Raw genomic sequence first — 57,671 nt, 5'->3', positions numbered from 1 at the left:
CGAGCAATGAAACGTTTTACGAATTTAGCGAAGTCGTCAGCAAATTTTTTACGGAAGTGCGCCATAAACGACTTTCTTCCTCGGGTGGCCATGTAACGCTTGAGGATCATAGACGGATTACGCAGAGCATTAAAGAAAAGGATATCGGGCAAGCGAAGGACCATATGCTGAAGCACCTTGCGAAGTCCAGAGCTTTAAAGGAATCGGAGTAGGATACATCGGTATCCTTTTATTCAGGTATTACCATACTATATTTGTTTCATCATAATTTACGCTCTAATAGGTATTACCATGCTATATTTTATGGAAAAACAATGCTTGTACGATGCCGAACTGATTAAGGAGAGTTATGGAATGGACAAAAAAGGGAAGGTCGTATTGGAGCTGGGTCCATCGGCTGGAAATCCGCGAAATAGCGAAGGCGCGTTTATCGATCTGTCGGATGGTCGGCTGCTGTTTGTATACAGCCGTTTTATCGGCGAGTCGAATGCCGACGATGCGCCATCCTGCATCGCATCCCGATATTCCGGCGACGGAGGGGAAACCTGGTCCGAGGATACGATTATCGCGATGGCCGGGGAGCACGATGCATGCAATATTATGAGCGTGTCGCTGCTGCGGATGTCCGACGGGGATATCGGTTTGTTCTACTTCGTGCGCCGGGCCAGAAATAACGGAAGAATCCATCTCAGACGTTCGAGCGACGAAGGAGAAACATGGAGCGAAGCCCGGTGCTGCATTCCCGGACTCGGCTACTATGTAACGAATAACGACAGAGTCGTCAGACTGTCCGGAGGACGGTTGATCATTCCGACTTCCTTTCACAAAATGGCCGGAGAAGCGACCGAGTATAGTGATCCCCATCATAAAAACGATTCCAGGGGAATCGCTCATTACTTTTTGTCGGACGACGACGGGCGGACGTGGCGGGAGGCGAAGACGTTTTGCGCCCTTCATGCTCCCCATTCCAAATCCGGCTTGCAGGAACCGGGCGTGATCGAATTGCAGACGGGAGTGCTCTGGTCCTGGGCAAGAACGGATGTCGGCTGTCAGTACGAGATGTTCTCGATGGATAACGGGGAGACGTGGAGTCAAGCGGTCCCGTCCCAGTTTACTTCCCCGCGCTCGCCTTTGTCGATGAAGCGCATTCCTGGCAGCGGCAGCTTGTTGGCCGTCTGGAATCCGATACCGAATTACCAGACTCGTCTGCTTGCCAACAATGCCGGGGGCCGCACTCCTTTAATAGGCGGGATCAGCAAGGATGACGGTCAAACCTGGAAACATTTTTTTCACCTGGAGAAGGAAGAGGACAGAGGCGGCTATTGTTATACGGCCATTCATTTCATTGACGATGCCGTCCTGTTCGCCTATTGTGCGGGAGTACCGGAGGATGGAAGCCGCTTGGCCCGATTAAGAATTCGAAAGCTGTCTTTATCCGAACTTGAGGCGTTATAAATGAGAGGAGAATGGGAGATGGAGACGAATACAAGCAACAAGCTGAGAGGTGTCATATGCCCGATGGTGACGCCGCTCGACGAGCATGAAAATATCGATGAGACCGGAGTGCGCAAGCTTGTAGCCCGGTTGATCGACAAAGGAGTCGACGGGATTTTCCTGCTGGGGAGCATGGGCGAATTTCCGATGATCGTGGAGGAGGAGAAGGAAAGGCTCATTCGAATCGCCGTCGACGAGGCGAAAGGAAGAGTTCCCGTCATGGCGAACGTATCCGCGGAAGGACAGCGGAAGACCGAAAGAATGATGCAAAGGGCGCTTGACGCCGGCGCGGACATGATTGTACTCGTGCCCCCGTACTTCTACAATGTGCGGGATGAGCGGGAAATCAAAAATTACTACATATCCATGAGCAGAAATACCGATAAGCCGATCGTCATTTACAATATCCCGGTTTATACAAATAATCCTATTCCGCCCGGCATGGTGATCGAATTAAGCGAGGAGAAAAACATCGTCGGCATTAAAGCCGATATATTCGCCAATTTGCCGTTGCTCAGACAGCTCCGGGGGCGCGACGATTTCTCCATTCTTCACGGCAACGAAGGGACGCTCGATCTGGCGCTGGAAATCGGAGTAGACGGCATTATTCCGGGAATAGCCAGCCTGGCGATCGATCGCTGCATCGATCTGTATCGCAAAGCCCGGGAAGGCGATTCGCATGGCGCCAGCTTGCGCCAACTGGAGCTGCAGAGCATACAGGAAGCCTTCTTCGGCAAAAAAGCGATACACTGGGGAACCGGACACAAATACGCGCTTTCCCTCCTTGGCTTATGCAAGCCCTATGTATCCACTACGCTGCTTCCGTTGGATGAAGGGCAAATGAAACAAATCGCTTCCGCCTTGTCGGAGTATCGAATCTCATGAAAAAAGAATATTCGGCGCACGTCGTCATCGTCGGAGGAAGCACCGGGGGCTGCGCGGCGGCTCTGGCCGCCGCTCGTATGGGGCGAAACGTGATCATAACCGAGGAGACGGATTGGCTCGGAGGGCAATTGACGAGCCAAGCGGTCCCTCCCGACGAGCATTCGTATATCGAGCAATTCGGATGCACCCGCGGCTACAGGCGCTTTCGCGATGGAGTCAGAGCTTATTACAGCCATCATTTTCCGCTGACCGCCCGGGCGCGAGCCGATAGCCGCCTGCCGTTTCAAATTCCGCTCGGATGCCTCATTCCGGTCCGAATGAACAATGTGATTCCAGCTTGCAAAAATATCGGGGTTACGCATATTACGAACGGATGCTACAGACTTCACCCGGTGGAATGGAATATCGGCGAAGCGGCGGGATATTTATCGGCCTTTTGCCTGGATAAGGGATATTCCCCGCGCCAGGTCAGAAATGACCGGGAGAAGCTTGAACAATTCCAGCAGATGATTGCTCGCGAAGGAGTGGAAATGCAATGGCCGACATCGGTCAAGTAATCGACAGTCTCCGGCACGGCGTCATCGTCTCCTGCCAAGCATTGGAGCATGAGCCCATGTACGGCTCGCATCATATGGCGGCAATGGCAGTCGCAGCGAAACAAGGAGGGGCGGTCGGCATTCGCGCCAATACCCCGGCGGATATAGCCGCCATCAAGCAGAGCTGTTCGTTGCCTATCATGGGCATTTACAAGCAGGAGTATCCCGATTCCGACGTGTTTATTACACCGACGTTGCACGAAGCGAAACAAGTGGCCGACGCTGGTGCGAGCTTGATCGCCGTCGATGCGACTTTAAGGCGGCGACCCGGCGGACAAACTTTGCAACAGCTTATGCAAGCGATAAAGATGCTTGATCCCGGTATCGGCATCGTAGCGGACGTGTCCACCTTCGAGGAAGGGGTGAACGCGATGGAGCTGGGGGCGGATCTGGTCTCCACTACTTTATCGGGGTACACGCCGGACAGCGTGTACCGGGAGGAGCCGGATTTTCAGTTGATTCGCCAATTGGCGGCATTGGGCGGAACCCCCGTTGTAGCGGAAGGACGCATATGGACAATAGAGGATTGCAGACAATGTATGGAAGCCGGGGCATATGCCGTAGTCATCGGCACGGCGATTACGAGGCCGCGGGAAATAACGGGGCGATTTGTGAGGGCGATACAGCGTGAGAGATGAAGCGGCCATAGGAGTCGACATCGGAGGTACCAAAATACATTTTGCCGTTGTGGATAACAATGGGCAAATCCGCTGCCAGGATATCGTGCCGACCCGGGGCGAGCGCGGAGCGAAGGCCGTAATGGATACGGTCGCTTCGGGAATCGCGAGGATGCTCGAAGGGCATGGCCGGTTGGCGGAACCGCCTCCGATCGCCGGCATCGGCATCGGCAGCGCGGGACAAATTCATTACCGGAGCGGGGAGGTTGCGCACGCGCTGGACGGCATTCCCGGCTGGATCGGCACTCCCATCAAGCGGCTCGTGGAGGAGCGTTTTCCTTATCCCGTCTACTTGGATAATGACGTTAATGTGATCGGCATAGCCGAGAAGCAATTCGGCAAAGGGCGAACGCTGGAGCATTTTATATGCTTGGCGCTTGGCACCGGTGTCGGAGGCGCGATCGTCCAATCGGGCAGGCTCCTTCGCGGAGTATACGGCGGCGCGGGCGAGCTCGGGCATATTTCCGTCGATTTCAACGGTCCGAGATGCCCATGCGGAAATTTCGGCTGCCTGGAATTGTACGCCTCGGGAACGGGCATCGCAAGAATGGCCCGGGAACGAAGCTCGAGCCTTGAAGGCACGGTGCGGGACATCGATTCGCGGGGCGTGATGGCCGCTTGGCATCAAGGCGAGCAGTGGGCGGAGGAAATTATGGATATCGCGATCCGGGCTTTAAGCGCGGGCATAAGCGGCATGATTCATACGTTTAATCCGCAAGCCGTGTTTATCGGAGGAGGCGTTGCCTCGAGCGGTGATAGGCTAATGAACAGAGTGTCCGAACACGTTCGGAAGACGACCGCCTCCGCAATGTGGAAGGAAGTGGAGCTTCTTCCGGCATCCATGGGAGCCGGCTCGGGAGTCATCGGAGCGGCGGCGCAGGGATGGTTTTACTCGATGCCGCGGGAGTGATCGGAAGAAGCGCATTACCGTACAACTTCAAAGAGGAGGCAATAGATATGGCCGAAAGGAAAGGGTTGCTTGTTCTCTTATTCGTATGCCTTGTGTTTGTGTTATCGGCTTGCGGAGGTGGCGCAGCGAAAAACGCGGATAAAGGGGCCGTCGAGAAAGAGACGGTTTTATCGCCCGAGGAGGAAGCCGCACGCGTGGCGAACAGCAAGCTGGAGCTCGTCTTCCTATATCCCCCTTCGGGTACGGAGGAAATATTCATGTCGCGATTCGGAGACCGGCTGCAGAAAAAGTTTCCGCAGTATAAGCTGACATTCATACCGAGGCAGTCGGACAATTACGCGGCTCTGCTCGGCAGCAAGCAGCCCATCGATATTATGATCGTCTCCCTGAATACGACCGGTACGTATTTGACGGGGATGGGGCTGGAAAGCGATATCAGCGATCTGATCAAGAAGTACAATTACGATTTGACGAAAATCGAGCCCTCCCTTATCGAGATCCAGAGGAGGATGGCGAACGGAGGCATTTACGGATTGCCTTATACGCCAGGCGCCATGACGTTTTTGTACAACAAGGATTTGTTCGACAAATTCGGCGTTCCGTACCCCCGCGACGGCATGACATGGGACGAAGTGTACGAGCTCGCGCGAAGAATGACCCGCACCGATGGCGGCATCCAGTACAAGGGCATCGCCTTCGGATTCGCCTCCGTCATTCGCAGCAATCAGCTGTCCGCACCGTATTTCGATCCGAAAACGAATAAGGCGATGTTTACGGCAGACGCATTTGTGCAGTCGTTCACGAATATTGCCCGCTTCTATAAAATTCCCGGCATGGAGCTGCCGAACAACAAATACATCGAGCAAGCGGATCAATTTCTGAAAGATCAGACCGTGGCGATGATGATCCATACGGGAGGTTACGTGACCCGAGCCGCGGAAGCGCTTAAAAATTGGGATATCGCGACGATCCCTACGCTTAAAGAGAAGCCGGGCGTCAGCCTGCAGGCCGGTCCCGATTATATGTATATTACGAACAGAAGCGCGCAGCGGGACGCGGCTTTCCAGGTTCTATCCTATATTACGTCGGAGGAGTATCAGGAATGGATGGCCGGAAATTTGGCATTCGTCCCGGTTCTGAAAGATTCTAAGAAGGCTATGCAGAGCTTCGGAGCGAATTTGCCGGGCATCCAAGGCAAAAATGTTCAGGCGCTCATCCAATCGTATGCTCCGATGTCGTTGGCGTCTCCATTCACGGCCAATGCAAACAGCGAGATGAACAACGCGCTTAACGCCTTCAGCGCCGGGAAGGACATCAATACCGCTTTAAGGGAAGCTGCCGAGCGCGTGGACAAACTGATCGAGCAGGAGATGAAGAAATGAGCGCTCCCGAGATAGCCGTAGCATGGCTTTCCCCGGCTAACCCGCCCTTTCGTGTCAGCGGCTTCGCCTGGTACGGGGTGGAGGGCAAATATCGCAGATTGCCCCAAGCTCCGCGCTTACCCATTCCCCCGGTTGTAGATAAATTCGCGAATTGTACGTCGGGCGGGCAAATCCGGTTCCGTACCGATTCATCGCTCCTTGCCGTCAAAGTAAAGTTAAGCGGCTTGGCCGATTTGAACAATATGCCCGCCACGAGTCAGTGCGGCTTCGACTGCTATATCGATATCGAGGATCAACGCTTGTTTCATAGTACGACCCGATACGATCACACGAAGCGGGATTACGAAATGGTCATGTATGAAAAAATGGAACGACAGCCTCGCGCCGTAACCCTTTATTTTCCTTTGTATCAAGGGGTGGAGGAGGTGCAAATCGGGCTGGATCCGGATGCGGACGTCTCGGAGCCGGGGAAATATGCCAGCGATAAGCGCGTAATCGTCTATGGGACCTCCATTACGCAGGGTGCAAGCGCAGCGCGTCCGGGGATGTCCTATACGAATATTCTCAGCCGGAGAATTCCGCTGGAGTTTATTAACTTGGGCTTTTCCGGAAGCGGACGCGGGGAGCCGGAACTGGCAAAGCTCGTCAGCGATATTTCCGGGCCTGCCTGCCTCGTGCTGGATTATGAGGCCAATTGCCCCAGCCCGGAGCATATGGAGAAAACGCTGCCGGAGTTTATCCGGATTTACCGGGACGTTCATCCCGATGTTCCGATTTTGGTGCTTTCCAAAATCCGTTACGCGCGCGAGCTGTTTGACGACGCATTGCTGGAAAAACGGCTGCGTATGCAACGATTTCAAAGAGAGACGGTCGAGCGGTTGAACAGGCAGGGAGATCGCAATATTTATTTTTACGACGGCTCCGGACTGCTCGGCGCGAATTTTCACGAGTGTACGGTTGACGGCGTTCACCCGACCGATCTGGGCTTCATGCGGATGGCTGACGGTCTGACTCCCGTGCTGCAAAAGCTGCTTCAATGAGGGGAGGAAGGGCGCGGCTATGCTCCGAAATCAAGACAATCCCGATATCCAAGATGGGCCGAATCATCCGAGCGTATTGATCTACAACGGAAAAGTAATAGGAACGGAAGAAGGGGCGGATGCGCTTATTCTCCAAGGCGGGAGAATAAGCTTCGCTGGTCCGGCGGAGAAGCTTTCCCAAACGGTTGTCGACAGCGTAGAGGTCCGATTGGACGCTCTCGGGGGATGGCTGATCCCCGGATTTATCGACGTTCATGTTCATGGAGGGGGCGGGTACGATTTTATGGAAGCCGGCGAATCGGCCTACGACGCCATTACGCGGTTCCATAGCGCCCATGGGACGACGGCGATGCTGGCTACTACACTGTCGTCGTCCCGGGAGAGGAAAAGCGCCGTAATGGAAGCGGTATCCGTTTATCGGCAAGGTAGAATGCCATATGCGCAGCTTCTTGGCGTTCATATGGAGGGGCCGTTCCTGTCCCCGAAATGGCCGGGTGCGCAAAATCCCGACTTTATCGTGGAGCCGAAACCGGAATGGATTAGCGAATGGAACACCCGTTATCCCGGGCTGATCCGCATGCTTAGTTTGGCGCCGGAGCGGGACGGCGCGCTCGAGCTGATCCGTACGTTGACCGCCGAAGGAATTATTGCGGCATGCGCGCATACGGATGCCTCCTACGAAGAAATCCGGCTCGCTGTCGAGAACGGCTTGCGCCACGCGGCGCATGTCTTCAACGCGATGACCGGCTTGCACCATCGGAAGCCGGGAACAGTCGGGGCTGTCTTGACCGACCCCCATATTTCGGCGGAAATCATTTGCGACGGACACCATGTACATCCCGCATGCATATCGCTTCTCGCGGATGTAAAGCGGCACGATAATTTGCTTCTGGTCACAGACGCCATATCCGCGGCCGGTCTCGGCGACGGCGCGTACAAGGTTAGCGGACTGGACGTTGTGGTCAAGGACGGAATCGCGCGGTTGGAGAAAGGGGGAGCGTTGGCCGGATCTACGCTTACGATGATCGACGCGTTCCGCTATATGGTACGGACGATCGGTCTTACCGTGGGTCAGGCCAGCCGTCTCGCCAGCTTCAATCCGGCCAAGCTGCTCGGACTCGAGGAGATGACGGGTCGGCTGAAACCGGGTCTGCAGGGCGACGTGCTGCTGCTCTCCAACGAACTGGAGCTGCAGCGAGTGTGGATTCGGGGCTATGAGATTCGGCGGCCCAATGAGAGTGAAAGTCGGCAGGGACAGTAACCTATACCGGTCATGGAGGGATTGGCAATGGAAAACGAACGATACGAGAATGAGCCGCTTGCCGAAAACGAAACGAAAAGCGTGAAGCGGGAGCAAACCGGATCAAACGTACGGATTAGCCGGAGAGCGATGCTTGCCTCACTGGGGGTGACGGGAGCGGCGGTCGTCTCGGGAGGACAGATGCATACGATCCGTGCGGAAGCGGCGAGGGGAGACCCTTGTGCTTGCGTCGGAGACTTCAAATTTCAGATGTAATCATTGCAGGGGATATTCAGACGACGCCGTCGAGAAACCCGGACAACTTCATCAAGCTGAGAGGAAACCATACGAACGGCATATTTCGCGACATCGTCTTGAAAAACTGCAAGAAGCATGGCATCGATATCCGGGACGGAATCGTGACGAATGCGGTGTTTGAGAACATTTCATTTATCGACGCCTGCTCCGAAGCGGGCAATTACAGTCCGTTTGCGTTCGTAGGCCCCTCTCATAAAGCTTTGGTTCGCAATGTTACATTCAGCTCCTCCATCGTTCTGGGCGGTATCGTTCGTACGCCGGACGCAACGGCGGACATTCAAGTGGACGGCGTATTTACGTTCGGGAATACGACGCCGGTGTTGGTTGGAAGCGGTTCCAGAAGCGTAAGACATTTCCACGTGAACGGAGCGGGCGACCGGATCGATTCGATCGGGCAAGGCTCGCCCGAAGGGGTAGTGACCGCCGATGTCGGTTCTACGTATCGTCAGATCGATGGCGGCACGGGTGGCGTTTTCTATGTGAAAGAATCGGGAAACAATACGAATAACGGGATGGGTGGCCAAGTAAAAAACGGCAAGGATGAAGACGATCGTTACGGGACGGATTCGCTGCATGACAATATCGTAAGGTTTGTAAGCTGAAAAGATGGATATCGGACAGCCCGGGAGTTATAATGGAAGCTCAAAGTTTGGGCAATGGGGGTTCCGCCGTTATGATCGAAGCTTACTTGCTCCCGATCCGCTATGCGTTTTTGACGTTTCCGATTCTCGCTTTTTTGTTCACACTGCCTTTTCTGATCGTACAATATCGCAAATACGGATATATCAACAAAGTTCGCGTGCTTGTCATTTATTCGCTGCTGCTCTATTTGCTGACCGCTCTGTACTTGGTCATTTTGCCGCTTCCGGTGTCGCGGAATACGTGCACGGGACTGCGGGAATCGTTCGCGTCCTTTATGCCGTTCCAATTTGTGAAGGATTTCCTGAAGGAAACGCGGGTCGTGCCCGGCGAACCGGCCACTTACGTACTGCTGTTCAAGGAACGGGCTTTTTTGCAGGCGGCTTTCAATGTGCTGCTCCTGGTTCCGCTCGGCGCCTATTTCCGCTACTATTTCCGTTTCGGTATCCTTGCTGCGGTTATGGCCGCATTCGGCCTATCGATGTTTTTCGAAATCACCCAGGTCACCGGGTTGTACGGCATCTATGATTGTCCTTACCGGTTGTTCGATATAGACGACCTGCTGTTGAACACGCTCGGGGGGACGCTAGGTTACGTCGCCGCACCGCTGTTCATGAAGCTGCTACCGCACGCGGAACGGCTTGACGAGCAGGTTGATCTGAAGGCCAAGCAGGTCGGCTTTACTAGGCGGCTTGTAGCGCTTCAGCTGGATGCAATCGTGCTGTTTCCGGTTTTGGCCCTGTTTTTGCGTGATCGGAGCCTATGGGTGTATATGGCGATTTGCTTCCTTTATTTCATTGTTGTGCCGTCTATTACGAACGGTCGAACGCTTGGCAAGTATATCGTTCGCATTCGGGTGACTGGTCGCGGAGAGAGGGTACGCTTCACGGAGCTGCTGCTCCGGTACGGAGTGCTATACGGGATTGTCGGGGGCGCGAACGCGATGCTGATCGGCAAAGCCGTCCAGACGCTCCCTCCGATTGCGATAGCTGCCTGCTTCTTTGTCGCCGCGCTGATCAATCTATCATTCGGCGTACATGTGCTGCCGCGATTGTTCGGGAAGGACAAGACGCTTTTCTACGAGCGGTGGAGCGGTACGAAGCATGAAATCGTCTAGTTGCTCGGGAGTCGGGAGTGGAAATAGAACCACTGGAACCTTTGGACCGCTTGAATGCGGGTCAGGGGTTCTTTTTTTCTCTACGGCAGCTCGTATGTTCGGCGAAGGACCGGCTGCTTTTGCAGGCGCCTTGCGGGACAGAGAATCCAGCAAATAGCGGAACTGGAGTACGCTATTGATCCGAGCAGTAGTGTTGGGTGCAAAATAACGGAAAACCGCTCCGCTATTCCGCGGTTCGCGATCATATTCACCCCGAAAAATCAAAATAACGGAAGCTCATTCCGTTATTATCATGCGCATAACGGAATTCTGGACCATAACGGAATATAGTTCCTCTATTTCCGGCAATACGTGGCACCCGTTTCACCAAGAGGCCTCCAGGTTGCATGCGGATTATGCGGCTCGTATTTTTTCGTCCGATTCTTTCCATCGAACCGGCGGAAGAGCTGCACCGTCTTCTTAATAACCGTATGGTCGTCCGAATATTGGGAGCCCCCTTGGCATACGGTATATCCAGTATACCCCTTACTCTTTTTCTGTTATTCTATATGAGTTGAACGAATAAAATCGGGTTGAACCGACCGTTTACGGACATTTTTTATTTATGGTGCAACTTTTTTTCGGGATTGCCCGTTTAAAAGGTTGCAAGAGAGGGGGATCCTTGTGGTAGCGCAGCAATTGATCAAAGCTGCCCAATCGGGCGATCGCGACGCTCTAATTACCCTATTGCGTGAAATCGAAACCCACGTGTACAGGACGGCCTATTACATTCTAGGGAATGAGCAGGATGCTAAAGATGCCGCTCAAGAAGCGTTGATCCGCATATATACAAAAATAAATTCTTATGAAGAAAAGGCCCAATTCAAAACGTGGGTGCAGCGTATCGTCACGAACATCTGCATCGACAAGTTCCGGCGGACGAAGGCGACCGTATCGATCGAAGAGCATAACATGGTGTTTACGTCCGACAACAGCGTGGAAGACGAGCTGATGTCTTCATACGTAGCCAAAGATATACAGGAGGCGATCGATCTGCTTCCCGAGCACCACCGGACAGTAGTCGTGCTCCGATATTTGCAGGATTTCTCGTACAATGAAATCGCCGACTCCCTGGATCTGCCGCTCAATACGGTGAAGTCTTACTTGTTCAGGGCCAGGCAGCAATTGCAAGCTTTACTCCAAGATTATCAGAAAGGCGGTGTGCGGGGATGAATTGTCAAGAGGTGATGGAACTGATGCAAAGAGATCTGGATCAAGATTTGAACGACTCGGAGCATGAAGCCATGACGGCTCATTTGCAGCAGTGTCCGGATTGCGCGGAAATGTTCTCCAGGTTGCAGCAATTGTCCCGAGAGCTTGCCAACCTGCCTAAGGTGGCGCCACCTTTCAGTCTGGTCGATTCCATTTTGCCCCAGCTTGCGGAAATTGATCGCGCAGGCGAAGGCCCCATAGCTTCTTCCGTCAAGTTACTCGCCGATTCGGGCGGGAGTTCGGCGGCCGTTATTCCTCTTGCGACGGAACGTCCGAAACGTTTTCGGTCGGCATGGACGCTTGCGGCTTCCGGAGGCATCGTTGCAGCAGGTCTGCTGTTGGCCGTATTCATCAGCGATATGGACGGCACGAAGGTGGCGGACGAAGCGCCGTTAATGTACAGCACGGCGGCCGGCAGCCGGAGCGAGGCTGCGAAATCGGCCGAACAGAAAAGCACGGTCGAGGATACGGCAAAATCCACCGATAAAATGGCGGAAAAATCAGAGGCACCCCGCAGTGCTCAGCCAAATGGGGACACCGCTGGAGGGGGCTCGGGCGCAGGTTCCGGGAGCGGCTCGGCTGCAAAACCGCCTGAGGCGACAACACCCCCGAAGGAGTCGGTAATCGATCAGCGTGGCACGCCCCAGACTCCTAATGGGAACAGATCGTCAAGTACGGACGAGGCGCCCGTTGCCGGAAGCGAGTTGAACTATAAAAACGATACCCCCAATTCGAACCCCGCTGCCGGGGCCGAAGCTTCGGACTTGCCTAACAAGATTATGACGGAGGGCGGAACTCCGGCCTCGTCCGAATCGTACGGCAGTAGCCCTACGACTTCGCCGGAGCAGGGAGGAGCCGCAGCGGACAGGTCCATATCGGATGATAACAAAGCGAAAAGCCAACAGCAGACGCCGACGGCGGATGCAAGCAAGTCGACGGGGACCAATAAAGGCTCGGCCGAAACTCCGGGAATGGCCGGCTTGATGGCAATACCTTCCACCGCGACCCAGCAGCTCGTATCGGAGGATGGCTTGCTGCTCGCGGCAGTTGACACCGCCAACCGGCGAATTGCGGTTACGACCGCGGACGGGAAACAAACGGAAATGTTTCTCTCCGCTTCATGGAACGAATCGGATGTGCCCAAGCTGGTCAAATGGAAGGGCAGCGCCCAACTGACCTATTCGGTGACTTCTTCCGGCGGGAAGACGAAAACGATTGTGGTCGATATCGCCAAACAGACGGAGACCGTGCAGCAGCCGTAAGCGAAACGCTTGCGGCTCCTGCCTTTCGCAAAAAAAGGGGCTGTCCATCCCGCACACTTTTTCGCGAGCGGCGTATTGTATAGTAACAAGAGAGTTCGCCGACCTGCCTCGTATGACCGTCCGGTGAAGGTCGCCTGGGAACCGTTGCCGGATGTTTATATAGATGTGCTGGGACAAAGGGATGATGTCAAAGTCAAGTTCGACTTTGACGTGATCCCTTTGTTTTTGATATGATGAACATCATGAAGTTTGCGGGTTGGGGTGAAACGCATTGGATTACAAATCGGCGGCACGCGATATCGGGAAAGGGAATGTATCGCCCGTATATGTATGCTACGGATCGGAGTCGTACCTGCTACGCGAGTTTATCGGATATTTGACGCAAAAGCTGGTGGAGCCCGAATATCGGGAGTTTGCGGTGAGCAAATACGACTTGACGGAGACGAGCCTGGATGTCGTGCTCGACGATGCGCAGACGCTGCCGTTTATGGCGCCGAAGAAGCTGATCGTCGCGGAGAACGCAACCTTTTTTACCGGAGCGAAGGAAAGCGGCAAAGTCCAACACCAGCCGGAGAAGCTGCTCGAATATATGAAAGCGCCGCCCGAATTTTCCGTGGTCGCGTTCACGGTCGATGCGGAGAAGCTCGATGAGCGCAAAAAAATCGTAAAATCGCTCAAGGAAGTAACGATCCCGTTTTTGCCGATGAATGCGGAAAGCTTGCTCCAATGGGTCAACAAACAAGCGGAGCGCAGGTCGTTTTCGTTTGCGGAAGGCGCTGCGGATCAGCTGATTTTGTATACGGGCGGGGGCTTGCAGACGCTGGCGGCGGAGATCGAGAAGCTGTCGCTGTACGTCGGTCCGGGCGGAACCGTAACCGGCGAGAGCGTGGACAAGCTCGTGACGCGAAGCACGGAGCAGAACGTGTTCATTCTGATCGACGACATCGTAAGGCTGCGGTTGAATCGGGCTTTCGCCATCCTGTACGATTTGTTGAAGCAAAGAGAGGAGCCGGTCAAGCTCGTGCTGCTTATCGCCCGTCAATTCCGCATCGTCCTTCAAGTGAAGGAGTTGTCCAAGCAGGGACTGTCCCACCAGCAAATGGCTTCACAGCTCGGATTGCACCCGTATGCGGTGAAAGTCGCGGCCGAGCAAGGCCAGAAGTTCGCTCCGGAGCGGCTGGAGCATATAATGGCGCAATTGGCGGAGCTGGATTACAGGATGAAGAGCGGCAAGGTCGACAAAGTACTGGGGCTGGAAATGTTTCTGATGAGGCTGGCTTCCTGAAACGTGCAGGAAAAAAATAAAGTCCTTGCTGCGAGCGAGCAAGGACTTTTTCGCTTAACCTTGTGCGGAAAGCGAGTTGAGTTGTTTCGCCAAACGGGACTTTTTGCGGGCTGCCGCGTTTTTATGAATCAGGCCTTTCGTTACGGCTTTGTCCAGCTTTTTGGAAGCTGTGATCAAAGCTTCTTTAGCCGATTCAACGTTTTGGGAAGCAGCTGCGGTTTCGAACGTTTTGACTGCCGTACGCAGAGCCGATCTTTGCGAAGCGTTCTGAAGGCGACGCTTGTCGTTCGTTTTTACGCGCTTGATGGCGGATTTGATGTTAGGCACGATCGTTCACCTCCTTAAAAAAAAGAAAAGCGTGCTTGCGACTATGTCCAGGACAACCGATCAAAGTATGTCAGGTCTGTCGACAACTTTATACATTTTACCATGGGACAAGCGAAAATGCAATCTGGAATAAACGGTTCGTATTGCTCACAAACTATAGCAGCCGTAACGGAAAGGAGAGTCATGAAATGGAGTTGGATTTAAGTCCATATTCGGTGCGGACCGATCTGGCATTGGAAGCGAAGGAAATTGCGTCCAACCGGATGGGGGATACGATACCGGGTGTACATACCGAGACATCGGAAGATGACGGGGATATGATCGTGACGAGAATGGATATCGCGAGTGAGGAGGGAGCGAGGGCGATAGGCAAGCTGCCCGGACATTATGTCACGATCGAAGTCCCCCGACTCAGGGAGAAGGATTCCGACCTGCAGGATCGGGTGGCGACCAGACTTGCCCAAGAATTCGCTTCGTTTCTGCAAAGAATCGGCATCGGCAAGGACGCCAGAGTACTCATTATCGGACTGGGAAATTACAATGTGACTCCGGACGCGCTCGGTCCTCTCGTTGTCGAGAACGTCATGGTGACACGGCACTACTTCGAATTGATGCCGGAGCAAGTAAGCCCGGGTTACCGCCCGGTAAGCGCCGTGGCGCCGGGCGTGCTGGGCACGACAGGAATAGAGACGAGCGAAATCGTGCAGGGCATCGTCGAGAAATCCAGACCGGACCTGGTCATCGCCATCGACGCGCTCGCTTCCAGAGCGCTGGAACGGGTCAATACGACGATTCAAATCGCCGATACGGGCATTCACCCCGGTTCGGGCGTCGGCAACAAAAGAAAAGGGCTCACGAAGGAATTCCTTCACGTGCCCGTAATCGCCATCGGCGTTCCGACCGTCGTCTATGCGTCCACGATCGTCAACAGCACGATGGACATGATGCTGAACCATTTCAAAAACCAGACGAGCAATACGAATCAAATATTCGGCATGCTGGAAAGCATGGAGGAGAACGAGCGGCTTCAGCTGGTCAAGGAAGTGCTCGATCCGGTCGGCCACAATTTGCTCGTGACTCCGAAGGATATCGACCAGTTTATCGAGGACATGGCCAACATTATCGCCAGCGGCTTGAACGCCGCGCTGCATGAGGCGATCGATCAGGACAACGTGGGCGCTTACACGCATTGACCGTCGGGTGCCGAATCATTAACGATCAGCCCGCTTGGCCGACTTTCCTTAGTCAAGCGGGTTTGTTTTGGTCAATTGCTTGAATACGCGCGAGAAATGCCCGAGATTCTCGTAGATTGTTACGAATAGCTTATTGACGATGTCGGGTAAAACCTGTATGCTAAAGGTGAATAATCTATACTATGGTATGACCACATTAAGCGATTTTCTGTAGTGCCGAAGGCTGCCGGAGATCGCTCCTAAATAGGATGAACGGATGCAATTGTAGAGGAGCGTGGTTATTTCCGGCTCCTCTTTTGTATTGTTGGAGTAACGGGCTGGATCGTATATTCGTTTAAAAGGGGGAATCGGCGTTGAAACGAGATGCCCGCTCTTACTTGTACCGGGTGGCCATCGTGCTCGTCGTGGTGTCCGTTATACCCGCTCTTTTATCAAGCGCTTACAATACGAATCTGTTCATGAAGCAAACGGTCCAACTGGTCGATTCCAAAAATGAGACCGAGCTGATCCGCACCGGCACGCTTATGGAACGGACGTTGCAGCAAATTATAGACTTCTCGAGCGCAACGGCAGCCGATGCGCGTTTCGCCAACTTGCAGACGGCGACGGATCAGTGGAAAGCATGGTCTGAACTCAACAAGCTTCTGTACGCCAATCCATTTATTGCGGAATACATGCTGTATAACGGCGATGACCGGTCGCTGCTCATATCGAACTATGGGATAGAACGGAATCCTGAACGGAGCAGCATCCCCTGGATTGTCACGGAAGCCCCAAAGCTCCCCTTGTACCAGTTCGAGCTCAAGAACGGACATTTCGGACAAGACAGGCAATACGTTTCCATCATCCAGAAGCTTCCGGGGCAGCAGAGAGAACCGAATTATTTTATATTCAATGTCGATCTGGATAAAATATATAATTCCTTCTTGAGCGAGCTGAACGTGGGCGCCGAGCTGTACAACTACTACTTGACCGATGCTGGCGGAACGATCATGTACCATCGGGATAAGGAATACATAGGCAAACCGATGTCGGGTATTATGCGTGACGATTCGAGCATCCGGATCAATCGGCATAAGCTCGACGCCTTCAATTGGGAATTAGTCGGAGCAGTCAATACGGAACTGCTGTACAAGGACGTTACCGTCTTCAAAAACAAAGTGTTGGCCGTCGTCTTCGCTGTCATCGCCCTCATGGCCGTGTTCATCGTGATCGGCGCGCGCGAGTTGTATAAGCCGTTCCGCAGCATCGTCTCCCGGGTCGCGGAGAGCGAAGAGCTGTTGAGAAAATCGCTGCTGCGCCGCTTGATTATGGGGGAGACTCCCATAAGTCCGTACATGGATAGGCTGATACACGTCATGTCGTCCCGCCGCGTCGTTGCAATCATTACCCCTACGCCGCAAAATGACGGCGAGAAGTCCGAAGAAGCAACGGCGACGCTTATGCAAAGTCTGGAAAATCGCTTGACCGCATCGTTCCGGGCAGAGCTGTTCCGGGAACCGAACGGGGACTGCTTAGCGTTGTTCCAATTGGAGCACGGGGATGCAAGCCGGTTCTTAACCGAGCTGCTGCTCGCACTCGACGACAAGCAGTTGGAGTCGACCGTGATCAGCATCGGCGGCATCCACTCTCTTGAGAACATTCATAAATCGTATATCGAGGCTATGTATGCCTACAATATCGGCCGCATTTATACGACGGACAGCCGGTTGTACTGCTACAACAAGCTGCCGATGGACTACGCGGCCCCTCTAAAAGCTCCTGCCATCGAGGAACTGGAGCTGGCGATCCGGCAGCAGAACGAGCGGAGTTTCACGGAGACACTGAACGTCCTGTTCTCCGAGCAGTTGAGCGTCGTAGAGTACAATCTCAACTTCTATCAAGTCGTCTCGCTTCTGCTCCGGCTGTTCGGTCAGAACAGTCTTACGTTCCTGAACGAGCTGAACCGGCTTATTACGGACAAAGGTATTATGAACGTTACCGCCGTGAAGCAGTTCGTATTCGCCAAATTCCACAGCTACCGGGACTATGCCGAGGAGACGAAAGATTATGCCGGCAAAATCCGGGATTATGTCGCCGAGCACTATACGGTTAATTTCTCGCTGGACGAGATGGCCGAGCATCTCGGCATTACGAAGCAGCATCTGATTACCGTGTGCAAGAAGAGATATAACCGGACACCGGTCGAATATTTGAACGAATACCGCATCGAGGAAGCGAAGCGGCTGCTGTCCGACACCCGGACGAAAATCGCCGACATCGGCACCCGTTCCGGCTTCAACAGCAACAGCTATTTCGCTAAAGTGTTCAAGCAGTACACCGGCATTACGGCTTCCGAATACAGGGAGCTCCTCTTCAGCCGCAAGCGGGAGCAGGAGCCGCAAACCGCCGACAGCTGAACGATGCGCAAGTACGCCGCCGACCGACAGATGTCGGCTTTTTTTGTTGTTTTGGAAATGACGCGAAGCCAATATATGTGGATGACGGGGGCTCCCCGCAAAGGATTTGGAATGATGCTGCGAAGCGAAGGCTCCATTTTTTGGGGCTATTTTACGATTCAGAATGCTTAAGTTCTTTACAGTACTAAAGCATAATGGTTACCCTTTCGACGTGCATAAATGTACCGGGCCGTGATCCGGCTTATTCGAACGTTTCCGCTCCTGTAACTGGAAAACATGTCGTTATTTTTCGATTTATCCGCTTTTTTGGATAAATAACTGGAAAACCTGCAGTACATTTTATCGAAATTGCTTTTTTGGGCCCTAGTATGGCGATATAGCTGGAGGTTTTCCCGCTATGGCACGCTTTTAGCTCTATTCTTGTTACATTTGCTGCAGGTTTTCCATTTAGTGGGTCGAGGTCAGTCAAGTATATAGGTTTGACCTGCAAAGCTGAATAAAGTGGAAGGAAGCATGTAAGTGATCCAAGGGAATGGGTTTTGAAGCGGAAAGTTTCGGTGTGGATTGGCAAGAAGCTCACCAAAAATCACACCGGGTAGCTCACCCAAATCACACCCGATGTGGATTTGGCAAGAAGCTCACCCAAATCACACCCGATGTGAATTTGGCAAGAAGCTCGCCAAAATCACACTCGGGCCGCCTTTGAAGTCGTGTTGTTACCGCCAAGTCTAATCACGACTGTGGGCAGCGGCCGGAGCGTTTGGGTTAGCATATCAGAGGACCGTCCGGGCGGTTTTCCCGGATGGTTATTCTTAACGTTGTATTACAATATTCAACTCGTTGTACGGGGTCCCGGAAACGGCTCAATTCAACGATATTAATATATTGTGATTGAACGGCGGGCACCGGTTGGAGTAGGTTGAGGATGTTCCGGCGTCCGGGGCCGGAATCGAAGAGAATGATGAAAATAGGGAGGTTGTTTCATGAGGGGACGATTCAGAACGATACCGTTATCGCTGCTGGCCATTGCACTGCTTGCCGGCTGCGGCAGCGGCGCGGCAACCGGCGGCGACAAGACCGACAACGGAAGTGAGGACAAGGGCAAAGCGGTTGAAGGAAAAAACAAGGAGCCCGTCGAAGTTGTTTTTTATGCCCAAAATGGCATGACGCCGGCCGAATTCGACAATCGGTACGGCAACAGCCTGAGAAAGAAATTTCCCGATTATACGATCAAGTACATTCAAAACACGGGAAAAGGGATGGACGTCGCCGGCATGCTCGCCACAGGTACGCATTACGATGTTTATTTCGCCAATGTCGGCTACTTCGAGAACGAATTCATCTCCTACAATTTGCAATTCGACATGTCCGATCTGATCAAGCAGCACAAGGTCGATCTCAACCGGTTCGACCCGTCGGTCATTAGCGGTGTCAGAGCTTCAAGCTACGGCATTTACGCGCTTCCCGTCGTTACCGATTCGATCGGCATCATGTACAACAAAGATATTCTCGATAAATTCGGCGTCCCTTATCCGAAGAACGGGATAACCTGGGGGGAAATCTTCGATCTGTCGCGCAAGCTGACGAGAACCGAGGGTGACAAAAGCTATATCGGATACGCGCCGTTTACGAATTACATGCTATATATGAATCCGCTTTCCATTCCGCTTGTCGATGAGAAATCGGGCACGCCCACGATCAACCGGGACGAGCGATGGAAGAAATTTTACCAGACCTTGCTCATCGCCCCGGCCGAGGTGCCCGGAGTTCAGGATTACTTGAAGAAGCACGATGTGCTCGATGGCTTTTTCAAGGATCAACAGGTGGCGATGCTCGGCGGCATTACCGCTTTCGCGGCCAACAGCCGCGACGATCAATTGAGCAAATTTAACTGGGACTGGGTAGCCATGCCTCCGTTCCAGGATTTGCCGGGCGTCGGGGGGCAGCCATACACCCAATATTTCGGCATTACGCGGATGGCGAAAACCAAAAATACCGCGGATGCCGCGATGGAAATGCTGAAGCATCTCGTTTCGGACGAATACCAGACGGAAATCGCCGGGAAAGGCTTCATGCCGGTCTTGAAAAACTTGGACGTAAGGAAAGTATTCGGGCAAGATACCAAATATAAGGATAAAAATTGGGGCGCCTATTTTTATTATAAAATGGCGGAGGTCCCGTATAAGAGCGTATATGAAATACCGATCTCCAGTCTGTATGTGGCCAACATGAATCAGGTCATGAAAGGCGAGATGGATCTGAATACCGCATTGCGGCTATCGGAAGAAAACGCGGCGAAGAAGCTTCAGGAGCTTAAAGCAAAGTAGAAACAGACACTTGACGCTTGCTTGTCGAGGCATCTCGGGAGTAGAGGAGGCTTGGGACGATGAGTTTGCACCTATGGATCAGATCCGCGCTTGCCGCTTTGTTCCCGGTCCTCGCAATTGCAGCGTCCGCCTGCGAATCGCCCGAGCCGGAACAGGGCGGATCGAAGAACGGCCAACCGCACAATCCGGGGATCCAAATAGTCGGGCTGAACTGCAATCCGTCTTTCGACCGGAAAACGGCCGAGGAGAGGCGGGTGCACGACCGGATACGGGAACAAACGGGCGCCGATGTCCGCATCGTCTTCTCGGATGGAGGCTCCGGAGGACCGTGCAGGTCGAAACGGAATATGATGCTCTCCTCCGGCGAGCAGTTGGATTTCGCCGAATTGTCTATATCCGAAGCCGTGCAGGAGTTTAACGAAGGCCTTATTTTACCGCTGAACGGCCTGCTCGACAAATATGGTCTGAATTTGAGGAAAAACGTAGTTCCCGAAGCGTTCCAGAGAGCGACCTATGAAGGGAACATACTCGGCATCCCGATCGAGAACGGTCTCCTTACGCTCAATGCACTGCAAATCAGGGCGGACTGGCTCGCAAAGCTGCAGCTTTCGATCCCGAAGACGGTAGACGAATTCGAGCATGTGCTGAAAGCGTTCAAGGAACGCGATCCGGACGGGAACGGAATGCCCGATACGGTTCCGTTAGCCGTCGCTTCGGGGGGCGCGTTCAACATGCTGGAAAGCGTTGTCGGTCCGAGCTTCCTTCCGCAAGCGTTTAACTGGTGGCAAGACGCCGACGGCAGACTGAAGCCCCCCGAGCTTCACCCCGGCTACAAAGAGTTTCTGGCTCGGCTCGTTGACTGGAACAACAAAGGATACTTGTGGGAGGATATGCTCCTGTCGACGGCGACCAAGCAGCAGGAGCTGATTGCAGGTAACAGGGCAGGCTCGGTAGCCGCCACGTATTCTGGCACGATCCTGAACGCCGGCGAGGCACTCAGGAAGACGGTGCCTGATTATAGCTATGTCCCTTTCATGCTGGAAGGAGCACACGGCATCAATCGATTGCCTGCGGCCCCTATCGCTTATTCGGTATGGGTCATATTCAAGAAAAATGCCGACCCTGAAACGGTCATGAAATATTTCGACTATCAGGGCACTTACGAAGGGAATATGCTGGCCTGGTTCGGGATCGAGGGCGACAATTACACGATGGCCCCGGGCGGCATGGTCGAATTTATCGCGGAGGACAAAACCGACCTGTCCAAAGCGAAATATTACGCCAAATACAAGACGGCATTCATCAACTGGCCCGGCAAGCCGGTATGGCCGATCAACGCCTGGGTATCCGGGGAGTACAACCTGAAGAGGGAGCAGATGAACCGGTTGCCCCGGTTCGAGTCTATCGACTCCGGCGTGTTTTATGACATGACCAAATGGGAGTCGTTCCCGAAGCTGAACGACCTGAACGCTTATTTCAACGAGCAGAAGGTCAGAGTGTACAACGGCGAAATCCCCTTCGACAACTGGGACGGCATCGTGGGGCGCTGGCTCGACATGGGCGGCCGGCAGATGATCGACGATCGCAACAGGCAGTACGCGGCTGCAGCCGGCCGGAAGAGCTACCAGTGAGAGCCGGCTGCACGAATAGTTGAGGCTTTATCTATGTAACGAACCGATTTCCTACTCCCAGCCTTAACGCCACGATCGGTTATGCGGACTGTGATACAGGGCCGGAGCCGACTCCGGTCTGTAATTGGGGCTTTGGAGGTATGACCATCTTACAAATTCATAATAATGGTGAAATCGGTCCGGCGGAGCATTACCTGCCGCTGCGACTGATTGTCGGTCTTCATCATGAACTGCAGACCTCAGAATAACTCGCAATCGTTCGTTTCATAGCGATGAAAAGATTGAGAAGATGAAGGAGGAACTGCGATGAATGTACTTCGTAAACGGATTGCGGTACCAATGCTCTTGACTATGGCTCTTGGATTGCTGCTGTCCTTTGCCGTTACCGACAAGGTAGCTTACATGACGGGGACGTATATATACGCTTCTCCGGACGGCGGCGGCAGCTTATGCTCGGAAATGTCGCCTTGCTCACTGGAAGGGGCCCGGGATAAAGTACGGACGATGAACGCGAACATGACGGGAGATATTACCGTGCTGCTTCGTGGAGGGACGTACTCCCTTTCTTCCCCTTTCGAATTAACCGAAAGCAGCACCATTCATGATTCGGGAACGAACGGATACAACGTTATTTACCGCGCTTATCCCGAGGAAACTCCGATCTTGAGCGGCGGACAATCGATTCCAGGCACCGCCTGGACGTTGCATGACGGCATGAACAATATTTACAAGGCCGATGTCGGTTCCCTCCAGACCCGTCAGTTGTATGTGAACGGCATTCGGGCGGACCGGGCGCGCGGGGAGACGTTCCCATCGGGGTTCGCCAGAACGTCCGCGGGCTACACGTTGCCTTCGACCGGAAGCTTCGCGGGAATGGCCGGCTGGGACAATATCGGCGATATCGAGATGGTCATCTTCTATCAATGGAAAAGTCTCCGCTGCCCGGTCGCCTCGATTAGCGGAAGCGCCTTGACCATGCAGGAGCCGTGCTGGTCGTTGCTCGCTCCGGCAACGACGGCCGCGTATCCGACCTGGGTCGAGAACGCTTACGAGCTGCTGGACGAGGAGGGCGAATGGTATCTGGATTTGACCGGAGCGGTGGATGGCAATGCCGGTACGCTATATTACAAGCCGCGTTCGGGGGAATCGATGACAGCCTCGGAAGCTGTGGCAGGCTCTGCGGCCGAGACGTTGATCAAAGGTACCGGTACGCTCGACACGCTTCTGCACAACGTGCAAATTCACGGCCTTACATTCCTGTACACGACGTGGATGTACCCGAGCGGCAATGGCGGGTTTCCCGCCAACCAGGCGGCCAGCTACGTCCCTCCGGGCGGCGGCGTCGGTCAGCCTCCCGCAGCGGCAGACTTCCGGGCGGCGAAATCGATCCGGCTCGAGCGCAACGTATTCCGTCATCTCGGAGGCACGGCAATCAGTCTGGAGTACGGCAGCCAGGACAATACGATCATCGGCAATGTAATCGAAGACGTCTCGGCTACCGGTATTAAGGTAGGCTTCATAACGGGCGAAGATCGCAATCCGGCGGACTCCCGCAAAATCGTAAAAAACAATTCGGTCCAAAACAACTATATCGTCCGAGCGGGAGCGGAATACCACGGGGCAACCGGTATTTTCGTCGGGTATACCGATCATACGGTCATCGAGCATAATGAGCTGTACGATTTGCCGTATACCGGCATTACCGTCGGCTGGGGCTGGTCGACGGACGTCACGACGGCACAAAACAACGTCATCCGCTACAATCGCATTCATCGCTACATGCACACGCTCCGCGACGGCGGAGGGATTTACGCGCTCGGCAACCAGCCGAACTCGACCATCAGCGACAATTATATATCCGACCAGTACTACGATCTCGCCCTTGTTTATCTGGACAACGGCACCCAAGGCTTCGATGTGCATCATAACGTGCTGCACAACGACGGCACCCTGTACTGGACCTATGTAACGGCAATTGCGCCGGGCGCAACGCTGAATACGATTCGCGACAATTATACGGATATCCCGCAATCCAGCATCAACGCCGGCAACACGGTTTCCGGCAATACGTACAGTTCCGCCTCGAGTTGGCCGCTCGCGGCGCAAACCATAATTGCCGGCGCCGGGATCGAAGCGGGATACCTCGATATCAAGGACATTATCGCCGAACAGCCTACCGTGCCGGAGCCGAGCTACATCAATGCGGCTTTGAACAAAACCGTCACCGCCTCCTCTTACTGGGATGCCAGCATGCACCCCTCGAAAGCGGCGGATGGCAATGTGTCGACCGCATGGGCATCGAAGCCGCCGTATACGTCTCCGCCTTGGTGGCAAGTCGATCTGGGCAGCGCCCATCCGATCGCCAAGCTTGAGCTCGTCAACCGGCAAGACAACGTCGACCACGTGTACGAGAGAAGAAACTTCGACGTGCTCGCTTCCAATGACCCTACATTCTCGACTTACACTGTGATCGGCAGACAAGGCAATTTCTCAGTCGGCTACAAGCAGACCTGGAGCAGTCTTGTCGACGATCCGACGCCGTACCGGTATGTACGGGTAGTGAAGACAACAGAGATCGTGACATTGGTCATCGCTGAATTCCGGGTACTTATTGAGCCGTAATGCGTTCCAGATGAATGGAGGAAACTTGCAAATGGCATTAACGAACAAAATCGGCGTTATCGTGGACAGCTTCCGGGTCGGAGTGAGCGAAGGCTTGAAGAAGGCGAAGGCGGTAGGGGCGGACGGCGTGCAGCTGTATGCGGTCAGCGGCGAGACGGATCCGGCGAATCTAACCCCGTCTGCGAGAAATGAATTAAAGGCTTACATTCGCGAGCTTGGTCTGGATTTCTCTGCTTTATGCGGCGACACAGTAAAGCTGAACGGGAGACACTGACAATGGCAGCCATGAACAAATATCGAGCGGCCGTAATCGGACTGGGCTTTATCGGACTAAGGGCGGATATCCCGCGGAAACAGTTGCCGCAAAGCCATACGCTGGCTTACCGGATGAACCCTGACATGGAATTGGCGGCCGCTGTGGGCGTTCGGCAGGAGCAAGGCGACCAGCTTGCCCTTGTAGCTCCGGAAACGAAATATTACATGGATTTGGGCGCGATGCTGGATGAGCAGCGGCTCGATGTCATAAGCATTTGCACCCCGGAGCACGTTCGTTTCGAACTTCTTCGGACGGTGATGTCCCGATCGGCGGCCTCTGTCCTGTTTCTGGAAAAACCGGTCGCGACGAGCCTTCAAGAAGCGGAGGAGATCGCGGCGCTCGTGAAGCGCCACCGGCGAACCGTCGTAGTCAATCTATCGCGAAGATGGAGCGAAGGGGTCCGCCAAATTCGGCAAGCCGTTCGGTCCGAAGAGCTCGGAAAGCTGACCAACATCCATTTGCGGTATACGAGAGGTGTCCACAACATCGGCTCGCACTTATTTGATCTCGTTCGGTATGTAGCCGGAGAGATCGATCGCGTTCAGGTCCTTAGACAAGTCCCGACGAACATGGATAAGAAGGGCGACTGGACGTTCTCCTTTCAGTTTACGCTTACGAATGGCGTTCCCGGGTATGCGGAGGCATTTGACGACCGGAATTACCTCATGTTCGAGATGGATTTGTTTTTTGATAAGGGCAAGATTGAGTTGCTCCGGACAGGCGATGAAATCCGCTTCTATGCCGCAGCCGGGCATGCGTCGATTCAAGGATACCATCTGACGCTGAAACGGGAAGAAAAAAACTTGCTTGCCCGCACAAGCAATATTCAAAAAGCAGTTGAACACATCGTCGACATTTTGCGATCCGGCGCCGAACCTGTCAGTACGCTGGAGGATGGCATCTATCCGCTGTATGTAGCGGATGCCTTGATTCGATCTCATCGGAACGATGGATCAATACAGTCGGTACGAGGAAAGTGAAGCCGGATCGACCGCCGCTTATTTCAAATGAATGGGAGAGATATTAGAATGTCGGACATTATAAAGATCGGCAGCCGCCGCGAGCTGTTCTGGGACGAATATTTGATCGATACAGGAAAGACGACCGCGTCCCGGCAGCTGAACAAGCTTCAGCCGAAGGAAGTCGTAATCCATCACGATTCTCCATGGGAAGGGGACGGCTGCAACTATCATTGCATCGTGGAGGACGACGGCTTGTTCCGGATGTATTATCTCGGTTGGGAAATGCTGGACCCGGATGTGACGCTGCACGTTCCGCGTCCGATCGTCGTGTGTTATGCGGAGAGCAAGAACGGCAAGGATTGGATCAAGCCGGATTTGGGCATTTGCGAATTTGAGGGGTCCCGGCGCAACAATATTATTCTCGATTCGAATACGGCCAGGTTTGACAACTTTTTCGTATTCAAGGATACGAACCCCGATTGTCCCGATGAGGAGCGTTATAAAGGGACCGCGATAGATTGGAATGACAAGTATTTATGGTGCTTCACGAGCGCGAACGGCATTCAATTCCAAAAAGCGTGGCGGATGACGAATCAAGGCAAGTTCGATACGCTGAACGTTGCTTTCTGGGACTCCGTAGCGAAAACGTACAGATGCTATATCCGCGATTTTCACGATATACCGGGCAATGATTGGAACGCCGGCATTCGGGATATCCGGTGGCTGGAATCGGCCGATTTTAAAGAGTGGACGACTCCCGAACGGCTGGATTTCGGCGATGGCGAGGACTACCCGCTCTATACGAATGCCGTGCAGCCGTATTACCGGGCGCCGCATCTGTTAGCCGGCTTTCCGTCCCGCTATGTGGAAAAGAAAGAGTGGACTCCGAACTTTGACGATTTTGCCGGTGCGCACAGCCGTAAAAAAAGGATGGGCGTCCATCCGCGGTACGGGCTCGCCATTACGGACTGCTTGTTCATGAGCTCGCGCAACGGGCGCAAGTGGAACCGCTGGGATGAGGCGTTCATGACGCCGGGGCCGGAGCATCCATACAACTGGGTGTACGGCGATTGCTTTCCGGCCGTCGGCATGATCGAGACCGGAAACGATTTGCCCTACGCCCCGAACGAGCTTTCGATGTACGCAAAGGAAGGGCATTGGTCGCAGCAACCGGCTCGGCTGAGGCGTTATACGATAAGAATCGACGGCTTTGTGAGCTATAGAGCCGCATATACGCCAAGCACTATCGTGACCCGGCCGTTTATATACGAAGGCAGCCGATTGTCGATCAACTTCGCTACCTCTGCAAGAGGGTATGTGAAAATCAAGCTGATCTCGCAAGACCGGACGCTGAATTCGGTCGAGCTGTTCGGCGACAAGCTGGACAAAACGGTACCTTTCGAAGGCGGCGGCCCGTCTGCATTATCCGGCAAGCCGGTTATTATGGAGATTACGATGAGAGACGCCGAGCTGTTCTCGTTCCGGTTTCAATAACGATCCTTATTTGTCGTCAGCCCGCTTGGCCGACTTCCGGTAGTCAAGCGGGTTTGTTTTGGTCATTTGCTTGAATACGCGCCCGAAATGTCCGAGATTCTCGTAACCGACCGCTTCCGAGATGCGGGTTACCTTCCACTCGGTCTCCTTCAACAGCCGCTGCGCTTCCCTCACCCTGACGGTATTGACATACTCCACGAACGAAAATCCCGTCACCCTCTTGAACATCCGGCTCAAATGAAACGGACTTACATAATGAGTTTTGGCAACCGATTCCAGCGATAGCGGCGCGTCATAAGCGTCGTTGATGAATTCGACGATCTCGGAAATTTTTTTGTGAGCCGGGCTCTCGTGCTCGTACGGGGCTTGCTCGCGCTCCTGGCGATCCAGCCTTCTTCCGCACCATAGCAGCAGCGTGACCAGTCTCGCTTGCAGCGAGGCGAAGTGACCGGGCAGCTCTTCCTTATCCTCTTGCAGCATCTCGAACAGCAGTCTCTCCATCCATTCCCGCTCGGGCAGATTCAGCCGAAGTCGGCGTATTTTGCGACGGAACGGCTCGAACAGGAGCGGCTCGTCGAACTTGTGCAGGAAACGTTCGTGGAAGTTGATCAGAATGCGCTCATGGTTCGGAACGCCGGCATCCCCGGTTTTGTGCAGCTCGTTTTTGTCGATGAACACGATATCGCCTTTGCCGATCCGGTACGTATTGTCCTTGATGAAATAGTTCCGTTCGCCGGACAGCAAATAATAAATTTCGTATGGCTCGTGAAAATGGTTGGAAGGCATCGAATGATGGCCGGATACTTTGCTCAGATGGATGTAGAACGGATCTTTCACGGTACAGCCCCCCCATACCGCATTGTACTATACTAGGACGTCCTGCGTAAGCGGGGAAAGAGCAAGAAATGCGAAAAAAAGCAGCAGATGAGCAATAATTAGGCAGAAAATCTGAAAATATTGCTTTAAAATGAAAGCGTATTTTACTTTTATTAAAGGAGTGCCATCCATGACACGGAAAAAATTCGCCCTGGTCGGTACAGGCGGAAGAGCCGAGTTTTTCTACGGCGCGCTGGCCAAACATTTTCGCGACAAAAGCGAGCTCGTCGCTTTCTGCGATATTAACCGGACCCGTCTGGAATATTCGAACCGTCTGCTGAGAGAGAAATACGACCATCCCGAGGTTCGTCTGTACGGCTGCGAGGAATTCGACGAGATGATCCGTCAGGAAAAACCCGACACCGTCATCGTCACTACGATGGACCGCACTCACCATACGTATATTATCCGCGCGATGGAGCTCGGCTGCGATGTCGTAACGGAGAAGCCGATGACGATCGACGCGGAGAAATGTCAGCTTATCATCGACACGGTCAAACGGACCGGACGCGATCTGCGGGTAGCCTTCAACTACCGTTACGCGCCGCACAACACGAAAATCCGCGAGCTCATTATGGACGGTACGATCGGCGACGTTCACTCGGTTCATTTCGAATGGGCCCTCAACACGCTACACGGAGCGGACTATTTCCGCCGCTGGCACCGCGACAAACGCAATAGCGGAGGACTGCTGGTGCATAAATCGACGCACCATTTCGATCTGGTCAACTTCTGGCTGGGCACTTCTCCGGAGACGGTATTTGCCATGGGAGGCCTCATGTTCTACGGCCGGGAAAATGCGGAACGTCGCGGCGTGACGAAGTTTTACCAGCGTTCCCACGGCAGCGAAGCCGCCAAAGGCGATCCGTTCGCGCTGAATATGGAAGCGAACGCGCACATGAAGGCACTTTATCTGGATGCGGAGAAGGATGACGGCTACCAGCGCGACCAAAGCGTGTTCGGAGACGGAATCAACATCGAAGACACGATGGGCGTAATGGTCCGCTACAAAAACAAAGCGATCTTGACTTATTCCCTTAACGCGTACTTGCCTTGGGAAGGGTTCAACGTCATGTTTAACGGCAGCAAGGGCCGCATCGAGCTGAAGGTTGTGGAACGGGCCTACGTCAATTCCGGCGGCAAAAAGGAAGACGAGGGTGCGCTGAAGCAAAAGCTGCTCACCGTCCAACCGATGTTCGAGCGCGCCTATGAGGTCGAAATCGAAGAGCGGGCCGGGGGACACGGCGGCGGCGATCCGATTCTGTTGAACGATTTGTTCGGCGAGCGCGAGGAGGACCGCTTCAATAGAGCGGCTTCGCACGTAGACGGCGCCATCTCGATTTTGACGGGAGTAGCGGGCAATATTTCGATGCAGACCGGCGGTGCCGTTCGTATCGACGATTTGGTGAAATTTTAAGAAACAGTATTCAAAGGAGCCGACCGGGATTTTCGCGTTCGCTCTTAACTTTTGCGAACACGTGTAATATAATAGTTTGGAGCGAACCCGAAAGCTCGGAAAGGAAGATCCCGACCCGATGAAAGTGACGATAAAAGATATTGCCAGGGAAGCCGGCGTCAGCCATCCGACGGTTTCGAAGGCGTTGAACGGCGCCCCGGGGGTCAGCGTTGACATCCGCAAAAAAATCGTGGCCATCGCCGAACGGCTGAATTACGTTCCCAATCTGGCGGCCAAAAGACTGGTCGACCGGAGAACGAATTCGATCGGACTCATATGGCCCAAATTGGAAGGCTTGTTTTTTTACCATCTCGGCCTGCAAATTCAGAAGGAAGCCGCTTCCCGGGGAATTGACGTCATCATGTCGCTTGCGGAACCGCCGGACGCGCTGCGCATTTTCAATGAGCATTTCGTCGACGAGATCGTGTTCTGGTGCGCTCCAGGCTGGCTCCCATCCGTCGAATTCATCAAACAGCGGGAGCAGTTTCACGGAAATATGCTGCTGATGGGCGGCGGAAGAATGGAAGAGACGCACTATATCGGCGTGAACCGGAAAGACGCGTCCTATGAAGCCGTTCGTTATTTGGCCGGGCAAGGCCATCGCAAAATTACGTTTATCGGCAACCGCTCGGACAAATTGACCGGCTTTACGCAAGGATTGCTGGAGCATAGGCTGGATTATCACGAGCATTACTTCGTGCAGATCGAGGCCGGGGATGCCGTGACAGAGGAAAAAATGGCCGCGCTGCTGGAAAGCCCGGACCGGCCGACCGCTTTCGTAGTCGACAGCCAGACGTACGCGTTCGAGCTGCTCCAGCTGTTCCGCAAACGGAAAATCCGGATCCCGCACGATTATTCTCTCGTCGTATACGACGATATTCCGGAAATGGAGCGGATGGACGTTCCTCTTACTACGGTCGGGCCGTCGATAGTGAAACTGGCTTCAGCCGCACTGGACATCTTGACCGGCGTTGACGGGAGAGGCGAGGGGAAATGGGCGGATGTGGAGATCGGCTGCGAGATGCGTATCCGTAAATCGGTTAACCGGCTTTGACCTAAAGGCCCGAAAGGCTATAGAAAAAAAGCTTGCCCGTTACGAAAACGTGTAATATCATGAATTTGACTTGTCAGTCAAATGTGAAATCGATAGCGGGTTTTAAGCCAAATTTCAAGAGGGATAGTCCATCAATTTAGAACACGTGTAACTTAAAACATCATGAGACCTTTTAATACAAGAAGAAACCGTGTTTCATAAGCCAGCTTCTCAACTTTTATTACGAAAAGGGAGGTTTTACTCATGAAAGGGAAACAAAAGGTGGTTGTTTTGTCGATTGCGGCAGCGCTTACGCTGTCTGCTTGCGGAACGGGCGGCGAATCCGGTAAAAATGGCAATGCTGCTTCGGGCGGTTCGACACCCGCTCAGCCGAAGGAAGTGACGCTCAAAATCGGATTGCCGGGCAGCTATGACATTACGAACAAGAAAATTATCGACGGCTTCAAAGCGAAGTATCCTCATATCAAGCTGGAAATCGACGAGTCGCCTTGGGCCGATTTTACGAAAAAAATCGTCACGAATATCGCAGGCAACAATCCGCCCGATATTTGGTTCCAGGAAAACGCGGTCATACTCGGCTACGGCAAGCGCGGCGTGGCGGAAAACCTGGAGCCCTATATCAAGCGGGATCTGAAGACGGCGGATTACATCGAGGCCCTTACGGCCGCCAAAGGGCCGGACGGGAAAATTTACGGCATACCCCACGGAGTAAATTCTAGCGCGCTTGCCTACAACAAGAAGCTTTTCCAAGAAAACAACGTCCCGGTTCCGACCGACAACTGGACGTATCAGGACTTGATCGATGCGGCGAAAAAGCTGACGAAGGATACGAATGGCGACGGAAAAACCGATCTGTTCGGATTCAATACGGCTGCAAGCATTACGCTCGGCTGGATTCCTTGGATCAAATCAAGCGGGGGCTCGGCTATCGATCCGGCGACCGGCAAGTCGTTGTTTACCGATCCCAAGACGATCGAAGGGCTGCAGAAGTGGGCGGATACGATTAACAAAGATAAAATCAGCCCGACCCGGGAGCAGCAGACGAGCATGAAATATTTCGAGGAAGGCAAGACGGCAATGACCTTTCTGCAATCGTCCCAGCAGGTCAGCCTGCTCAAAAATAAACCGGATTTGGACTGGGACGTCGTCAAAATGCCGATCGGTTTAACGGGCAAACGGTTCGTACCGATCGTAGTCAATCAGTGGCTCATCTATTCGAAGGCTAAGCCGGATGCCAAAGAGGCCGCTTGGACGTTCCTTCAATATTATTTGAGCGACGAAGCGCAAACGTTCGTAGCCGAAAGCGGTGCCAGCTTGCCGGTCAAGAAAACGACGCTCGAGGCGCTGGAGAAGCAGACGACGAAGCCGCTCAACAAAAAGGCGTTCACGAAAGGGACCGAGGAAGCGGCCGGTACGCTGGACGAGAATCCGACCTGGAACGAATGGCGTGCGGCGGCAACCCCGATCTTGAACGACATTTTGGACGGCAAAAAATCGGCCGCCGACGGAGTGAAGGAAATTCACCAGAAGGTGCAGGCGATATTGGACGACGACAAATAAACAGTGGGCCGGATGAGGTGTTCCGATGCGTAAACAAGGCTGGTGGGGCTTTTGCTTCACCCTCCCGTTTCTTTTGCAGTTGGTCGTGTTTTTCGTATTCCCGTTCGTATTTTCGTTTTACTTGACGTTTACGAAATGGGATTTGTTCAATCCGCCCGCCTGGGTAGGCTTGAAAAACTGGATTCAAATGTTTCAAAACAACGTGTTCTGGCTGTCGCTGCGCAACGTCTTTTATTTCGCGCTGCTGTTCGTGCCGATCCAGACCATCGCGGCGCTGGTGCTCGCCTACTTGCTCAATCAGCAAATCCGCGGGAAATCGTTGTTCCGGATGATTTACTTTCTACCGGTAATAACGCCTTGGGTAGCGGGCGGCCTAATCTGGCTGTGGATCTACAACAGCGAATTCGGCATCCTGAATTGGGTGTTGAACAGCATAGGGCTCGATTCGGTCAAATGGGTCACCAGCGACAAATGGTGGCTTGTGATCGGCTCGATCGCGGCGGTCAACGTATGGAAGGGCGCCGGCTATTCGATGGTGATGCTGCTGGCGGGCATGCAAAGCATCTCGAAGGATACGATCGAAGCGGCCAAAATGGACGGGGCGAACGGTTGGACGTTTTTTACGAAAATTACGATTCCGATCGTCTCGCCGATGGTGTATATGGTTATGATTTTATCAACGATTTCGGCCTTTCACGCGTTCGACGTATTCCTCGTCATGCTGGGCGACATCAACGCCGTCCACGACCGTAACATGGTGCCGAACATATTGATTTATCGGGATGCGTTCCTGAATGCCAAGATGGGCACGGCTTCGGCATGGTCGTGGGGACTGTTCGCGGTAATTCTGCTCGTAACCTTGTTCCAGAAAAAGATGGAGAAGAGGTGGGTCCACTATGAATAAACCGTCGCGTGGCTTGCAGTGGGCCGCCTACGTCGTTCTGACCGTCGGTGCGCTGCTGATGCTCGTGCCATTTTATCAAATGATATCGACGTCGCTCATGAAGCCGGGGGATGAGCTGACACTGCCGCCGAAGCTGTTTCCCGATCCGGTCATGTGGAGCAACTATGCCAAAGTATGGATCGAGGTCAACTTCGTCCGATACTCGATGAACAGCTTGTTCGTCACCGCGCTTGATCTTATAGGAACGGTCGCTTCTTGCGCGATTGTCGCGTACGGGCTCGCTTTCTTCGAATTCCGCGGACGCAATCTCATCTTTATGGCCATGCTCGGCACGATGATGCTGCCCTCCCAGGTGACGATGATTCCGACGTACTTTATTTGGAAAGAGCTCGATATGCTCAATTCGTATTACCCGCTCATTTTGCGAAGCTTCCTCGGCACGGCCTTCGGCATTTTCCTGCTCCACCAATTTTTCAAAACGCTTCCAAAAGAGCTGTACGATGCGGCATGGGTGGATGGAGCGAATCCTTGGAAAATATTCTATAAAGTATATTTGCCGCTGACGACCCCGGCATTGTCCGCTTTGGCCGTATTCACCTTCATCAGTTCATGGAACGGGACGCTCGAGCCGCTCATTTATTTGCAGGACAAAAAACTGTATACGCTGCCGCTCGGACTGCTGTTTCTGAAAAATGAAGTCGACAATAAAATGACGCTCATAATGGCGGGATCCGTTATTACCGTTCTGCCGGTCATGATCGTGTTCCTGTTCGCCCAGCGGCATTTCGTTCAGGGGATTGCATCGACGGGTCTGAAAGGTTAATCGGAAACGATCTTCGCTTGCAAATCCGACACAGCAACATAATATGTACATGATGCAAAGCCAACCTCCTACCGGGTTGGCTTATTTGCATGGAATACCGCCACATATTTTAACTGATCATGCAAACAATGAGTAGGGAACAATAATGGATGGAGGCTTGCTCATGAGACGGTTCCGAGGCATCGTCCGGCCCATTGCGGCCGTTTGTATTTTATTGGGCCTCCTACTGATGGGAAGTCCGGTTGCGAAAGCCGAAACTCGCGGCGACGAATCCGTTCAGTTTACGATTGCCGTCAAGGTTAGCCCGGAAGCGCCGCATGCCACGAGCGTATCCATTGCGCGCAATGATTGGGAGAAAGCTTGGAAAGCGGCCGTTGCGGCAGAGGAACAGTCTTCAGCCCCCTCGATTCCTTACACCGATGTCTACATGGAGATTGCGGAGGGCGACGGAAGACGAACGTTTGCGATGAGAGAGGACGGGGTGCTCGTCGAATCGGGTACGAACCGCTCGTTTGCGCTATCCGCGAAAATTCGCAAGCAGTGGCTGAAGTACGCCGGCAAGCTGCGTACGCAGCATTACGGCGATATGCTCGATTGGGAGGTGGCCAAAGGACGGTTGCCCTTGAAAAGCAAGCTTACCGTGGTCGATCTGGAAACGGGACTATCGTTTCAGGCGCAGCGGCGGGCCGGAAGCCATCATGCGGACGTACAGCCGCTGACGAAAAACGATACGGCCGTAATGAGGCAAATATACGGAGGGGCGTGGAGCTGGAAAAGACGGGCCATCCTTGTTTTATCGGACGGGAAGCCGATCGCGGCCTCGATGCACGGTATGCCGCATGGCGGGGACGGCATACCGGATAACGGCTTCTCAGGCCATTTCTGCATCCATTTTCTCGGAAGCTCTACGCACCGCTCCGGTCAGGTCGATCTGGCCCATCAGCTGATGGTTCATAAAGCGGCCGGGAAGCTCGATGCTGCGGTCAGCGGGTTTTCTCCCGAGCAAATAGCGGAAACTTTATTCGAAGCGCTCCGCCAGCAGGATAAAGCGCTCCTTCAGGCCGCCCTCCGGGGAGCTCCCATACCGACTCAGGCGCAGTTTGAAAAATTGCTTCTCACCGTTGAAGGCGCAAGGATCGCGCCGATAAAGCCTCGCACGGTCGATCCGGACTCCGTAACCGCCCAAATTCCGGTAAAGGTGACGCTGGACGGTCGGGGCGGAGGCATGCGCGAAGAAACGTTCCGCTTGGATTTCGTCAGGGAGACGGCGCATTCGCCTTGGGTATTGTCAGGGGCCGAATCCGGGAAGTAACGATGACAGAACAGATCGTCACCGCGAAAGGAGCGATTACAATGCAATTGATTTCTCGGGCTTGGCTAAAGCTGGCCGTGTCGCTTGGTTGTCTCGCGGCATTGACCGCGATTTCCGCGGATGTCGGATCGGCTGCAAAGGCGGGGGCTGCGGCCGACGCGAAACGGATAGCCATCGTCATCGACGATCTCGGCAATAATATGGCGGGAACGGAGGAAATCATGGCTTCCCCGGTTCGGCTGACGGTCGCTGTCATGCCGTTCCTGCCAACGACAAAGCGGGATGCGGAGTGGGCTCACCGCGTCGGTCACGACGTTATTGTCCACTTGCCGATGGAGCCGCTTCGAGGCAGGCGGAGTTGGCTCGGGCCGGGGGCGATCATGACCGACCTCGCCGACGATGAAATACGCCGCAGGGTCGAGGCCGCGATCGACGAAGTGCCTTTTGCGGTCGGGGTGAACAATCATATGGGCTCGAAAGCGACGGCAGACGAGAGAGTGATGCGTATCGTGCTGCAAGTCTGCAAGAAGCGGGGACTTTTTTTTCTCGACAGCAAAACGAATTACCGCAGCGTCGTGTCCCGGGTCGGCTCGGAGCTGGAAGTGCCGGTATTGCAAAACCAAATTTTTTTGGACGACGTCGCGAGTACGGCCCATATCTCGAGGCAATTCGAATTGATCCGCAAGCAGGCAACCGAGCAGCAAACGTGTATCGCGATCGGACATGTCGGCATTCCGGGCAAAAAAACGGCCGCGGTGCTCCATCAGGCGGCGCCCGCCATGCCAAGCGATATATTGTTCGTGCGTTTATCCGAGATGGTGCCGAAGACTAATATTCCTTGATCATGCTCCCTCCCCGAATCGGGGAGGGAGTTTCTCTACTCTGCTCTTTGTGACGCCCGGTAATTATCGGCCGACATCAGTTTCATTATGCAGGTACCGCAATGCCCTCAATTTGTCGGCAACCGCGTTTTTGCCGAGGCCAGTATGTCGCCGATCCGATTCTCCAAGCCATATACGTTCTGCTTATGCCCGACGATCTGCCGGAGGTCGGACAGAACAGCCGTCAGGGCGGCGGATAAGCTGTAAGGATCCCCTTTTTTGATAAGCGGCGTGAATGCTTTCCAATTTTCGGAGAATTGCTTTTTGGCGCTTGCGGCCGAGCTTTTCTCCGATTTGATCGTCGTTTCGACCGGCTCGATGTCCGCCATCGCTGCGCGGACTTTCTTCTGTTTGAGCGAAGCGCTGTCCTTGGCCGCCCGGTAAGCGGCTTCCTTCAATTTGATGTCGTGTTTGGCCAGCTGCACCATTATTTTCATGGCGTCTGCGCGCATCCGCAAAAACGAGACGAGCTCTTTGCCCGGCAGTGATTTTGCCGCCGTTATTTGCTTGTTCAGAGCAGTGTACGATTCCAGCAGAGGCTTGTAACGCTCTTTGGTCTGCTCGACGTCCGTTTTCAGCTTGGCCAACGCGACGGAGTCGATAGCCGCGATTTCCCGACGCAAGTCGGCAAGCGCCGCATCGTTTTCGCCGCTCAGCGCTTTTGTCCGCGCATCCCAGGTTTTCTCCTGCTGCTGCAGTCCGATCAACTCGGCATACTGCGAGTTCAGCTGGGATTCGAGCGAAGGGTCGGACCCGGCCAGCTTATCGAAGCCGGATTTTTGCGCGGCCGACAACTCGTAAGAGGCGGCCGCGGCCGTAACCGACAGACAAGCGGCAATCAGTATAGCACATACGGCTGCGGCTACTGCGCGAATCGAATTCATCTTCTTCCCCCCTTTCTGCTGCATATGTAAGACAAAAAAGCACCGGCGGGCAAGGCGAATTACTGCCTTGGCCGACCGGTGCTTCCGTCGTCGCAACCTGATTTGGATGATTACCGTAAAATGTACTTCAAATTCCCGCGGATGTCAAGTCGGACGACGGCATGGCCGGTCACCCATACGGCTTATTCGCCGCCAGCATAGCATATGGGGAATCGATCATGGAAAAGGAGTGAAATCGTGAACATAGCGATAATCGCGCCAGGCGAAATACCGGTTCCGCCGCGAGTAGGCGGATCGGTCGAGCATTGCATTGCGGAAATCGCCAAGCGAATGGCGACGGCGCACCGGGTGAAGGTATACAGCAGAAAAAGTCCGGGGTACGCGGCGGAGACCCGGAAAGGCGGCTTGACGATCGTCCGCGTTCCCGGCGGGAAGGGCGGTCGTTATCTCGGGAGCGTCCTCCGGTCGATCGGCGGCCAAACGTTCGATTGGATCCAAATCGATAACCGGCCTTCCTTCTTGCCGACGGTTCGAAAAAGGTTCCCCCGAGCGAGGATCGCCGTGTTCCTGCATTCCACGACGTTCGTCACGCCCCCGAACGCGTCGATAGGCAAGGCGTCCCGACTGCTGTCGCACGCCAATCTCATCGTGGCCAACAGCCGTTCGCTCGCGTCCAGGCTCCGGTCGCTTTTCCCGAGCCTCAAGCACAAAGTAAGGCATGTGCCTCTCGGCGTAGACCTGAGCGAATTCAGGCCGCCCTCGCCGGGTCAAAGGAGCGCGGTGCGCAGCGCATACGGCGCCACGGGCAGCTTTGCCGTACTGTTCGCCGGCAGGCTCGTTCCGAAAAAGGGAGTGCCCGTGCTCGTAAAGGCTATGGAGCATGTACGCCGCTCCGTTCCGAGCGCCAAGCTGTACATCGCGGGAGGCGCGGGTAAGCGGGCTTACGTTAGCCGATTGAAGCGAATGGCCGCGGCTAGCCGTGTCCCGGTCCGTTTCCTCGGTTATGTGTCGCGCAAACGCATGCCGAGCATGTATTGGCTCGCCGACTGCTTCGTCTGCCCATCGCAAGGTCATGAAGCTTTCGGGCTCGTCAACGTGGAGGCGATGGCTTCCGGTACGCCTTGCGTCGCTTCGAGAAACGGGGGAATCCGCGAGGTCGTCAAGCACGGACGGACCGGAAGGCTCGTTGCCCGTTATCGGAGTCCCCAAGCATTCGCCGAACAGATCAAGGCAGTGGCACGCGACCGCGGGTCGGCGTCGGCGATGGCGCTTCGGGCGCGCCGCGATGTCGTCAGCCGTTTCGGCTGGTCGTCTACCGCCGCCAGACTGGCACGGATTTACAGGGCGGGCAAGTAACGGAGCGGATTGGGCCTCTCCCGCCTAGCGCTGTGCAAGCGAACAGGCTCATTACGGTATCGACGGCCTCCCCTCTCCTACTCGTTACAATGCAACAGTGCAAGGTTACGAGATTTATAGCGCAGAGCACGGACGAGATGCACATTGTGCCCAGTGCCGGCGGTCGCGGTTCCGGTATTCCCGGAAGCGGCGGTTGACGGCTGCGGGTATTTTTTTGTCTCGCGGCGTTCTATCGGCCGATATCGTTTCATAGATTTGGTAACAGATAGATTCGATAGACAACAGGGAGGGATTTCGATGAAATGGGTTGTCGCCACGATGAACGTCAGCGCCATTACCCGGACGCTGCGTGCCGTTCGCTCCATGGGCCGGCTGTTCGCCATTATTTCGATCGCCGCACTTTTGTTTTTGTTCGCAACCGGCCTGATGGGTCTTGCGCAGCATAAATGGTTCGCCGCCTCGTCCACGTCGATGAAAGGCGCGGCCGCCTCTCTTTCCGTTTCGTTTTTCATGGACATGCTGGCGATGGAATTGCCGCAGCTCCAAGGAAAAATCAATACGTCCACCTTTTCTCCCAAAAATACGGTGTCGTTTCTCGTCCGGTACATGCTCGGTATTCATCCCGCCGATCCGAGGAGCTTGCTTGCCAGCGAATTGCCCGGCATGCGGAGCGAGACAAGCGCGCTGCTCTATTCCGGACACGCGACTCAGGCTACCGATTACCCGGCCGATTTTACGCCTCCGCCGGATGCGTTTCGACCGAGCGACAGCCAAGCCGCTATTCAGCCTCCGCCGGCGACGGCCATGCCGCCGGAACAGCCGCAAACCGGCACGACACCTGCCGTTCCGGCGCAAGACACGGCATCCAAGGAACCGCAAATCTTCATTTACCATTCGCACAACCGGGAGTCGTTCCTTCCCGAGCTGAAATCGAAAGGGATTACGAGTCCGGATCTCGCATACGACGCGGATGTGAACGTTACGCTAGTGGGCAAGAGGCTCAAGGAGAAGGTCGAAGCGCTGGGCATTCCCGCCCTCCAGTCGACACCCGATTATCCGTCGAGCGTGAAATCGTTTAATTACGCGAAATCATACGCCTACTCCGCGGTAACGGTGAAGGAAGCGATGGCGCAGCACAAACAGCTCGGCATGATCTTCGACATTCACCGTGACTCGCTCAACAGGGATAAAACGACGGTACGCATCGGAGACAAAGATTACGCCCAGGTGTACTTCGTCGTCGGCAAAAAAAATGCGGGCTGGGAGAAAAACTCGGAGTTCGCCAGCAAAATCCATTCGAAGCTCGAAAGCAAGATGCCCGGCATTTCAAAAGGCGTGTACGGCAAAGCATCGAACGGCAACGCGGAATACAACCAGTCGTTGTCTCCGAACAGCATCTTGCTGGAAATCGGCGGCCCTTACAATTCGCTCGAGGAAATGTACCGGACGGCCGACCTGCTGGCGGAAATCATCGCCGAGATGCAGATGGATGCGGTCAAGGCGAACGCCCCTGTCGGTTCGGTCAAGTAGTCTCGCCCAGCTCGCGGAATATTCGAACGGCGGTCCGGGGATCGTTCAAGCCCGGACGCGAAAGGAGAAGCTTAGTATGAACATACGGTCCAGATGGGAAAGCCTGTTCCGACTGTCCGGTTCCGATCAAGGGTCCGGCGGCGTGCTGGGACGCATATTCGCCGCCTATGTCGGGATTGCGCTGCTCCTGTTCGCGATTGCGGCGGCAGCGGCGCTGTGGCAGACGCATGCATCGGTATCGCCGAAGGCGGCGATGAAACGGATGGCGGCCTCGGTGTCGCCGCAGTTTTTTATCGATATGATCGGCTTGGAATCGGCAGCTTTGAAACGGTCCGGGGAAACGACGTTCTCCGGAGGCAAAGTCGGAGGATATTTGGCCGAAATGCTGCTCCACGTCAATCCGGTCGAGCCCAAGTCGCTGCTTGCCAGCGAAATGCCCGGATTGCGCGGCGCGAAACGGTCGTCAGCCGATCCGGGATCAGGCTTGATCGCCGAAGGAGCGGCTCCGGGGACAGGGAAAGCCGACGGTACGACCGGCGAGAAAATTGTCGACAACAACCAGTCGCAAGGGGGAGTCGCGAATCCCGGTTCCGAGCCCCAGAAGGAAACGGCTATTCAGCCGACCGGGGGAACGGAGTCTAACGGCACCGTGCCCGATCCCGGTCCGACGAAGCTGACTACCGCGGGACGCAAAGTCGTATTCGTCTATCATTCCCATCCGAGAGAGTCTTGGGTGCCGGAGTTGAAGGTCAACCAAGCGAACGAGGCGGAGGATTCGCAGAAGAACATTACGATGGTCGGGAAACGGCTGACGGACAAGCTCGAGGAGTACGGGATCGGCAGCGTCCATTCGGGCACCGATTATCCAACGAGCGTACCGGGCTACAACTGGAACTACTCGTACAAATATTCGCTGCAAACCGTAAAGGAAGCGGTCGCGCAAAATAAGGAAATCACTTTTTTGTTCGACCTCCACCGGGATTCGGCAGCCCGCGACATTACGACGGCTTCGATCGGCGGTACGGATTATGCGAGGGTATATTTTATCGTCGGCAAAAAAAACGAACGCTGGGAGCAAAACGAAGCGTTCGCCAGAAAAATCCATAACAAGCTGGAAGCCGAATATCCGGGCTTGTCCCGGGGCATATGGGATAAAGGAAGCGGAGGGCACGCCGAATACAACCAATCCGTTTCCCCGAACAGCATTCTGATCGAGGTGGGCGGCCCGTACAATTCCCTCGAGGAAGCGTACCGGACGGCGGACGTGCTGGCCAAAACGATATCCGGTCTGTATTGGGACGCGGAGAAGGTGAATGCTCCGGCGGCCGCAGCCGTGGCGGTCAAATAATGACTCGATGCCGTTCGCGGACGAGTAGTCGAAAGGGGAGTTTTGAACATGCCGCGCTATTCCGTAACTTTTTTCGTCGTGATCTTGATGCTTTGCTTCGGTATCTTCTTCGGAATCGAGCTGGCCACGAGAGGGATGGCAAACATTCAAGGTCCGGCTCCGGGATATGCGCAGCAGGGGCAAGGCGGGGTAGTCGCCCAGCAGCAGGGGCAGTCTTCGGCAAACGGCGGACAGTCGACGAATGCCGGAGCCGCCCAACAGTCCGGAACGAGCGCGGGCGCGGGGGGCAAAGCCATGCCGCAGGCCGGCAACGCAGCCGGGGCGCAAGCGACCGCTTCTCCTCCTACCCGTCCGCAACCTCCGCAGCCGCAGCCGATCGCAGCCGACTCCGGAATCAACCGGGTCGGGAATCAAATCGGCGATATGCTGCAGTCCGTCGCTCACGGAACGATCCGTACGATCGTCTCTTTGCTCGACAGTATCGTCAACTAACCGGAAATGCCGGGGGAGTTCCGAAAGGGTAAAAGGAGTGAAGGAGTTTTCAAAATATGGTACTCCTTTGACCTCCAAATCCATGAAGATGAAGTGGCTATGGGAGTTATTTTTGAACGGATCCTTGAGCAAAAGCGAGGGCAGAGGCATCACGATAGCAACATTCGCTTACAGAAGTATATACCCCGCATGCTCGATGAAGGCCAGCTACCTTTGCCGGCGCCCTGCAGGAATGCGAATCACAAATAGCGGAACTGGAGTATGCTATTGCTCCGAAGGATAGCGCAGTTAGCAGATTAACGGAAACCACTCCTCTATTCCGTAGTTCACTCCCCAATTCCACCCCGAGAGATCGAAATAGCGGAAGCATGGGCCGTTATTTTCAGTTGTGCAGCCAAATTTGAGATGATAACGGAACCCAGTGCCGCTATTGCCGGCAAAGTGTTGTCACGCCCGCCAAAACCCCTCCAGGTTGTATGCGAGTAGGCGGCAGTAGTTTAAAACTGTTAAGTCAAGTGTTCTATGTCGCATAGGCGGCATTCGAAAAATGAATTAGCATTCCGATAAATGGGGAAACAGTACGGGGAATGGAAAAACAATGCGAAGAATGAAGTAATATCAGGAAAGAAGAAGTAACATCACGTGAAGAAGCAACATCACAAGAAGTGAGTATCACACAAATGAAGAAGTAATATCACAAGTAGAAGTAGTATCACAAGTGAAGAGGTAACACACAAGTGAAGAAGTAACATCACGTGAAGAAGTAACATCACGTGAAGAAGTAACATCAAAGAAATGAGTATCACACAAGTGAAGAAGTAACATCACAAGAAGTGAGTATCACACAAGTGAAGAAGTAATATCACAAGTAGAAGTAATATCATTAGCGAAGAAAATCAGAAAATCACTTTGAAGCGATAGTCTACTTTGTCGCCGAGGAACAGAAAGTTCCGCTATTGCTGCATTAGGCGACCGAAGACAGGTGTAAAGGAACGATTTTTTCCGCTATGCATTAAAAAACATGCTGCCAGTGGCGTTTTCCGTTCGATAGAGGAACTGATCGTTCCAATTGGCAGCCAAGACGCTCTTTTGCACGCAATAAAGGAACTAATCATTCCTCTGGAACGGGCATAGCGGAACAAATCGTTCCAATTCGCTGTGTGAATAACGGAATAAATGAATAGCGGAACGAATTGTTCCACTACGACATGCAACAATCTGTTGGAGAAAAGCCGGATCGGGGAGAAACTCGCGTCCGGTTGTCTATTTACATAAAACCTGCATGGATACATTCCTTGCAGCAGCCGGGGCTCAGGCGGAATGCTCCCGCTTCTTCCGGATTTCGCATTTCATTTCCTCGCGCTGCGATTCGCTCAAGTTCGGACAAGTGTAGCACTTTACGCCGTTTTCCCTGCGGTACCACATGCAGCAGGAAGAACGTATGATCACTTTTTCTTCCGGTTTGTACATGCTCTCGACATATCGGGCATTATGCTCATACGGATTTTTCCGTCGATTGAATACGTCCGCATCCAAGCCATGCAGCAGTCCCAGATCGTGCATGTACTTTTCCTTGAGCGATTCGGTCGGAGCGTGCTGCGCTATGAAATCTTTGACGGAAACCATCCGGGCCCCGAATTGGTTCCAGACCAAATCGGGCTTCAAGCCCGCGCGTGCGGCCGCCGCCTCGATAACCGGGTTTACCGTATGACGGAACAAGCCGGTCAGCTCCGCGACGATCGCTTCGTCTCTTTCGGCCTCCGGGAGCTTTTTCCACCGGACCTCGTCTATTTTGAGCACAAGGTGGGCATGATCGTTATGAACTTCCAGCTGTACGGTCAAATTGTCAAGCGATAAGTCCAGAATGTGGTCGTACTGCCACATGAAGGTGTGGACGGCCGCTGGGATACCGAAGAAGGCCAGGCCCAGAAACGAGACGGCTATATCCAGGCTCAGCCCGTTCAGCATATCGCGCCCCCGGCGAAGCAGCTCGTCCATCGTATCCGGCAAGAGCAGCTGTGCGGCGGGGATTGAAAAAACCGGATGTTCGGAGCCGCCGGCGGTAATGTGAAAGTATTTGTCTGCGAGCGAAATGTCAAATGAAGGCTGCATGAATGCGTTCCTCCCCGATCGGGCATTGGATGAGAGCGGTAAGTCGTATGCCGAAGCATTCGCCATTTTATGATAACGATTATCATTCTTATGAAGATCATAATCGAGTCGGGCAAAAATTGTCAATGGACCGTTTCGCGTAATGAAAAAAACGATCGGGGAGGGCCGCGAATCGGTCAAACACCCGCTGGTTTGTCCGTTGCGCAAGTGGTATGATATAGGGGTGATTTGAGCGAACGCTTACGAAGTCGGCTTTGCCCGGCAGAGCTCGAGCTCGGTAGTGCTTACGAAGATAGCTTTGCCCTGCAGAGCACAGTAATGCTTTCGAAGACAGCTTTGCTTCGCAAAGCTCTTAAGGAGGAATTCGACCATGATGAACCGGCGCTTTGTCATCGAAGCCGTGCTGGTTGCCGTTTACGGTCAACTGCTGGTGCCGGGCCGTCCTGTGGAGTATTTGATCCCGTATTCCACCATCCAGGAGCTGTACGAAATGAGAGACAGCAACGAGCCCGTCATGCCGGAAGCGGACGACGACGCCCACGTCAAGCAGAAAATCGACGAGCTGATCGCGTTTTTCGAGGAGGCGTTCAATCGCAAGAAGATCGAGCGTGCGCTGCAAATGCCTTGGAAAAAAAGCCCGCCGCTGCTCGTGAACGACGAAGTGACGTTCACTGTCGTATACGCGATCGACAACGCCCATTACGGGGAAACGTTCGATCCCGTAGAAACCGAACTGATTCTTACGGCTCTGCATGAAAAAGCGCCGATCGTAACGGATCAGCTGGAATTTCTGGACAAAGTGATCGACGGGGAAGTGCCCGTTCAGACATACGACGTCGAGGATTTCGAATTCGCCCTGGAGGAAGAATTGTCGGAAGACGACTGGAAGTCGATTTGAGCTCCGGTTCGAGAAGCGGACGTTCCGAAAAACAGTCCGCACGCTCCGGCAGCCGTCACAAAAATATCGGCTTTCGCCGGCTCTCCTCCAGCCGGAACGCCAGAACGCCTTCAGCCGCGATGCAGCGGTTCGAGGGCGTTTTTGGCGTTATGGAGTTGCCCGGATCCGGTACAAGTCTCGGCTTCGTACAGCCGAGACCCGTTCGGCGTTAACCAAATATTCATCAAATGTTCAAGCAACTGCGACATATTCCACGGCAAACGTGTCAAAACGTTGAAAGTAGTAGGAGGATTGTGATACTTTTTGAATAGGGAAAATGGTTCTGAGGAACGGTAGAGATGCTATTAACGTTGTCCGTCTTATGAGGATGCAGATAGGTCTGAACGACTGAACGATAAATGAAACCATTTGGAGTGGGCAGCTTGTGAATAAGACGAATGATTTGACGAAAGACGCGATGGATATGCTGGCCTCTACGAGCAGAACGTTTTTAATTCCGATCAAAGGGTTGGTTCAGGGTTTGCAGGAAGCGGTCGCCTCCGCCTATCTTTGCATGCGCGCAATCGATGAGGTGGAGGATCATCCGGACCTGGCGCCAAACGTTAAAATGAGCCTGCTGACCGGCATTAGCGGGATTGTGGAACAACCGTCCAGAAACGTCGCGCTTCAGTCTTTATTCGAGCCGTACCGGGATACGCTGCATGAGGTTACTTATCGGCTGGGCGACTGGATCGATCTGTGCCCGGCCGCGATAACGGATCGCGTTCTGCATAGTACGGCGCAAATGGCGGAACAGATGGCGGAATGGGTCGGCAGAAATTGGCAAATCAAAACCGAAGAGGACTTGGACTACTATACGTACTGCGTAGCCGGAGCCGTAGGCGAGCTGCTGACGGACCTGTGGAAGTGGTACGACGGTACGGAGACGGATCGCGAGAAAGCCGTCGCATTCGGCCGCGGACTCCAGGCCGTGAACATTATTCTCAACCGCAAAGAAGACAAGAAGAGAGGCGTTTCCTTTTTTCCCGATGGGTGGGGCATGGAGGAGATGCTGTCGTATACGAGAAAAAATCTGAAGCAAGCCGATGCATACATCGCGGATCTCCCGGCCGGACCTATCTATCGCTTTTGCAGCATTCCGCTCGCGCTGGCGCACGGTTCGCTGAAAGCGGCGACGGCCGGCGAAAAGCTGAGAAGGTCGGATGTTATGGACATTGTGAGCCGGCTGACCGGATATTCCAAGTCTTAAGCGGGACGCTGTCGACCGATCCGTCCCTGACGCGGCCATATAAGTTAAGCAAGACAGAAGGGAGCCAAGCGGATTGGCTCCCTTTTTTCATTGCGTACGCAGAGAATCGCCTTCGAACAACAACGTTCAAGGGTGTTTTTGTTTAACGGGACAGTCGAAAGATTTTGTTCGCTACTGTATTGTTGACAATATTACAATTATGTTTTAGTCTATATAAATAAGCAAGAATGAAAGCGCTGCCCCATAATGATCTATACATGATGAACTAAAGAACCAGCTAAGAGTAGACCAGTGCAATGGAAGAAGGGAATTGCATTGTGAGCGAGTTTCGACTCCCAAATTCACCTTGCCGCAGGATTATATAATCAAGGAAACTCAAAACAACCTGTCTGAAGCCGCAAGGCAATCCCTTCTGGAATGGAATGAACGTCAAAACCTTTAGTTCAACTTGTATAGCCGTGAGATCGAAGAGTTTTGGGAAAGGCGAAACGGAAAAAGGCGGATAATATCCGCTTAGATTATTCGCTGTTAAAGCATGTACTATAGCTACCGATTGATCGGGGGACAAAGGGGTTGGACGGATTGGTGGAGCTGGAATGTCGCTGCTTATGTCCGGAGGCGAAGGAAGCGGCGCGGATCGCGGCGGAGAGGATTGGCGAAATATCGGGCAGTGGAGCGCCCATCCCTTTCCGGCTGACGTTCGTCGAACGCGAGACCGAAGGATATGTATTGGAAATACCGGCCTCGCGCGAAGCGGTCATCGGGGCAAAACGGCGAAGGGATTTTATCGCCGGGCTGGGCCAGCTGCTTCATCGGCTGTTGGCGGCTGCCGATCCAGGCTGTTCGGGTGCGAAGGCTGTGGGCGTCGAGGTTGAAGATGACGGCGGTCAGGCAGCATCGGTAAACGGAGGACTTTCGTTGCAGGCAGGCGTGTGGGAGACGGTCCCTTCCATTAAAGATCGCATCCACTACATGCCGGGGCATTTCGGCAATTCGTTCGAGGTGTGCTGGAGCGGAGAGATGCGGCGGTACTTGGAAGATATGGCTCTGTCAGGGGCAAGCGGTTACGGGGACTGGTTTGATCCCAACGATATGCCGGACCCTTACAATCCGCACGTTTATCACAGCACTTCGATGTTTTTGTGGCGTCGGAAAAAAGAATGGCTGTCGTACAGCCAACAGCTCGGCTTGGATAACGTGCTGGTCGTGACGCCCAACGTCGGATACGTCGACCAGATGCGCCCGGAATGGGTCGGAGTGCGGAACCATCAGCTGCGGGTACAGGGGCAGGTGCTGTGTCCGTCCAACCCGCAAGCCCGCGAAGTCATACTAGACAATCAGAAACGGTTGTTCGAGGATTTGATGAGATCCGGCATCCTCATAAGCAAGATCGTATGCGCCCCATACGACGACGGCGGGTGCGCTTGTCCGGCCTGCCAGCCGTATTATCCGGTATTTCTTCAGCTTGTCAAAGACGTGCACGACACCGTCAGCGTTTTCTATCCCGGGCTGAAGGCGGATATATGCGGCTGGTGGACGTCGGAGGAGGAGAGCGGACAACTGCTTGAATTTGTTAACGGGCCGGCCCGTGCGTGGTTCGGATCTTTTCAATTCAGCGCTTCATACGGCGTATTCGAATTGCCCGAAGACATCCGCGTACGGACCGGCGGAATGAATCTAGGTTGTTTTCTTCATATCGGCTTCTCCCATGACCGCAGGGACGTGTATACGAAGACGGGGGTCCACAGCGCCTCGCGGCGGATCCGGTCGGTGCTGAAATCGTTCGGCCGGTCGGAATGCGCAGGATTTATGACGTATAACGAGTCGTTCGGCGATCATTTCAATGCATTCGCGGCTGGCTTGCTGGGTTGGAATCCGGATCGCGACGTCGGAGAGATTGCCGAATTTTACGGCAGACTCATGTTCCGGCTGAGCGGTTCGGCACTACGCAAGCTGGCGGACGTGTTGCTGGAGATGGAGATGCTGGACGGGAAGCGGGCGGCCGATTGGTCGGATACGCTGCGCGGCATCAAGCGCGAAGTGCGGACTCACGAGTCGCAGGAGTGGGCGTTCGAGCAAATATGGCTGAAAGCCGAGCTTATGCGGTTGGACGAGCGGATCGAACAACAGCTGACGGAAAACAAGGATGCGGCGTATCCGGCCATGCGGGAAAGACTGAGCTTGACGGAGCGTCTGTGGCGCCGCGTGTACGGCTTCGGCGTGCTGCGGCATATCCTCATCCCGGAGCGGATGCTTCCGGATTGGCACAACGTCTACTGCGACCTTGAACGGACCGGAAACGTCGGCGGAATTCGAAGCGGTGTTATGGCCGAGGATGCTTGATCAAATAATATTGAATATCTCGTTAACGCAGAGGGCCTTGCTATCCGGGGTTTTCTGCGTTTTTTGCGCGGGACGGGGCGGCATTGCTGCAATGCGTTCTCTTTTGGTATAATGGAGTGTAATGCGCGAAAACCGGGAGGGTCAACATGCCGCAAAGTACGGACAGACAAAGCATGATACGCAATTTCAGCATCATCGCCCATATCGATCACGGCAAGTCTACGCTTGCCGACAGGATCTTGGAATATACCGGAGCCTTGTCCTCCCGCGAGATGCAGGAGCAGGTGCTCGACCAGATGGATCTGGAACGCGAACGGGGCATCACGATCAAGCTGCAGGCCGTTCGTCTGGGCTACCGGGCGGACGATGGCAACGAATATATTTTGAATCTGATCGACACGCCGGGACACGTCGACTTCACCTATGAAGTATCCCGCAGCCTGGCCGCCTGCGAAGGCGCCCTGCTCGTCGTGGATGCGGCTCAGGGGATCGAAGCCCAGACGCTGGCCAACGTTTATTTGGCGCTCGACAACAATTTGGAAATATTGCCGGTCATTAACAAAATCGATTTGCCGAGTGCCGAACCGGAACGGGTGAAGCAGGAGATCGAGGACGTCATAGGGCTGGATGCGAGCGAAGCGGTACTGGCATCGGCCAAAGCCGGCATCGGGATCAAGGAAATTTTGGAGCAGGTCGTGCAGAAGGTTCCCGCTCCGGCCGGCGACCGCAACAAGCCGCTCAAGGCGCTTATTTTCGATTCGCACTACGACGCCTATAAAGGAGTCATCGTATATGTCCGCGTAGTCGACGGTACGATGCGCAAAGGAACCCCGATCAAATTCATGGCGACGGGGGCCGAATTCGAAATCATCGAGGTCGGCGCTTTTATGCCGCGGATGTCCGTCGTGGACGAGCTGACGGTCGGCGACGTAGGATTCGTAGTAGCCGGGATCAAGAACGTGAAGGATACCCGGGTCGGCGATACGATAACCGAAACGCGGAATCCGACGTCGGAGCCGCTTCCCGGCTACCGGAAGATCAATCCGATGGTATACTGCGGCCTGTATCCGATCGATACGGCCGACTATAACGATATGCGGGAAGCGCTCGAGAAGCTCGAGCTGAACGACGCTTCGTTGAAATACGAGCCGGAGACGTCCACGGCGTTGGGCTTCGGCTACCGATGCGGCTTTCTCGGTCTGCTGCATATGGAAATTATCCAGGAACGGATCGAGCGCGAGTTTAACATCCCGCTTATTACGACGGCGCCAAGCGTTATTTTCCGCGTGACGCTGACGAACGGCGAAGTGCTGCATATCGACAATCCGTCCAATTATCCGGAGACGGGGCGCATCGATTATGTGGAGGAGCCTTACGTAAAGGCGTCGATAATCGTGCCCAAAGATTACGTCGGTACGATCATGGAGCTTTGCCAAGGCAAGCGCGGCGAATTTATCAATATGGAATATCTCGATGCGACGCGCGTAACGCTCATATACGACATGCCGTTGTCGGAGATCGTCTACGATTTCTTCGATCAATTGAAATCCAGCACGAAAGGCTACGCTTCTTTCGATTACGAGGTGTCCGGGTACCGGAGATCCAATCTGGTAAAAATGGACATTTTGTTAAACAGCGAGCAGGTCGACGCCTTATCGTTTATCGTCCACCGGGATCGTGCCTACAATCGCGGGCGGATTATTTGCGAGAAGCTGAAGGATATCATTCCGAGACAAATGTTCGAGGTGCCGATCCAGGCCGCCGTCGGGCAAAAGGTCGTAGCGCGCGAGACGATCAAGGCGATGCGCAAAAACGTGCTTGCCAAATGTTACGGAGGCGACATTTCCCGGAAGCGGAAGCTGCTCGAGAAGCAGAAGGAAGGGAAAAAGCGGATGAAGCAGGTCGGCAACGTCGAGGTTCCTCAAGAAGCGTTTATGGCGGTGCTGAAAATAGACGAGTAAAGGGAAGACGAGACGGACTGCCGCGGAACCGGAACAGCGGGCGCGGCTCCTTTCGGACCCGGCAACAAGGAATACGGAAAGGACGGAAAGCTATGACGCAGGAGCAGGCAAGCGGGCTGCCTACGGTGAAACAGCCGGAATACAAGCAAGCGCCGCCCCGGGCGGTATACATTCATATTCCGTTCTGCACGAACAAATGCCACTATTGCGACTTCAACTCGTATGTGGTGCAGGGACAGCCCGTGATGGATTATTTGCGGGCTCTGGACCGGGAGATGGAGCTGACGATTGCACGGACGCCGGCCGAGAAAATCGAGTCGATCTTCATAGGCGGAGGGACGCCTACCGTACTGACCCCCGAGCAAATGCGGTTTTTCCTCGGTACGGTCAATGCCCATTTCGCCGATCGCCTGCCGGATTGCGAAATCACGATGGAAGCGAACCCTGGCACGACCGATCCGGAGAAGCTCGCCGCGATGCGGGAAGGCGGAGTGAACCGGATCAGCTTTGGCGTGCAATCGTTCGATAACAAGCTGCTGTCCGATATCGGCCGGATACACACGACCGACGACGTATACCGCAGTATCGAGAATGCGCGAAACGCCGGCTTCGACAACTTGTCCATCGACTTGATGCTCGGGCTGCCCAATCAAACGGTCGACAAGCTGAACGCGACGATAGACGAAGCGCTCCGGCTCGGACTGGAGCATTATTCGGCCTACAGCTTGAAAATCGAAGAAAATACGCTGTTTCATACGCTTTATCATAAAAACAAGCTCCCGCTTCCCGACGAGGACGAGGAGCTGGATATGTATTTGACCGTCATGAGAAGGATGAAGGAAGCCGGATACGGCCAATACGAAATAAGCAACTTCGCCAAGCCGGGCAAAGAAAGCAGGCATAATCAAGCTTACTGGCGCAATCTTTCCTACTACGGCTTGGGAGCCGGCGCGCACGGCTATATAAATGGAACGAGGCATGTCAATATCAAAGGCGTACAGGCGTACATCGATGCATGCCAAGCGGGTTTGCCCGTCAAGGAAACGAACGTCGTAAGCCGTCGGGAAGCGATGGAAGATTTTATGATGGTCGGACTTCGTCTGCTGACCGGTGTCAACAACGCCGATTTCCGCGAGCAATTCGGAATCGGGATCGAAGAAGCGTTCGAACTGCAGCTGGACCGGCTTTTGTCGCAAAATATGCTGCTGGCGGACGAGAGCGGCTACCGCTTGTCGGAGCAAGGGCTTTTATTCGGAAATGACGTGTTCGGCGCGTTTCTCGCGGACGACGATTGACCACGTATTCGGCATGAAAAAAACTATTGCATAAACGTGTAAATGCATGTATATTTATTCATATTATTTCTTGTTCGAACAGCAAGGTGGGGAACTATGATGACCGTTACATGCAGAAGAGCGACCGAAGACGACGTCGATTCGCTCTACGAAATCATTCAATCCTACGCGGAAAAAGGAATTATGCTCCCGCGCTCGAAGGAAGCGCTGGGGCGCAATATCGGCACATTCGTCATTGCCGAAAATGAAGGCCGGTTCGTCGGCTGCGGATCGCTGTTCAGACTCGGCAAAGATTTGGTCGAAATCCGTTCCCTCGGCGTAACGGACGGCTACAAAGGACAAGGCATCGGCCGCAAACTCGTCACTTTCCTGACGGAGGAAGCGATCGCGCAGGAAATACCGAAAATTATGGCGCTTACTTACGAGGTAGCCTTTTTCGAAAAAAACGGGTTTTCCGTCGTGCCGAAGGAAATATTCCCGGAGAAAGTTTGGACCGACTGCGTCCACTGCAAAAAGCAGCACAATTGTGACGAAATAGCAGTATTGAAGCGCCTTGACTGACTTGACAAGGTGCTTTTCTTTTTGGTATTTTTGTAGTAAGGTTTAGCACTCCTTTGGATTGAGTGCTAACGACGCGTCTGATGCTTGGAATATTAAGGAGGTCCGCGTATGTTATCTGAACGTCAGAAACTGATTTTGAGCGCCATTGTCGACGACTACATTCGTTCAGCCGAGCCAGTCGGATCACGGACCATTTCCAAGCGGGGCGATGTCGGATTCAGTCCGGCCACCATCCGAAACGAAATGTCGGATTTGGAGGAGCTCGGATTTTTGGAACAACCGCATACTTCGGCCGGTCGCATTCCTTCCCATAAAGGGTACCGCTATTACGTGGACCATTTGGTGAAGCTCGGCAGTGTGTCGGGCAACGAGCTGGATGTATTGAAGATGTTTTTCGCCGAAAGGCTGCAAGAGATGGAGCACATGATCCAGCATGTGGCGACGGTATTGTCCAATATGACCAATTATACGTCAATCGTGCTCGGACCCGAGCTGCTCACTACGACATTGAAGCATTTGCAGATCGTGCCGCTGAACGACACTTCGGCGGTTGCGATCATCGTGACGAACACCGGTCATGTGGAGAACAAAGTCATCTCGATTCCCGACGGAATGCCGGTAGGCGAAATCGAGAAAATCGTCAATTTGATGAACGCCCGATTGTCGGGAGTGCCGCTTATCCATTTCAAATCCCGGCTGCACAACGAAGTCAGCTCGGAGCTGGGCAAGTACGTGTCGAAGTACGAGGAACTGACGCGGATGATCGAGAGCACGGTGCAAAGCGACGAGGAGGACCGCATCTTCGTCAGCGGTTCGACTAACATGCTGACGCAGCCCGAATTCAAGGACGTCGATAAAGTGAAAGGTATCCTCGACCTGTTCGATGAGGCCCACACGCTCGTCCGGTTGTTCTCCGCCGCTCCCAAAGGCATTCAAGTAAAGATCGGCACGGAGAACAGCGTCGAGGCGATTAATAGCTGCAGCCTTATAACGGCATCCTACTCGATAGACGGGCAACTGCTCGGAACGATCGGCATACTCGGACCGACACGGATGGAATACGGCAAAGTGATCAGCCTGCTGGACCATTTATCGAAAGACATGGCCGTAATGCTTGCCCGCTGGTACAAGTGACCGGGGTATGAGTCCGCGGCCGGAAGAGGAATCAGACGGCTATGAAACAAACGAATCATGAGGGAGAAGAACGCCACGCCGCCCTGCTTAACAATGCCGCCGCCATTCGCGCCATATGCTCCGCCGTCGAGGGGACTCTCGGCCCGAAGGGGCTCGACACGATGCTCGTCGGCCCGCGCGGGGAAGTGCTCGTAACGAACGACGGGGCGACCATATTGGAGAAGATGGACGTCACGCATCCGGCGGCACGCATGCTTGTGCAGGTAGCGCGCTCCCAGCAGGAGCAGATCGGCGACGGAACGACTACGGCGACCGTACTGGCCGGCGCGCTCGTATCCGAGGGAGTGGCCCAAGTGACTAAGGGCGTTCCTGTCGCCAAGGTCGTTCAAGGGCTTGTCGACGGCGTCGGCTATGCCTCCGAGCGGATGCTGGCACGCTCCCGCAAGGTGAGCGGTCCGGACGACCCGATCTTGTACCGGATCGCTTTCGTAGCCGGGCGGGAGCATAGCGATATCGCCGAGCTTGTCGTGGAAGCGGCGAAGCGGCTCGGCGGAGGCCGTATGACGGATGACGGATTCCGCTTTGCGGATCTGATCGTCTCGCATGAGCGTCAGTCGAGCGAAGTATGGCCGGGACTGCTTCTGGAGCAGAAGCCGTTCCAGGCTCACCAGTTCGAGTCGGGGATCGCGGACTCGTCGGTGCTTGTGCTGTACGATTCTTTGGAGCCCGAGAAGCTGGAAGAAGAAGCGCTCATGACGGAAGCGGGCTTTCAGACGTTCATGAAACTGAAGGAACGTTTTGCCGAGCATTTGCGCAAGCTGCTCGATTTAAACATAAGGCTTGTAGCCTTGGATCGCGGTGCGGACCCGGAAGCCGAGCAGTTTTGCTCGGACAACGGCATTATGCTGCTGCAGCGGGTGCCGAAGCGCGAGCTGGAGCGATTGTGCGAGCATACCGGTGCGCGTCCGGCCCGGCGTTCCGCCTTGAGCAAGCCGGAGCCGGAGCTGGCCGCCTATGCGGGCCGCTGCGAGGCGATGCTGTACGACAGCCGCATCCGGCGGGTGAGGCTGTCGGGCGGTGCCGGCAAACCGACGGCAACCGTACTCGTCGGCGCCAGCACGCGCGAAGTGGTCGGCGAACGGGCGCGTATCGCCCAAGACGCGGCTGCGGCCGTGCAGGCGGCGATCCGGGGCGGCTATTTGCCCGGAGGCGGTTCGGTGGAAGTGGCGATTGCCCATGAGCTGGAGCGTTACCGGGAAATGGTGACCGGGCTGGAGGCGTTCGGCGTGGAGGCGGTTGCCAACGCGCTGCGCAAGCCGCTTTCCCAAATGGCCCAAAATGCCGGGTTCAACCCGCTCGAGAAAGTGGAGGCGGTCAAATCCGCGCAACTGGCCGAGCGGTCGGACAGGCACGGCATCGACTGCGATAGCGGGCAGGTGACGGACTGTTTGGCGGGCGGCATTATCGATCCGACGCCGGTCAAGGTTCATGCGCTTCGCGCGGCCGGGGAAGTAGCGGCTGCGGTGCTGCGCATTCATACGGTCATCAAAATGAAATCCGACGAATCATGAGACGCAAATAAAGATGGAGGTGTGCTGGGGTGACTGAACAAGAGAAACGTCAAGCGACTCTCGATGCTGAAGAGGAAACGATCAAGGTTGGCGAGGAAACGAACGCCGAGCCTCAGTCCGCTTCCGAAGACGCCGGACTGGAAACGGCCGAAGCGACTGCGGGCGACAACGCCGAAGGACAGGAGACGCCGGAAGGAGCGAATGCTCTGGAACGTCAATTGGAGGAACAGCGCAAGCTGGCCGACGAGCAGTATCAGCGATACTTGCGCACGCAGGCGGATTTTGACAATTTCCGGCGCCGGTCGCGTCAGGAAAAAGAGGATTTCGCCAAATACGCTTCCGGCAAGCTGATCGAGCAGCTGCTGCCGATCGTCGATAACTTCGAGCGTGCTTTGTCCGCGTCGAAGGACAACAAAGATTACGAGGCGCTGCAAAAAGGCGTGGACATGATTTACCGCCAGTTGGATCAAGTGCTCGTGCAGGAAGGCTTGCAGCCGATCGAATCGGTAGGCCAGCCGTTCAACCCGGAATATCACCAGGCGATCATGCAGGTGGAATCCGACGAGCACGAAGAAGGAATCGTTTTGGAAGAGATGCAAAAAGGCTATAAGCTCAAGGACAAAGTGCTCCGCGTGGCAATGGTGAAAGTAAGCGGCTGATACGGGCCTTGAAAAAATAGGATGAATGACAATCAGATTGAACCATTTTAAGGAGGTAACAATAAATGAGTAAAGTTATCGGAATCGACTTGGGTACGACCAACTCCTGCGTAGCCGTCATGGAAGGCGGAGAAGCTGTAGTAATTCCTAACGTTGAAGGCAACCGTACGACCCCTTCGGTCGTCGGCTTCAAGAAAGACGGAGAGCGCGTTGTCGGGGAAACCGCGAAACGCCAGGCGATCACGAATCCGGATCGCACCGTTATGTCGATCAAACGCCATATGGGTACGAACCATAAAGAGAAAATCGACGACAACAACTATTCGGCGCAAGAAATTTCGGCCATGATTTTGCAAAAGCTGAAGGCGGACGCCGAAGCTTACCTCGGTACGACCGTATCCCAAGCGGTCATTACGGTACCGGCCTACTTCAACGACAGCCAACGTCAAGCTACGAAAGACGCGGGCAAAATCGCCGGTCTCGAAGTGCTGCGGATCGTCAACGAGCCTACGGCCGCCGCGCTTGCTTACGGTCTCGACAAGCAGGATACGAACCAAACGATTCTCGTATACGACCTTGGCGGCGGTACGTTCGACGTATCGATCCTGGAGCTCGGTGACGGCATCTTCGAGGTTAAAGCCACAAGCGGCGACAACCGTCTCGGCGGCGACGATTTCGACCAAGTCATTATCGATTATTTGGTAGCCGAGTTCAAAAAAGAGCACGGCTTGGACTTGAGCAAGGACAAAGCAGCCGTTCAACGTCTGAAGGATGCCGCGGAGAAAGCGAAGAAGGAGCTTTCGACCGTGTTGACGACGACAATTTCTCTGCCGTTCATTACCGTTGTTGACGGCGTTCCCCAGCATTTGGAGGTCAACCTGACCCGTGCCAAATTCGAGGAGATTTCCTCGGCGCTCGTAGAGCGTACGCTCGGACCGACTCGTCAAGCGTTGAACGACTCCGGTCTTTCGACCAGCGAAATTAACAAAGTCGTTTTGGTCGGCGGATCGACGCGGATTCCGGCCGTGCAGGAAGCGATCAAGAAGCTGATCGGCAAAGAGCCGCACAAAGGCGTTAACCCGGACGAAGTCGTAGCGCTCGGCGCAGCGATCCAAGCCGGCGTATTGACCGGCGACGTCAAAGACGTCGTGCTGCTCGACGTAACACCGTTGTCGCTCGGTATCGAAACGGCAGGCGGCGTATTTACGAAGATGATCGACCGCAACACGACGATCCCGACCAGCAAATCGCAAGTCTACTCGACGTATGCGGACAACCAAACGAGCGTGGAAATTCACGTCCTGCAAGGCGAGCGCGCGATGGCGGGCGACAACAAGACGCTCGGACGCTTTATGCTCGGGGACATTCCTCCGGCACCGCGCGGCATCCCGCAAATCGAAGTCACGTTCGATATCGATGCCAACGGTATCGTGAACGTATCCGCCCTGGATAAAGGCACCGGCAAAAGCCAAAAAATTACGATCACGTCTTCGAGCGGCTTGAGCGACGAAGAGATCGACAAAATGATGAAGGACGCCGAAGCGCATGCCGAAGAAGACCGCAAGCGCAAAGAGCTGGTCGAAGCCCGCAATCAAGCGGACCAGCTGATCTACTCCGTCGACAAAACGATCAAGGATCTCGGCGACAAAGTCGATCAAGCGGAAATCGACAAGGCGAACGCCGGCAAAGAAGAGCTGCAGAAGGCGCTGGAAAGCAACGATCTGGAAGCTATCCAAAAAGCGACGGAATCGTTGTCCGAGACGGTTCAGCAGTTGTCGGTCAAGCTGTACGAGCAAGCGGCCAAAGACGCTCAAGCAGGCGAAGCCGGTGCAGCCGGCGGATCGGACGGCGCGAAGCGCGATAACGTCGTAGACGCCGACTATGAAGTCGTAGACGACAAGAAATAAGAGATTAAGGCGAATTTCGTCGGAAGTCAAAGCCGGGGCTTTCCTTGGCTTTGACTTTCGTTTTGCGATCGAATAAAGTGTAATACGTCACTTTTTGGGGTCAAAAGTATCGGGGTCCCCGAAAAGTAATCGGAATAA

The 57,671-nt window shown here is 54.4% G+C and carries 47 protein-coding genes and 1 pseudogene (1 of these 48 running past the window's edge); 44 read left to right on the top strand and 4 right to left on the bottom strand.

Annotated features, from left to right (window positions below):
* The 15 genes from FE784_RS01875 to holA form a co-directional block, all read left to right on the top strand.
* Positions 1-212, top strand: partial view of a FadR/GntR family transcriptional regulator gene (locus FE784_RS01875; protein ID WP_139600425.1) — the 3' end only. The gene continues 469 nt to the left of window position 1, outside the view; the window shows 212 of its 681 coding nt (coding positions 470-681); the start codon falls outside the window, past its left edge; the stop codon is at positions 210-212.
* A 142-nt stretch (positions 213-354) separates the two neighbouring features.
* Entirely contained in the window at positions 355-1,455 is a 1,101-nt protein-coding gene (locus FE784_RS01870; protein WP_139600424.1) for a sialidase family protein, read from the top strand.
* An 18-nt stretch (positions 1,456-1,473) separates the two neighbouring features.
* Positions 1,474-2,379, top strand: coding sequence for a dihydrodipicolinate synthase family protein (locus tag FE784_RS01865; RefSeq protein ID WP_176705893.1), 906 nt, complete (start codon positions 1,474-1,476; stop codon positions 2,377-2,379).
* Positions 2,376-2,936: an FAD-dependent oxidoreductase gene (locus FE784_RS01860; protein ID WP_139600422.1), complete on the top strand. Its 561-nt coding sequence runs from the start codon at positions 2,376-2,378 to the stop codon at positions 2,934-2,936. The genes FE784_RS01865 and FE784_RS01860 overlap by 4 nt, the downstream gene beginning before the upstream one ends.
* A complete protein-coding gene (locus FE784_RS01855; RefSeq protein WP_139600421.1) occupies positions 2,915-3,613 on the top strand; it encodes an N-acetylmannosamine-6-phosphate 2-epimerase in 699 nt (232 codons plus the stop codon). Before FE784_RS01860 ends, FE784_RS01855 begins: the two co-directional genes overlap by 22 nt.
* Entirely contained in the window at positions 3,603-4,562 is a 960-nt protein-coding gene (locus FE784_RS01850; RefSeq protein ID WP_139600420.1) for an ROK family protein, read from the top strand. The genes FE784_RS01855 and FE784_RS01850 overlap by 11 nt, the downstream gene beginning before the upstream one ends.
* A 47-nt stretch (positions 4,563-4,609) precedes the next feature.
* The gene (locus tag FE784_RS01845; RefSeq protein ID WP_176705892.1) at positions 4,610-5,944 is read left to right on the top strand and encodes an extracellular solute-binding protein; all 1,335 of its coding nucleotides are present in this window, start codon (positions 4,610-4,612) and stop codon (positions 5,942-5,944) included.
* On the top strand, positions 5,941-6,984 hold the full coding sequence (locus FE784_RS01840) for an SGNH/GDSL hydrolase family protein (protein ID WP_139600418.1): 1,044 nt from the start codon (positions 5,941-5,943) through the stop codon (positions 6,982-6,984). Before FE784_RS01845 ends, FE784_RS01840 begins: the two co-directional genes overlap by 4 nt.
* A gap of 19 nt (positions 6,985-7,003) precedes the next feature.
* Entirely contained in the window at positions 7,004-8,245 is a 1,242-nt protein-coding gene (gene nagA, locus FE784_RS01835; protein WP_139600417.1) for an N-acetylglucosamine-6-phosphate deacetylase, read from the top strand.
* Between the two features lie 27 nt (positions 8,246-8,272).
* Complete coding sequence (locus FE784_RS01830; protein ID WP_139600416.1) at positions 8,273-8,500, top strand: hypothetical protein; 228 nt, start codon at positions 8,273-8,275, stop codon at positions 8,498-8,500.
* Positions 8,470-9,144: a hypothetical protein gene (locus FE784_RS01825; RefSeq protein WP_139600415.1), complete on the top strand. Its 675-nt coding sequence runs from the start codon at positions 8,470-8,472 to the stop codon at positions 9,142-9,144. Before FE784_RS01830 ends, FE784_RS01825 begins: the two co-directional genes overlap by 31 nt.
* A 71-nt stretch (positions 9,145-9,215) precedes the next feature.
* Positions 9,216-10,298 (top strand): VanZ family protein, encoded by a 1,083-nt coding sequence (locus tag FE784_RS01820; protein WP_139600414.1) that lies wholly within the window; start codon positions 9,216-9,218, stop codon positions 10,296-10,298.
* Positions 10,299-10,961: 663 nt separating this feature from the next.
* Positions 10,962-11,510 carry an RNA polymerase sigma factor gene (locus tag FE784_RS01815; protein WP_139600413.1) on the top strand — a complete coding sequence of 183 codons (549 nt, stop codon included), beginning with the start codon at positions 10,962-10,964 and terminating at the stop codon, positions 11,508-11,510.
* Positions 11,507-12,811, top strand: coding sequence for an anti-sigma factor family protein (locus FE784_RS01810; RefSeq protein WP_139600412.1), 1,305 nt, complete (start codon positions 11,507-11,509; stop codon positions 12,809-12,811). The genes FE784_RS01815 and FE784_RS01810 overlap by 4 nt, the downstream gene beginning before the upstream one ends.
* 271 nt (positions 12,812-13,082) lie before the next feature.
* A complete protein-coding gene (gene holA / locus FE784_RS01805) occupies positions 13,083-14,096 on the top strand; it encodes a DNA polymerase III subunit delta (protein WP_139600411.1) in 1,014 nt (337 codons plus the stop codon).
* Positions 14,097-14,150: 54 nt separating this feature from the next.
* On the opposite strand, the gene rpsT is transcribed toward holA, so the two are convergent.
* Positions 14,151-14,423 carry a 30S ribosomal protein S20 gene (gene rpsT / locus FE784_RS01800; RefSeq protein ID WP_139600410.1) on the bottom strand — a complete coding sequence of 91 codons (273 nt, stop codon included), beginning with the start codon at positions 14,421-14,423 and terminating at the stop codon, positions 14,151-14,153.
* Between the two features lie 188 nt (positions 14,424-14,611).
* On the opposite strand from rpsT, the gene gpr reads away from it, so the two are divergent.
* From gpr to FE784_RS01760, 8 genes and pseudogenes are all read left to right on the top strand, one after another.
* A complete protein-coding gene (gene gpr, locus FE784_RS01795; RefSeq protein ID WP_139600409.1) occupies positions 14,612-15,616 on the top strand; it encodes a GPR endopeptidase in 1,005 nt (334 codons plus the stop codon).
* Between the two features lie 353 nt (positions 15,617-15,969).
* Positions 15,970-18,015, top strand: coding sequence for a helix-turn-helix domain-containing protein (locus FE784_RS01790; RefSeq protein WP_139600408.1), 2,046 nt, complete (start codon positions 15,970-15,972; stop codon positions 18,013-18,015).
* Between the two features lie 983 nt (positions 18,016-18,998).
* On the top strand, positions 18,999-20,342 hold the full coding sequence (locus tag FE784_RS01785; protein WP_139600407.1) for an ABC transporter substrate-binding protein: 1,344 nt from the start codon (positions 18,999-19,001) through the stop codon (positions 20,340-20,342).
* A 59-nt stretch (positions 20,343-20,401) separates the two neighbouring features.
* Positions 20,402-21,973 (top strand): extracellular solute-binding protein, encoded by a 1,572-nt coding sequence (locus FE784_RS01780; RefSeq protein ID WP_139600406.1) that lies wholly within the window; start codon positions 20,402-20,404, stop codon positions 21,971-21,973.
* A 306-nt stretch (positions 21,974-22,279) separates the two neighbouring features.
* Complete coding sequence (locus FE784_RS01775) at positions 22,280-24,595, top strand: discoidin domain-containing protein (protein WP_139600405.1); 2,316 nt, start codon at positions 22,280-22,282, stop codon at positions 24,593-24,595.
* Between the two features lie 31 nt (positions 24,596-24,626).
* Positions 24,627-24,842 (top strand): annotated as a pseudogene (locus FE784_RS01770) (sugar phosphate isomerase/epimerase); the annotation flags it as partial.
* Positions 24,843-24,871: 29 nt separating this feature from the next.
* The gene (locus tag FE784_RS01765) at positions 24,872-25,891 is read left to right on the top strand and encodes a Gfo/Idh/MocA family protein (protein ID WP_176705891.1); all 1,020 of its coding nucleotides are present in this window, start codon (positions 24,872-24,874) and stop codon (positions 25,889-25,891) included.
* A gap of 48 nt (positions 25,892-25,939) precedes the next feature.
* Entirely contained in the window at positions 25,940-27,367 is a 1,428-nt protein-coding gene (locus FE784_RS01760) for a hypothetical protein (RefSeq protein WP_139600403.1), read from the top strand.
* A gap of 6 nt (positions 27,368-27,373) precedes the next feature.
* On the opposite strand, the gene FE784_RS01755 is transcribed toward FE784_RS01760, so the two are convergent.
* A complete protein-coding gene (locus tag FE784_RS01755; protein ID WP_246131862.1) occupies positions 27,374-28,204 on the bottom strand; it encodes a helix-turn-helix transcriptional regulator in 831 nt (276 codons plus the stop codon).
* Positions 28,205-28,373: 169 nt separating this feature from the next.
* Between FE784_RS01755 and FE784_RS01750 the strand changes: the two genes are divergently transcribed.
* From FE784_RS01750 to FE784_RS01720, 7 genes are all read left to right on the top strand, one after another.
* Entirely contained in the window at positions 28,374-29,660 is a 1,287-nt protein-coding gene (locus FE784_RS01750; RefSeq protein ID WP_139600402.1) for a Gfo/Idh/MocA family oxidoreductase, read from the top strand.
* A 118-nt stretch (positions 29,661-29,778) separates the two neighbouring features.
* Complete coding sequence (locus FE784_RS01745; protein ID WP_139600401.1) at positions 29,779-30,753, top strand: LacI family DNA-binding transcriptional regulator; 975 nt, start codon at positions 29,779-29,781, stop codon at positions 30,751-30,753.
* A gap of 243 nt (positions 30,754-30,996) precedes the next feature.
* The gene (locus FE784_RS01740; RefSeq protein ID WP_139600400.1) at positions 30,997-32,313 is read left to right on the top strand and encodes an ABC transporter substrate-binding protein; all 1,317 of its coding nucleotides are present in this window, start codon (positions 30,997-30,999) and stop codon (positions 32,311-32,313) included.
* 25 nt (positions 32,314-32,338) lie between these two features.
* Positions 32,339-33,217: a carbohydrate ABC transporter permease gene (locus tag FE784_RS01735; protein ID WP_139600399.1), complete on the top strand. Its 879-nt coding sequence runs from the start codon at positions 32,339-32,341 to the stop codon at positions 33,215-33,217.
* The gene (locus FE784_RS01730) at positions 33,210-34,040 is read left to right on the top strand and encodes a carbohydrate ABC transporter permease (RefSeq protein ID WP_139600398.1); all 831 of its coding nucleotides are present in this window, start codon (positions 33,210-33,212) and stop codon (positions 34,038-34,040) included. Before FE784_RS01735 ends, FE784_RS01730 begins: the two co-directional genes overlap by 8 nt.
* Before the next feature lie 163 nt (positions 34,041-34,203).
* Complete coding sequence (locus tag FE784_RS01725) at positions 34,204-35,352, top strand: hypothetical protein (RefSeq protein WP_139600397.1); 1,149 nt, start codon at positions 34,204-34,206, stop codon at positions 35,350-35,352.
* Between the two features lie 41 nt (positions 35,353-35,393).
* Positions 35,394-36,194, top strand: a complete 801-nt coding sequence (locus tag FE784_RS01720) for a divergent polysaccharide deacetylase family protein (protein WP_139600396.1) — start codon at positions 35,394-35,396, stop codon at positions 36,192-36,194.
* Positions 36,195-36,301: 107 nt separating this feature from the next.
* Here the strand turns inward: FE784_RS01720 and FE784_RS01715 are convergent, their stop codons facing one another.
* Complete coding sequence (locus FE784_RS01715; RefSeq protein ID WP_139600395.1) at positions 36,302-37,117, bottom strand: hypothetical protein; 816 nt, start codon at positions 37,115-37,117, stop codon at positions 36,302-36,304.
* Positions 37,118-37,354: 237 nt separating this feature from the next.
* Here FE784_RS01715 and FE784_RS01710 point away from each other — a divergent pair, with 237 nt between their 5' ends.
* From FE784_RS01710 to FE784_RS01695, 4 genes are all read left to right on the top strand, one after another.
* Entirely contained in the window at positions 37,355-38,473 is a 1,119-nt protein-coding gene (locus FE784_RS01710) for a glycosyltransferase family 4 protein (protein WP_176705890.1), read from the top strand.
* 297 nt (positions 38,474-38,770) lie between these two features.
* Positions 38,771-40,003, top strand: a complete 1,233-nt coding sequence (spoIIP, locus tag FE784_RS01705; protein WP_139600393.1) for a stage II sporulation protein P — start codon at positions 38,771-38,773, stop codon at positions 40,001-40,003.
* A gap of 76 nt (positions 40,004-40,079) precedes the next feature.
* Entirely contained in the window at positions 40,080-41,351 is a 1,272-nt protein-coding gene (spoIIP, locus tag FE784_RS01700; RefSeq protein WP_176705889.1) for a stage II sporulation protein P, read from the top strand.
* A gap of 48 nt (positions 41,352-41,399) precedes the next feature.
* Positions 41,400-41,843 (top strand): DUF3679 domain-containing protein, encoded by a 444-nt coding sequence (locus FE784_RS01695; RefSeq protein WP_139600391.1) that lies wholly within the window; start codon positions 41,400-41,402, stop codon positions 41,841-41,843.
* Positions 41,844-43,154: 1,311 nt separating this feature from the next.
* On the opposite strand, the gene FE784_RS01690 is transcribed toward FE784_RS01695, so the two are convergent.
* Positions 43,155-43,955 (bottom strand): IucA/IucC family C-terminal-domain containing protein, encoded by an 801-nt coding sequence (locus FE784_RS01690; RefSeq protein WP_176705888.1) that lies wholly within the window; start codon positions 43,953-43,955, stop codon positions 43,155-43,157.
* A gap of 373 nt (positions 43,956-44,328) precedes the next feature.
* Between FE784_RS01690 and FE784_RS01685 the strand changes: the two genes are divergently transcribed.
* The 10 genes from FE784_RS01685 (at position 44,329) to dnaK (ending at position 57,533) form a co-directional block, all read left to right on the top strand.
* Positions 44,329-44,853 (top strand): ADP-heptose synthase, encoded by a 525-nt coding sequence (locus FE784_RS01685; protein ID WP_139600573.1) that lies wholly within the window; start codon positions 44,329-44,331, stop codon positions 44,851-44,853.
* Positions 44,854-45,277: 424 nt separating this feature from the next.
* Positions 45,278-46,102 carry a squalene/phytoene synthase family protein gene (locus FE784_RS01680; RefSeq protein ID WP_425465522.1) on the top strand — a complete coding sequence of 275 codons (825 nt, stop codon included), beginning with the start codon at positions 45,278-45,280 and terminating at the stop codon, positions 46,100-46,102.
* A gap of 573 nt (positions 46,103-46,675) precedes the next feature.
* Positions 46,676-48,445, top strand: a complete 1,770-nt coding sequence (locus FE784_RS01675; RefSeq protein WP_139600389.1) for a hypothetical protein — start codon at positions 46,676-46,678, stop codon at positions 48,443-48,445.
* A 146-nt stretch (positions 48,446-48,591) separates the two neighbouring features.
* Positions 48,592-50,406 (top strand): translation elongation factor 4, encoded by a 1,815-nt coding sequence (gene lepA / locus FE784_RS01670; RefSeq protein ID WP_139600388.1) that lies wholly within the window; start codon positions 48,592-48,594, stop codon positions 50,404-50,406.
* A 92-nt stretch (positions 50,407-50,498) separates the two neighbouring features.
* Positions 50,499-51,701: a radical SAM family heme chaperone HemW gene (gene hemW / locus FE784_RS01665; RefSeq protein ID WP_139600387.1), complete on the top strand. Its 1,203-nt coding sequence runs from the start codon at positions 50,499-50,501 to the stop codon at positions 51,699-51,701.
* 99 nt (positions 51,702-51,800) lie between these two features.
* A complete protein-coding gene (locus FE784_RS01660; RefSeq protein ID WP_139600571.1) occupies positions 51,801-52,262 on the top strand; it encodes an N-acetyltransferase in 462 nt (153 codons plus the stop codon).
* 108 nt (positions 52,263-52,370) lie between these two features.
* Complete coding sequence (gene hrcA / locus FE784_RS01655; RefSeq protein WP_139600386.1) at positions 52,371-53,396, top strand: heat-inducible transcriptional repressor HrcA; 1,026 nt, start codon at positions 52,371-52,373, stop codon at positions 53,394-53,396.
* Between the two features lie 41 nt (positions 53,397-53,437).
* Positions 53,438-54,967, top strand: a complete 1,530-nt coding sequence (locus FE784_RS01650; RefSeq protein WP_139600385.1) for a TCP-1/cpn60 chaperonin family protein — start codon at positions 53,438-53,440, stop codon at positions 54,965-54,967.
* A 29-nt stretch (positions 54,968-54,996) separates the two neighbouring features.
* Positions 54,997-55,626 (top strand): nucleotide exchange factor GrpE, encoded by a 630-nt coding sequence (grpE, locus tag FE784_RS01645; RefSeq protein WP_246131861.1) that lies wholly within the window; start codon positions 54,997-54,999, stop codon positions 55,624-55,626.
* A gap of 65 nt (positions 55,627-55,691) precedes the next feature.
* Entirely contained in the window at positions 55,692-57,533 is a 1,842-nt protein-coding gene (gene dnaK / locus FE784_RS01640) for a molecular chaperone DnaK (RefSeq protein ID WP_139600384.1), read from the top strand.
* Positions 57,534-57,671 lie beyond the last annotated feature (138 nt).

This window comes from Paenibacillus hemerocallicola, from assembly GCF_006265175.1.
Classification (GTDB): Bacteria; Bacillota; Bacilli; order Paenibacillales; family NBRC-103111; genus Paenibacillus_AB; species Paenibacillus_AB hemerocallicola.
Note: the sequence above shows the minus strand (reverse complement) of the source record. Positions and strands in the feature narration are given on the sequence as shown.

What these genes read in the sequence shown, in the direction of transcription:
- FE784_RS01870 (WP_139600424.1), top strand. Translation starts at nt 355, where the DNA reads ATGGACAAAAAAGGGAAGGTCGTATTGGAGCTGGGTCCATCGGCTGGA.
- FE784_RS01865 (WP_176705893.1), top strand. Translation starts at nt 1,474, where the DNA reads ATGGAGACGAATACAAGCAACAAGCTGAGAGGTGTCATATGCCCGATG.
- FE784_RS01860 (WP_139600422.1), top strand. Translation starts at nt 2,376, where the DNA reads ATGAAAAAAGAATATTCGGCGCACGTCGTCATCGTCGGAGGAAGCACC.
- FE784_RS01855 (WP_139600421.1), top strand. Translation starts at nt 2,915, where the DNA reads ATGGCCGACATCGGTCAAGTAATCGACAGTCTCCGGCACGGCGTCATC.
- FE784_RS01845 (WP_176705892.1), top strand. Translation starts at nt 4,610, where the DNA reads ATGGCCGAAAGGAAAGGGTTGCTTGTTCTCTTATTCGTATGCCTTGTG.
- FE784_RS01840 (WP_139600418.1), top strand. Translation starts at nt 5,941, where the DNA reads ATGAGCGCTCCCGAGATAGCCGTAGCATGGCTTTCCCCGGCTAACCCG.
- nagA (WP_139600417.1), top strand. Translation starts at nt 7,004, where the DNA reads ATGCTCCGAAATCAAGACAATCCCGATATCCAAGATGGGCCGAATCAT.
- FE784_RS01830 (WP_139600416.1), top strand. Translation starts at nt 8,273, where the DNA reads ATGGAAAACGAACGATACGAGAATGAGCCGCTTGCCGAAAACGAAACG.
- FE784_RS01820 (WP_139600414.1), top strand. Translation starts at nt 9,216, where the DNA reads ATGATCGAAGCTTACTTGCTCCCGATCCGCTATGCGTTTTTGACGTTT.
- FE784_RS01810 (WP_139600412.1), top strand. Translation starts at nt 11,507, where the DNA reads ATGAATTGTCAAGAGGTGATGGAACTGATGCAAAGAGATCTGGATCAA.
- gpr (WP_139600409.1), top strand. Translation starts at nt 14,612, where the DNA reads ATGGAGTTGGATTTAAGTCCATATTCGGTGCGGACCGATCTGGCATTG.
- FE784_RS01785 (WP_139600407.1), top strand. Translation starts at nt 18,999, where the DNA reads ATGAGGGGACGATTCAGAACGATACCGTTATCGCTGCTGGCCATTGCA.
- FE784_RS01780 (WP_139600406.1), top strand. Translation starts at nt 20,402, where the DNA reads ATGAGTTTGCACCTATGGATCAGATCCGCGCTTGCCGCTTTGTTCCCG.
- FE784_RS01775 (WP_139600405.1), top strand. Translation starts at nt 22,280, where the DNA reads ATGAATGTACTTCGTAAACGGATTGCGGTACCAATGCTCTTGACTATG.
- FE784_RS01765 (WP_176705891.1), top strand. Translation starts at nt 24,872, where the DNA reads ATGGCAGCCATGAACAAATATCGAGCGGCCGTAATCGGACTGGGCTTT.
- FE784_RS01760 (WP_139600403.1), top strand. Translation starts at nt 25,940, where the DNA reads ATGTCGGACATTATAAAGATCGGCAGCCGCCGCGAGCTGTTCTGGGAC.
- FE784_RS01750 (WP_139600402.1), top strand. Translation starts at nt 28,374, where the DNA reads ATGACACGGAAAAAATTCGCCCTGGTCGGTACAGGCGGAAGAGCCGAG.
- FE784_RS01745 (WP_139600401.1), top strand. Translation starts at nt 29,779, where the DNA reads ATGAAAGTGACGATAAAAGATATTGCCAGGGAAGCCGGCGTCAGCCAT.
- FE784_RS01740 (WP_139600400.1), top strand. Translation starts at nt 30,997, where the DNA reads ATGAAAGGGAAACAAAAGGTGGTTGTTTTGTCGATTGCGGCAGCGCTT.
- FE784_RS01735 (WP_139600399.1), top strand. Translation starts at nt 32,339, where the DNA reads ATGCGTAAACAAGGCTGGTGGGGCTTTTGCTTCACCCTCCCGTTTCTT.
- FE784_RS01730 (WP_139600398.1), top strand. Translation starts at nt 33,210, where the DNA reads ATGAATAAACCGTCGCGTGGCTTGCAGTGGGCCGCCTACGTCGTTCTG.
- FE784_RS01725 (WP_139600397.1), top strand. Translation starts at nt 34,204, where the DNA reads ATGAGACGGTTCCGAGGCATCGTCCGGCCCATTGCGGCCGTTTGTATT.
- FE784_RS01720 (WP_139600396.1), top strand. Translation starts at nt 35,394, where the DNA reads ATGCAATTGATTTCTCGGGCTTGGCTAAAGCTGGCCGTGTCGCTTGGT.
- FE784_RS01715 (WP_139600395.1), bottom strand. Translation starts at nt 37,117, where the DNA reads ATGAATTCGATTCGCGCAGTAGCCGCAGCCGTATGTGCTATACTGATT.
- spoIIP (WP_139600393.1), top strand. Translation starts at nt 38,771, where the DNA reads ATGAAATGGGTTGTCGCCACGATGAACGTCAGCGCCATTACCCGGACG.
- spoIIP (WP_176705889.1), top strand. Translation starts at nt 40,080, where the DNA reads ATGAACATACGGTCCAGATGGGAAAGCCTGTTCCGACTGTCCGGTTCC.
- FE784_RS01695 (WP_139600391.1), top strand. Translation starts at nt 41,400, where the DNA reads ATGCCGCGCTATTCCGTAACTTTTTTCGTCGTGATCTTGATGCTTTGC.
- FE784_RS01690 (WP_176705888.1), bottom strand. Translation starts at nt 43,955, where the DNA reads ATGCAGCCTTCATTTGACATTTCGCTCGCAGACAAATACTTTCACATT.
- FE784_RS01685 (WP_139600573.1), top strand. Translation starts at nt 44,329, where the DNA reads ATGAACCGGCGCTTTGTCATCGAAGCCGTGCTGGTTGCCGTTTACGGT.
- lepA (WP_139600388.1), top strand. Translation starts at nt 48,592, where the DNA reads ATGCCGCAAAGTACGGACAGACAAAGCATGATACGCAATTTCAGCATC.
- hemW (WP_139600387.1), top strand. Translation starts at nt 50,499, where the DNA reads ATGACGCAGGAGCAGGCAAGCGGGCTGCCTACGGTGAAACAGCCGGAA.
- FE784_RS01660 (WP_139600571.1), top strand. Translation starts at nt 51,801, where the DNA reads ATGACCGTTACATGCAGAAGAGCGACCGAAGACGACGTCGATTCGCTC.
- hrcA (WP_139600386.1), top strand. Translation starts at nt 52,371, where the DNA reads ATGTTATCTGAACGTCAGAAACTGATTTTGAGCGCCATTGTCGACGAC.
- FE784_RS01650 (WP_139600385.1), top strand. Translation starts at nt 53,438, where the DNA reads ATGAAACAAACGAATCATGAGGGAGAAGAACGCCACGCCGCCCTGCTT.
- dnaK (WP_139600384.1), top strand. Translation starts at nt 55,692, where the DNA reads ATGAGTAAAGTTATCGGAATCGACTTGGGTACGACCAACTCCTGCGTA.